This is a genomic window from Aeribacillus sp. FSL K6-1121 (assembly GCF_038003725.1).
Taxonomy (GTDB): domain Bacteria; phylum Bacillota; class Bacilli; order Bacillales; family Aeribacillaceae; genus Aeribacillus; species Aeribacillus composti.
The window spans coordinates 3140001-3195000 of record NZ_JBBOPS010000001.1 but is presented as its reverse complement, the minus strand read 5'-3'; the positions used below and the strand labels follow the sequence as shown (position 1 = coordinate 3195000).

The window sequence follows — 55000 nt, the reverse complement described above, 5'->3', positions numbered from 1 at the left end:
AAAAACATTTGTATCATTAGAAGAAGCGATAGGAGAGATCTCTGCTGAAATGATTATTCCTTATCCGCCGGGAATACCGCTTTTGATGAGAGGAGAAAAAATTACAAAAAATCAAATTGAAGCGTTGAAAAGGTTAATGGAGCTGCGTGCTAATTTTCAAGGAGGAAAGAAATTAGCAGAAGGCCTTATTTCTATTTTCAGGAAAAGGTGATCTTAATGAAAGGAATTTTTATTACGTTTGAAGGACCTGAAGGAGCGGGGAAAACGACAATTATTAAAAAGCTTGAAAAAAAGTTAGAAAAAGAAGGAAAAGACGTTGTCGTGACGCGCGAGCCAGGCGGTATTGTCATCAGCGAGAAAATTCGGGAAATTATTCTTCATAAAGAACATACAGAGATGGATGCAAGGACCGAGGCGCTTCTTTATGCTGCCGCGAGAAGACAGCATTTAGTCGAAAAAGTAATTCCCGCTCTTCATAAAGGAAAAATTGTACTTTGCGATCGATTCGTTGACAGTTCTTTAGCCTATCAAGGGTATGCAAGAGGTCTCGGGATTCAAGAGGTGCTTGAAATAAATCAATTTGCAATAACCGGCATGATGCCCAATCTTACGCTGTTTTTTGATATTTTGCCGGAAAAAGGATTAGCAAGAATAACTAGCAATCAAAATCGAGAAATCAATCGACTTGACTTGGAAAAATTGGATTTCCATCAAAAGGTTTATGAAGGATACAAGAAAATCATTGAAATGTTTCCGAATAGAATAAAAGTGATCAATGCAGATCAGCCTTTAGAAAAAGTTTTTTTTGAAGCGGAGAGTGCATTGGACTTATTTTGGAAGGAAACATTGTAGTCATATCGTTCTCAAGCTTGATATAATGAAGAAAAATTGATATTCGCTGCAAAATGTCCTGGCAAGATGTCCTGCTTTTCCGTTTTTATTAATAAGGAGGCTTTTCCGTATGAAATTGATTATGGCTGTTGTCCAGGATCAAGATAGCAACCGCTTATTAAAAGCCCTGACGGAACATAACTTTCGTGTGACAAAGCTTGCAAGCACCGGGGGATTTTTAAAGTCCGGCAACACTACTTTTATTATTGGAACAGAAGACATTCGTGTGCAAAAAGCGCTCGATATCATTAAAACGAACTGCCAATCTCGCCAACAGCTTGTTGCTCCAGTTTCACCGATAGGCGGGAATACCGACTCTTACGTTCCCTATCCGCTTGAAATTGAGGTTGGCGGTGCAACTGTTTTTGTCCTTCCAGTTGAACAATTTCATCAATTTTAAAGGTGAGAGCAAATGAAAGTAAATGAAGATTTAAGAACAATACTGCCTAAACAAACAATTGAACAGAACGGAACACAAAACAGATCTAAAATATTTTCTCAAATGGTTGAAAAGCATGAATCCAAGCTCCATGAAGAACAATGGAAACAGCTTTTAAATGAACTGGAGAAAGCCGGAGAACGTCTAAGTAAATCGAGAAATATGCATGATTTGTCTAAGTTTAAAAGATTAGTAAAGCGGCTTATTCGTGAAACGATTGAATTCGGAATGGGTGTCAAAGAATCAAAGAGCTGGGATTTTTATGGGAACAGACGGAATTTAAAAATCGTTTCCCAAATTGACCAAAAGCTGGTGGAATTGACCGAAGAAATTTTAAATAAAGAAAAAGATGCCGTAAACATTTTAGGGAAAATAGGGGAAATAAAAGGGCTGATCGTGAATTTATATACGTAAGCGAGTGGTACAATAAATGAAAACATGGGAAGAACTCGAAAAACTTCAGCCAAAAGTATTGAAAATAATACAAAATTCTTTTAAGAAAAATAGATTGGCCCACGCCTATTTATTTCAAGGGAAAAAGGGCACAGGAAAAAAGGATGCTGCTTTTTTAACTGCAAAAAGTTATTTTTGCGAGCATTTGGAGAAAAATTATAAACCGTGCGGACAATGTTCAAACTGCAAGAGAGTTGAGAGCGGAAATCATCCTGATCTTCACTTTATAGAGCCTGATGGCTTATCAATCAAAAAAGAACAAATAGAAGCATTGCAGAAGGAATTTGCAAAAACGGGCGTTGAATCGAACCGGAAGCTTTATATCATATCTGGATGCGACCAGATGACTGTCAATGCGGCCAACAGTTTATTGAAATTTTTGGAGGAACCGACGGAAGGAACAATGGCAATATTAATAACAAATCAAGTTCATCGAGTGTTGCCGACAATTCTTTCTAGATGCCAAATATTAACCTTCCAACCCATTCCCCCAAAAATGATTCAGCAGGAACTTGAGAAAAAAGGAACTCCAAGTCATATAGCTGCCCTCGTCAGTCAAGTTACCAATAATATTGAAGAAGCATTTTCACTTAGCCGTGACGATTGGTTTGCGGAAGCAAGAACCAAAGTGATAAAATTATATGAAGTATTGGACTCCCGTCCCGACCATGCATTGCTTTTTATTCATAATCATTGGGTGCCTTTTTTTGCAGATAAAGAGCAAATGGAAATGGGACTGGATTTTCTCCTATTTTTATATAAAGATTTATTATCAATTCAAATCGGAAATGAAGATGACGTTGTTTATTTAGATATATTGCCAATGTTAAAACAGCAAGGGCTAAAGCTTGGCCAACGAACTGTTTTACACCAAATCGTCTCCATTTTGAATGCAAAAAAACGGTTAAATTTCAATGTTAATCCGCAGCTTCTTATGGAAGATTTGGTTTTAACATTGCAGGAGGGATAAGCTTGTATGATGTTGTAGGAGTTCGCTTTAAAAAGGCGGGAAAAATTTATTATTTTGATCCAAATGGTTTTGATATACAGCTTGATGATTATGTCATTGTTGAAACAATCAGAGGGATTGAATATGGAAAAGTAGTAGTCAGCAAAAAACAAGTGGAAGAGCATGATATTGTGCTTCCATTAAAGAAAGTCATTCGGAAAGCTGATGAAAAGGATCGGATGATTGTCCAAGAAAACAACAGGGCAGCAAAAGAAGCGATGGATATTTGTTTAAAAAAAGTAGAAGAACACGGTTTAGAGATGAAGCTTGTCGATGTAGAGTATACATTTGACCGCAACAAAGTCATTTTTTACTTTACTGCTGACGGGCGTATTGATTTTCGCGAGCTTGTAAAAGATTTGGCCTCTATTTTTAAAACGAGAATTGAACTTCGACAAATCGGGGTGCGAGACGAAGCGAAAATGCTTGGCGGAATCGGCCCCTGTGGAAGAATGCTATGCTGCTCCACATTTTTAGGGGATTTTGAGCCTGTTTCGATTAAGATGGCGAAAGATCAAAATTTGTCTTTGAATCCTACAAAGATTTCGGGGTTATGCGGAAGATTAATGTGCTGCTTAAAATATGAGAATGATGAATATGAAACAGCAAAAGAGCAACTTCCGGATATTGGAGATACTATAGAAACTCCGAATGGAACAGGAAAGGTTGTCGGACTAAATATTTTAGAACGTGTGCTGCAAGTTGAACTGATCAATCGCGATCGCGTCGTTGAATACACATGGGAAGAATTAATACAAGACGATGCTGTTTCTATGGAGTTCACAGATTAGAGGTGGAAAACCAGTGAACAAAAAAGAAATTTTTGATGCTGTGACATTGCTGGAGGAACAAATTGGTTATTTGTACCGCCAATTAGGAGAATTAAAGCAGCATATAGGAGAATTAATTGAAGAAAACCAACATTTAAAATTGGAAAACGACCACTTGCGCAAACGAATGTCTTCTTTTGATCAAATGAATTTGAAACAAGAAGAATTGAAAAGCGCTAAGAAGAAGGAAAAAAAGCTTGGACATATAGATATTGGCGAAGGGTATGATAACCTGGCAAGACTTTATCAGGAAGGATTTCATATTTGTAATCTGCATTATGGCAGTGTAAGGAAAGATGGAGATTGCCTGTTCTGCCTCTCATTTTTAAATAAAAAGTAAGTGCAGCTTCCTTTTCAGGAGGCTTTTCTTATGACTAGGACGAGTAAGTAATCTCAAGAAAGGGAAATTTACATGGTATATTTGCACGATGATGAAAGGCTGGATTATTTGTTAGCGGAAGATTTGCGCATCATTCAAAGTCCTTCAGTTTTTGCATTTTCTCTCGATGCAGTTCTTCTCGCAAAATTTGTGTATGTCCCGATCCAAAAAGGGAATTTGATTGACCTTTGTACAGGAAACGGGGTGATTCCACTTTTATTAAGCACAAGAACAAAAGGAACGATCACAGGAGTGGAAATACAAAAGCGGCTGTTTGATATGGCTGTCAGATCTGTCCAATATAATCACCTTGAACATCAAATAAAGATCATTCACGGCGACATTTTGGACATGCCGAAACAGCTTGGGTATGGGAAGTTCGATGTTGTAACATGCAATCCCCCTTATTTCAAAACGCCGGGACAAGAAGAGTTAAATAAAAACGAATATTTTGCGATTGCAAGGCATGAAATATTATGCACTCTTGAAGATGCTATACGTGTAAGCAGCCAATTGGTAAGGCCGGGGGGAAAAGTTGCCTTTGTCCATCGTCCAGGACGATTTTTAGAAATGATCGAACTCATGAAAAAATATCGAGTGGAACCGAAAAGAATTCGCTTTGTATATCCAAAGCTTGGAAAGGAAGCAAATACTTTATTAGTAGAAGGAATAAAAGATGGGAATCCTGATTTAAAAATTCTACCCCCATTGATCGTTTACGATGATCAAAACAATTATACGGATGAAGTTCAAAAAATATTGTACGGGTAAATAAAATGTGACCAAAGCGGAATGTATAAATTATGGTGGTGAATAGGGATGTGGCAGCAAAAAAGCTATGCGGAAGATGTAGAGAAGGGCGCACTATATTTAGTGCCGACGCCGATCGGAAATTTAGAAGATATGACGTTCCGTTCAATCCGTGTGTTAAAAGAGTGTGACGTTATTGCAGCGGAGGACACGAGACAAACGAAAAAATTATGTCATTATTATCATATTGATACAAACATCATCAGCTATCATGAACATAATAAAAATTCGAGCGGAAGACAGATCATGAAAATGATTGAAGAAGGGAAAAAAGTTGCACTTGTCAGCGATGCCGGCATGCCAACCATTTCTGATCCAGGAAGTGAGCTTGTTCAGCTAGTTTTAGACCATCATTATCCGGTTATACCGCTTCCGGGGGCTAATGCTGCATTAACGGCATTGATCGCTTCAGGAATTGCGCCTCAGCCTTTTTATTTTTTTGGATTTTTACATCACAAGAAAAAAGAAAAGAAAAAACAATTGGAGCAATTAAAAAATAAGAAAGAAACCATTATCCTTTATGAATCTCCTCATCGACTCGTTGAAACGTTAAAGGATATTCATGAATTTTTTGGCAATAGGAAAATAGCTGTTGCTCGAGAGTTAACAAAAATGTATGAGGAGTTTGTGAGGGGGACAGTTGATGAACTATTAGATTGGGCGGAAAATCATGAAATCAAAGGGGAGTTTTGTTTAATCATTGAAGGCAGTCAAGAAAATACTCCCGATGATAACAAAGAAACATGGTGGAGTAAATGGACGATTAAAGAACATGTTGAACATTATATAGAAAAAGGCTATCCATCAAAAGAAGCGATAAAATTGGCCGCATTGGATCGAAATTTGCCAAAACGGGAAGTGTATCAGGAGTATCATTTGAAATAAAAGTCCCTGAATAGTAGGGACTTTTAACTTTTTATTTAGAAGATTCCAAAATGGTTTGGATTTCTTTTAAAATTTGCTCTGCACCTTCGCGGCTAAGAACAATTTTTCCGCCTGCAAGCTGGAAGTTATCATCAGAAACTTCTCCAGTTACTTGACAAGTCATGCTAGGCTTATATTTTTTCAAAATGATGCGGTCGTCATCCACATAAATTTCTAAAGCATCTTTTTCAGCAATTCCTAATGTTCTGCGCAATTCAATCGGAATAACTACGCGTCCCAACTCATCAACTTTACGAACAATTCCAGTAGATTTCATAAAATTTGTCTCCTCCCATTTGTAAAATAAAGATTTATCGCCTATATACTCCCTTTTTCGCCATTATTCGACATTTGCGATTGTCAATTAATAGAATAACAGTTTTTCCAATAAACGTCAATCCTTTTGATTCGAAATACTGTTCAATTTAAATAACTGTGTAAATCTTATAAGATGATGAAAGATTATGTATATTTTCTTGATAAAACAGGCTATGATGGTATCATAGAATATGTAATCAATGCTTGGTTTTGTCGCTCTCGTCCAACTGACGAGAGCTTTTCTGTAATGTAGTGGCAAAGGAGGATTAATATTGTGGAAAACAGAAAAAAAACATTTTATTTAACGACGCCCATTTACTATCCGAGCGATAAATTACATATCGGTCATGCGTATACAACGGTAGCCGGCGATGCCATGTCGAGATATAAACGCCTTCGCGGTTATGATGTCATGTATTTAACGGGAACTGACGAGCATGGGCAAAAAATCCAGCGAAAAGCGGAGGAAAAAGGAGTATCTCCTAAAAAGTATGTTGATGATATTGTTTCAGGGATTAAAGAATTATGGAAAAAATTAGATATTTCCTATGATGATTTTATAAGAACGACTGAAGAGCGACATAAGAAGGTAGTAGAAAAAATTTTCGACCGTCTAGTAAAGCAGGGAGATATTTATTTAGATGAGTATGAAGGATGGTACTGTACGCCTTGTGAATCGTTTTTTACAGAAAGACAGCTAGTGGACGGAAATTGCCCTGATTGCGGCCGCCCTGTTGAGAAGGTAAAAGAAGAGTCTTATTTCTTTAAAATGAGCAAATATGTCGACAGGCTTCTGCAATTTTATGAAGAAAATCCAGAGTTTATTCAGCCGGAATCAAGAAAAAACGAAATGATCAATAACTTTATAAAGCCTGGGCTGGAAGATTTGGCGGTATCCCGGACGACTTTTGACTGGGGCATTAAAGTTCCTGGTAATCCAAAACATGTTATTTATGTTTGGATTGACGCATTGACAAACTATATTACGGCGCTCGGCTACGGAACCGAGAATGAAGAAAAATTTAAAAAATATTGGCCTGCAGATGTTCATTTAGTAGGGAAAGAGATTGTCCGCTTTCACACGATATACTGGCCGATTATGCTCATGGCGCTTGATCTGCCTCTTCCTAAAAAAGTGTTTGGACATGGATGGCTGTTAATGAAGGACGGAAAAATGTCTAAATCAAAAGGAAATGTTGTGGATCCAGTTACATTGATTGACCGTTATGGGCTTGATGCTTTGCGCTATTATTTGCTGCGTGAAGTTCCGTTTGGAGCGGACGGAGTATTTACTCCTGAAGGCTTTGTGGAGCGCATTAACTATGATTTAGCTAATGACTTAGGAAACTTACTAAACCGAACGGTGGCCATGATCGATAAATATTTTGACGGCATTGTAAAAAAAGAACAAGCGGATGAAACGCCTTACGATGAGGCTCTTCGCACATTCAGAACCGAAACAGTTAAAAAGTACGAAGAAGCCATGGATAAAATGGAGTTTTCCGTTGCGCTGACAGCCCTATGGCAATTTATTGGCCGGACAAATAAATACATTGATGAGACGGAGCCTTGGGTACTGGCAAAAGACGAGTCAAAAAGAAATCAGCTTGCATCCGTCATGTATCATTTGGCTGAGTCGCTTCGACATATAGCCGTTTTATTAAAACCATTTTTAACAAAAACACCGGATAAAATTTTTGCGCAAATAGGTGTAGAGGACGATCATTTGAAAAATTGGGAATCCATTCATAAGTTTGGGCAGCTGGAAGAGGTTCGGGTGCAAAAAGGAGAGCCGCTGTTTCCGCGTTTAGATATTGAACAGGAAGTGAACTATATAAAAGAGCAGATGAAAGGATCGGCACCTGAGGCTAAAAAAGAAACAGCAGATGATGAGAATGAAATTACAATTGATGATTTTATGAAAGTGGATTTACGCGTGGCGGAGGTTATTCAAGCGGAGAGAGTAGAAAAAGCAGACAAGCTGTTAAAACTTCAGTTGGATTTAGGATCTGAAAAACGCCAAGTTGTTTCTGGAATTGCTAAATATTATCAGCCTGAACAATTAATCGGCAAAAAAGTTATTTGTGCAATAAATTTAAAACCGGTAAAATTGCGTGGAGAATTGTCGCAAGGAATGATTTTGGCAGGGGAAGAAAACGGAACCTTGTCGCTTGCTACCGTCGATTCAGATTTACCGAATGGAACGAAAATCAAATAAATTTGTCGAAGAATGTTTTTTTGGGGTGTTTCACGTGGAACACCTCTTTCCCTTTTATCGAAAAAGGGAAAAAATGATTGGAAAGGATGTCAAAATATGCTGTTTGATACTCATGCACATTTAAATGCGGTGCAATTTGAGGAGGATTTAAACGAAGTAATTGACCGGGCACTTCAAGAAAAAGTGGAAACTATCGTTGTTGTCGGCTTTGACCGCGAAACAATTCCAAAGGCTATAGAGCTTTCTGAAAGGTATGACTTTATATATGCAGCTGTCGGCTGGCATCCGGTTGATGCCATTGATATGACGGATCACGATTTAGATTGGTTAAGAGAGCTTTCCAGCCATCCGAAAGTTGTCGCACTAGGTGAAATGGGCCTGGATTATCATTGGGATAAATCACCTAAGGATGTGCAAAAAGAAGTGTTTCGCAAGCAAATTGCATTAGCAAAGGAAGTACAGCTGCCGATCATTATTCATAACAGAGAAGCAACTGCAGACATTGTTCAAATATTAAAAGAGGAAAATGCGAAGGAAGTAGGCGGAGTCATGCATTGCTTTTCCGGAAGCTTAGAGGTTGCCAAGCAATGTATGGACATGAATTTCTATATTTCGTTCGGCGGTCCTGTTACATTTAAAAATGCAAAAAAACCAAAAGAAGTAGCTGCGGAAATTCCATTGGACCGATTATTAATTGAAACCGATTGTCCTTATTTAACCCCTCATCCATTCCGTGGCAAACGGAATGAACCAAGCTATGTCAAATATATCGCAGAAAAAATTGCAGAGCTGAAAGGACTCACCTTTGAAGAAATAGCAAAAATTACAACCAGAAATGGAAAAAAATTATTCGGCATTTCATGATAAAGATTTCTGTCGAAGCTTGTTCAAGCTTGTCTGAAAAAAGAATGATTCAAAAAAGTTCTACACGTCTTCTTTTCCTCATAGGATAAACGTGTCGAGAAGTCTTTCTTCACTTTTTGTTCAAACTTCAAGATAATAGTTACAAAAAACGAGAAAAGTGCAGGAGGGTTGACAGGTTTAAAAATACTCTATATAATCTCACGGAGGAGAAGGAGGCGTTTTCGTGATTGAAAACATGAAAAATATGGTATCCAACCTTTCCAAGAGAAAAAAGTATGTCCTTTCTGCAGTCGGTGTATGTTTAATTGGCACAGGAGCAACGTATGGGGGCTATGAAGGAACAAAAGATACTGTTAGAGTCACTATTGATGGGAAAACAGAGGAAGTAAGGACCCATGCAGACCAAGTCAGTGATCTTTTGAAAGAATTAGATATAAAATTACAAGCTAATGATTATATTTCTCATGCGAAACATCGGGACATTCAAGACAACATGAATATAGTGATAAAATATGCCAAACCTGTCCAGCTGATTGTAGACAATGAGCGAAGGAAGATTTTCACAACTGCTGATACGGTAGAAGATGTTTTAAGGCAGCAAAAAATTTCCATTACCGAAAAAGATGAAGTTCTACCAGCATTAGATGCAAAAATTGAAAAAAACATGGAACTAAAGGTGAATAAAGCGCATCTTATCACTTTAAATATTGGTGGGAAAAACCAACAGATTTGGTCTACTTCGACTACTGTCGCTGACTTTTTAAAGGAACATAACGTAAAATTGAATCCAATGGATAAAGTAAAGCCTGGGCTAACAACAGTGTTAAATAAAAACACAAATGTAGAAATTACCAGAGTAGAAAAAGTCACCGATGTAGTGGAAGAACCAATTGTATTTAAAATCGTTCAACGTACAGATAAAAATTTAGCTGAAGGAACGAAAAAAGTGATTCAAGAAGGCGAAAAAGGAACACGCCAAAAACAGTTTGAAGTCATTTTGGAAAATGGAAAAGAAATTTCCCGTAAGCTTATAAAAACTGTAACAACGAAGGAAAGCAAAGATAAAATTGTTGTTGTCGGGACAAAAGCTTCTTCGCAGCCTGCACTAGCTTCAAGAGGAACTGGCAGCAAGTCTAAAGAATTTTATGTGACGGCTACTGCATATACAGCATCCTGCAATGGCTGTTCAGGCACAACAGCAACAGGGTACAATTTGCGCTCAAATCCAAATGCAAAGGTAATCGCAGTTGATCCGTCTGTCATTCCGCTCGGATCAAAGGTGTATGTTGAAGGATACGGATATGCAGTTGCCGCCGATACTGGTTCAGCAATTTCCGGAAATAAAATTGACGTATTTTTCCCAAATAAGTCTCAAGCATATCAATGGGGTCGAAAAAAGGTCAAAATAAGGGTTTTACGTTAACTTTATCGAGTGCTGTTTTGACAGAGGGTTTCGACCCTCTGTTTTTTTACGTTATAATTGGAAATCAGTAGCCTTTTATACAATTTGACGACAAATATTACAAAAAGGTTTCAAGTTTTGGAGGAAAAAATGAAAAAAAAAATAAAAGAAATTATTATCGTTGAAGGTAAAGATGATACGCTGGCAATAAAAAGAGCAGTGGATGCCGATACGATTGAAACGAACGGCTCTGCCATTAATCAATCGATTATTGAACAAATACGCCTTGCCCAAAACACGCGGGGAGTTATTATTTTTACGGATCCTGACGCTCCGGGAGAAAAAATTCGCAAAACAATAGCTGAACATGTTCCTGGATGCAAACATGCCTTTTTGCCACGCAATGAGGCCAGAGCAAAAAACGGGAGAGGAATTGGCGTTGAGCATGCCAGCGCAGAATCTATTCGGAAAGCGCTGCGTTCGGTGAGAGAGGAAATGAACGAATGGAAAAGCAGCATTTCCATGTTAGATTTGATTTTTTATGGTTTAATTGGCGGCCCAACGGCAAAAAAGCGGAGGGAAAAGCTTGGAGAGCGGCTAAAAATCGGCTATGCTAACGGAAAACAGCTAATGAAACGCTTGGCAATGTTTCATATTACGAAAGAAGCGTTTTTGGAGGCAATTGAGGCGATCTTAAAGGAGGAAGAGGCAGATGGAAAAAGAAATAGCAACGTTAAGCCGAACGAAACAAATTCTTGAAAAATACAGCTTTTCTTTTAAAAAAAGCCTAGGGCAAAACTTTATTGTGGAACCGAACATATTGCATCGAATGATTGAGCGTGCAGGTGTAACAGAAGAAACAGGAGTCATCGAAATAGGTCCAGGGATCGGCGCATTAACAGAACAATTGGCAAAAAATGCTAAGAAAGTTATTGCCTTTGAAGTCGATGGCAGACTGCTTCCGATTCTTGAAGAAAATTTAGCTCCATATTCAAATATCGAAATCATTTATCAAGATGTATTAAAGGCAAACCTCCACGAAATCATTGAAAAAAAATTGAACAATTGCCGTGAAGTCATGGTAGTCGCCAATTTGCCATACTATATCACCACGCCGATCATTATGAAGCTTTTGGAAAACCGTTTGCCACTAAAAGCGATCGTCGTCATGCTTCAAAAAGAGGTAGCAGAACGAATGGCTGCCAAACCGTCAACAAAAGATTACGGCTCATTATCCATTGCCGTCCAATATTACACTGAAGCGAAAACGGTTATGTCGGTGCCGAAGACAGTATTCATTCCTCAGCCAAACGTGGATTCGTCTGTCATTCGCCTCGATTTGCGTCCAGAACCGCTTATTCATGTCAAAAATGAAGCATTTTTCTTTCAAGTAGTAAAAGCAAGTTTTGCTCAAAGAAGAAAAACGTTATTGAACAATTTACTCAACAACTTACCCAATGGGAAGGCGAATAAAAACATAATTGAAGAATGTTTGACATCAGCAGGAATCGATGGAAAGCGCAGGGGGGAATCATTGACCATTGAAGAATTTGCTTTATTGAGCGACAGACTTTACGAAATATTTAAATAGGGTAAATCACCATTTTGAAAAGCAAGACATACGTTAAAGAAGAAAAGAAAACTATTCCCGTTCGGAGTGAACATTATGCTAATAAAGCCGGGGATGATAGTGGCCAGAAAGTCTTATCAGTGCGATTTGCTTTTTCGGATCTTAGAAATAAAAAAGGATCATACTGGCCGTCTGATTGCCCTTATTTCAGGACAGGACGTCCGTTTAATTGCTGATGCCCCGTATGACGACTTAGTCATCATGAATAAAGAAGAACAAAAAATACGTGAAAAACAAGAAAGGGAAAAAATAGAAAATACGCTTTATCTCCTGAAGCAAGATTATGATCTATCTCGTGAAAAACAAGAATTTTACGCTTCGTCCGAATTTGAATATCAAAATGAATGTTTTCATATTCCAGGCAGAGTATTACATGTAGATGGCGACCCCAATTATTTGGAAAAATGCTTAAATTTATACGAAAAAATTGGTGTTCCTGTTCACGGCATACATTTAAAAGAAAACGAAATGGCTGATCATATTGATGAGCTTTTAGAAAAATATCGGCCGGATATACTAGTCATTACTGGACATGATTCTTATTCGAAGCATAAAGGGACAATATTGGATTTGAATGCTTACCGACACTCGAAGGATTTTATTAAAACGGTCAGGAAGGCGCGGAAAAAAATTCCCGGGCTTGATCAGCTGATTATTTTTGCCGGTGCATGCCAATCTCATTTTGAGTCATTAATAAGAGCTGGGGCCAATTTTGCAAGTTCACCGTCAAGAGTGAACATTCATGCTTTAGATCCTGTGTATATTGTTTCTAAAATCAGCTTTACTCCTTTTGTAGAACGTATTAATGTTTGGGATGTACTTCGAAACACCTTGTCGCGGGAAAAAGGATTAGGAGGCATTGAAACAAAGGGCGTCATGCGGTCAGGTTTACCATTTAACCGATATATTGAGGAAGCAGGTCAAAACGAATAAACGTTTGGACTGCTTTTTTTTTTTTGGATAAATCCATATAATTTTTGCAAAAACGGGAAAACTATGACAAGTATTAGAGAAATTTGTTGAAAAGAAAACGTTGACACAGATGTTTAAAGGCTGTTATAATAAAAAATTTATTTGACTTATTAGTCGATTCTGTGTATAATGAACTTTGTGAGGTGGTTCCAATGGCAAAAACGTTATCCGATATTAAACAAGCTCTCGATTCTAATCTAGGCCGTCGATTAACATTAAAAGCGAATGGCGGACGTAGAAAAACAATTGAACGTTCAGGCGTTTTAGCCGAGACGTATCCATCGGTTTTTGTGATTGAACTTGACCAGGAAGAAAATGCTTTTGAACGCGTTTCATACAGCTATGCAGATGTGTTAACGGAAACAGTCCAAATTACTTTTATAGATGAAAACAACAATGTTGCAATGGGCGGGCAGTAAACGAAATTTGTTTGCTGCTTTTATTTTTTTCTCTGGCATTTTTTTAAAAGCATAAATCAAGCTTTTCGCTTGAAACTAACAGTAAGCGGATAAAATCCGCGGGAATGTCTGTTTTTATTTAAGGGGGAGTCAAAGAATGGCTAGACGCCGAGGCATTATGTCAGAAAGCTTTAAGTATGAATTGGCTAAGGAATTGGGCTTTTATGAAACGGTCAAAAATGAAGGATGGGGAGCCATTCGGGCTCGTGATGCCGGAAACATGGTAAAACGGGCGATCGAGATTGCAGAAGAGCAATTGGCTAAGCAAAACGGCAAAACTTTTTAAAAGCAGACATTCGGGTGGCCGGCTCATAGTTTGGGCCGGCATTTTTTTGTGTTTTCAATGGACGGATTTTGTCGAATTATGCTATTATATCCCTATTTATGGTACAATGTGAATACATTTTGTCAGAACGAAAAAGTAGGTGAATGTATTTGCGAGTATTGGAAAAAGCTCCGGCAAAAATTAATTTATCTTTAGATGTTTTACATAAAAGATCTGACGGATACCATGAAGTGAATATGGTCATGACGACCATAGATCTAGCTGATCGAATCGAGCTGAAGCTTCTTGATGAAAATAAAATACGTATCATATCGCATAATCGATTTGTGCCAGATGATGATCGGAATTTAGCTTACCAAGCGGCACAGCTTTTAAAGGACCGTTTCGGGATTCAAAAGGGTGTGGCAATCACGATTTCAAAGTGCATCCCTGTTGCTGCGGGCCTTGCAGGAGGGAGCAGTGATGCAGCAGCAACGTTAAGGGGATTAAATAAACTATGGAATTTGGATCTTTCCCTTGATGATCTTGCGAAACTTGGAGCAGAAATTGGTTCAGATGTTTCTTTTTGTGTTTACGGAGGCACAGCTGTGGCGACCGGAAGAGGCGAAAAAATTGAGCTGATTGATCCTCCTCCGCATTGCTGGGTCGTGTTGGCGAAGCCTGATATCGGTGTGTCCACTGCTGAAATTTACCGACATTTAAAGATAAATGACATTGAGCATCCTGATGTTAGTGGAATGGTCAAAGCGATAAAGGATCAAAATTATCAAGAAATCTGTGCGAAGCTTGGAAATGTCCTTGAGTCGGTCACAATGAAGATGTATCCGGAAGTTGCTTTGATTAAAGAACAAATGAAACGTTTTGGAGCTGATGCTGTTTTAATGAGCGGAAGCGGACCGACAGTATATGGACTTGTTCAACACGAGTCGAGGCTTCATCGTGTTTATAACGGCTTGAGGGGATTTTGCGATCAAGTGTATGCAGTCAGAATGCTTGGGGATCGGATAGCCCTTGATTAAATGCGAATATTAAGTTATATTTACTTTAAAAACATTCGGAATTTGGAGGTTCGTCTATGAAATTTAGACGCAGTGGGAGACTTGTCGATATGACACACTATTTGCTTCATCATCCACATGCGCTCATCCCATTAACTTTTTTCTCTGAACGGTACGAATCAGCTAAATCCTCCATTAGCGAGGATTTAGTGATCATAAAGCAAACCTTTGAGCAACAAGGGATCGGAACTTTAATCACAACCCCAGGCGCAGCTGGCGGTGTCAAATTTATTCCGAAGGTGACGAGGGACGAAGCAAATGGAATTATTCAAAGACTGTGCGAGAAAGTCTCAGACCCCAGCCGGCTTTTGCCTGGAGGTTATTTATATTTAACAGATTTACTGGGAAATCCAAAAATGATGAATCAAATCGGGCGTTTATTTGCTTCGGTTTTTGCGAATCGTACAATTGATGTCGTCATGACTGTAGCTACGAAAGGAATCCCAATTGCTTATGCAGTTGCCAGCTATTTGGATGTTCCCTTTGTCATCGTTCGCCGTGACAATAAAGTGACAGAAGGGCCGATGGTAAGCATTAATTATGTTTCAGGCTCTTCGAAAAGAATCCAAACTATGACGCTTGCAAAGAGGAGCTTAAAAGAAGGATCGAATGTGTTAATTGTTGACGACTTTATGAAGGCCGGAGGAACGATCAACGGCATGATCAGCATGCTGTCTGAATTTGGCGCAAATGTTTCAGGAATTGGGGTTCTTGTGGAATCAGAAAGCGTGGATGAACGGCTTGTAAATGAATATATTTCCATTTTAAAACTTTCCGATATGAATGAAAAGGAACGATCCATACAAGTTAGTAAAGGAAATTATTTCGATTTCCTCTAGCATAAAAATAATGAATCGTAAGGGAGTGTTTCAAAATGAAAGTCGTTTCAACAAAAAAGGCTCCGGCTGCAATCGGACCATACTCTCAAGGAATTATTGTGAATAACATGTTTTATAGCTCTGGACAAATTCCTTTAACCCCTGAAGGAAACTTGGTACAAGGAGATATTAAAGAACAGACTCACCAAGTTTTCGCGAATTTAAAGGGTGTATTGGAAGAAGCAGGCGCTTCGTTGGAAACTGTCGTCAAAGTAACCGCATTTTTAAAAGATATGAACGATTTCGCTGCTTTTAATGAAGTATATGGGGAATATTTTCAAACGCATAAGCCTGCTCGGTCATGTGTGGAAGTTGCAAGACTTCCGAAAGATGTCCTCGTTGAAATTGAAGTGATTGCTTTAGTTAAATAAAAGGTTGATTGTTCAGGATCCGTTTTGCGAATCGGATCCTTTTTTATTTTTTTATTTTTCCCAAAAATTTTTTGTGTGAAAAGAAGGAAAATTTAAAAATCCGTTGAATTGTTGAATTATGGTTACTAAAGTTTTTGCGAAGAAAAAGGTGGTGAACAGGATGGAAGTGACAGATGTAAGATTGCGCCGCGTCAATACAGAAGGTCGGATGAGAGCGATTGCGTCCATAACATTGGATAATGAATTTGTCGTCCACGATATACGTGTAATTGACGGAAATAACGGCCTTTTTGTAGCAATGCCTAGTAAACGTACACCGGATGGAGAGTTTCGAGACATTGCACATCCTATTAATTCAAATACTCGCGGTAAAATTCAAGACGCTGTTCTAGCTGAATATCACCGTTTAGGTGAGACGGAAGATTTTGAATATGAAGAAGCAGGGGCTTCATAAAAATATGATGTAAAAGAAGGGGCTTAAAGCATTCAGCTTAAGACCCTTTCTTTTTTAAAGGATCTGTTCACTAATACGATTTAGTAAACGTTTGCAAAAGAATAGATGGCCTCCTTTGTTTTTCTTACATACTCAATTGTTATGCAGCTATTGATCATCAAGTCTGATGGTTGTATAGGAAATGGTATTTGTTTCAAAAATTAATGTTCATACATCGGCATTTGAAAAAATGCAGAGCTGTAAATCGTAAATCAACTTCGTTGAACAACAATGCATCCAAGTATAACCTTCTACGTTCAGCCACCGTCAGAAAATCTGGTTCATCGAAAGGAAGCAATCGAATGAATCAAAAAAACTTTAGGCAATGTTGTTCTGCTGAAATGAATTTTTTTTTGTGTTAAGGCCTCCAATCAGGCGTTCTTTTCCTTCTTGTTTTTTCGTCAAAGTATCAAAACCGGCCTTTAGAGAAGAGGGAAGAAGCATAAAATTTAGGGCTTCCTCGTAGATTTTTAATAAAATTCCTATCCTATTTCTGTACCTTTTTCGAGAAAAATAGAGTGAAACGGAAATTTACGGAATCACACAAGATTTCTTGAAATAGAACATTATTTAAGATAAGATTTTTATGGATAAAAAGGGTATTGGAGGCCTATAAATGGAGAAATGTTTTGCAGTCATCTTAGCAGCCGGGCAAGGAACAAGAATGAAATCAAAGCTCTATAAAGTGCTGCATCCTGTTTGCGGTAAACCTATGGTACAGCATGTGATAGACAATGTTTCCAAGCTTCAAGTTGACGAAATCATTACCGTCGTCGGTCATGGTGCGGAAAAAGTAAAATCAGAGCTCGGCGAACAGACATTGTATGTTTTGCAGGAGCAGCAGCTTGGAACTGCTCACGCTGTTTTGCAGGCGGCTCAATATCTTGAGGGGAAAGAAGGAACGACAATTGTTGTTTGTGGCGATACGCCGCTGATCACCAGCGAGACGTTTGAAAAATTGTTAAAGCATCATCTGGAAACGAAAGCAAAAGCCACCATTCTGACAGCAGAAGCGGATGATCCGACTGGATATGGACGAGTGATCCGCAATGAAGAAGGGCTGGTTGAAAAAATAGTTGAGCATAAAGATGCTACAGAAAGTGAACGTCTTGTGACAGAAATTAATACGGGAACTTATTGCTTTGATAACGCTTCCTTATTTGAAGCTTTAAAGCATGTCAATAATGACAATGCGCAAGGCGAATATTATTTGCCGGATGTAATTGAGATTTTGAAGGAAAAAGGCGAAATCATTTCAGCGTTTCAAACAGATTCTTTTGAAGAAACGTTAGGGGTAAACGACCGCATAGCGCTTTCGCAAGCGGAGCTTATTATGAAAAGGCGAATCAATCAAAAGCATATGAAAAACGGAGTTACAATTGTCGATCCTGATAATACATATATATCAGTAGATGCAGAGATCGGACAAGATACTGTCATTTATCCGGGTACAGTCATTATCGGTAAAACGGTCATCGGAGAGGAATGTGAAATCGGTCCCAACTCCGAAATTAAAGATTGCCAAATTGGCCATAATACGAACATCCGTCATTCTGTTGTTCATGACAGTCAGATCGGAAATCAGGTTAACATCGGTCCGTTCGCACACATTCGCCCAGCCTCCGTTATTGACGATGGAGTAAAAATTGGGAATTTTGTCGAAGTCAAAAAATCTAAAATTGGAAAAGAATCGAAAGCATCCCATTTAAGCTATATTGGAGATGCAGAAGTTGGGAATGGGGTGAATCTTGGCTGCGGTTCGATAACAGTTAACTATGACGGGAAAAATAAATATTTAACGAAAATCGAAGACGGAGCCTTTATTGGATGTAATTCAAACCTTATTGCGCCGGTTACGATTGGCGAAGGAGCATATGTAGCAGCCGGATCAACTATTACAGATGACGTCCCTGGCAGCGCATTATCGATCGCAAGGGCTCGTCAAGTGAATAAAGAGAGATACGTCATCGAAAAAATGAATGGTAAAAAATCGTAATTTGGAGGGTCCCTTTACAATGACAAAAAATCGTTATAAAGACGAAAATTTAAAAATCTTTTCTTTAAACTCAAACGCAGCCCTTGCCAGGGAGATCGCGGATATAGTAGGAGTCGATTTGGGAAAAAGTTCGGTTACGAGATTTAGTGACGGGGAGATTCAAATTAATATTGAAGAAAGCATTCGCGGCTGCGATGTATACGTGATCCAATCGACAAGTGATCCAGTCAATGAGCATTTAATGGAATTGCTCATTATGATTGATGCGCTTAAACGTGCATCTGCCAAAACCATTAATATTGTTATGCCATACTATGGTTATGCGCGGCAGGATCGGAAAGCACGTGCAAGAGAACCTATTACTGCTAAGCTTGTTGCGAATTTATTGGAAACTGCAGGCGCGACAAGGATGATTACTCTTGATTTGCATGCTCCGCAAATCCAAGGTTTCTTTGACATTCCTATCGATCACTTAATGGGAGTGCCGATTTTAGCAGATTATTTCTTGGAAAAACGCTTTGATGATATTGTCATTGTTTCTCCTGATCATGGCGGTGTGACGAGAACACGAAAAATGGCAGATCGGCTGAAGGCGCCAATTGCCATAATCGATAAGCGCCGTCCTAAGCCAAATATGGTTGAAGTTATGAACATTGTTGGGAATGTCGAAGGCAAAACAGCCATTTTAATTGATGATATCATCGATACAGCAGGAACGATTACGCTTGCGGCAAATGCTCTAGTAGAGCATGGGGCAAGGGAAGTTTATGCCTGCTGTACACATCCGGTGTTGTCTGGACCTGCGATAGAACGAATTCAAAACTCGAAGATTAAAGAGTTAGTCGTAACGAATTCAATCGCTTTGCCGGAAGAGAAAAAAATTGAAAAGCTGATTCAGCTTTCTGTCGCTCCATTGCTAAGTGAAGCGATCATCCGTGTTCATGAAAAACAATCGGTCAGCGTGCTTTTTGACTAATATTTTGTCTTTGACTTTTAAACGATTTTAGCAGATTATAATATTATAGGGATCTTCCTTGCGAGTTGTGAGTTGATTATTTCTTTCATTAGCATGTTTAGACTTTGTGATGATGGGAAACCAATAGTAGTAAGAAGGCTTTTTTCGAATTGAGTTGTTAGAAAAAAAGTCTGAAAGAAAGGGGATTACCATGACAGCAGTCATACATGCAAAAGAAAGAAAATCATTTACCAATTCGTCAAGAAGAAAAGCTAGAAAGCAAGGACAAATTCCTGCCGTAATTTACGGAAAAAAACAAGAGAACAAAGCGATTTTAGTGAGCGAATCGGAATTGTTAAAAATTTTGCGCGAACAAGGGCGCAATGCGATGTTGAACATTCAGCTTGACGGCGAAAACCATCAAGCCCTCCTGTACGAACTGCAGCATGACCCAATGAAAAACACGATTATACATGCGGATTTTTATGTTGTCGATATGGATGATGAAGTAGATATCGAAGTACCAATTGTCTTAATTGGAGAAGCAAAAGGAGTAAGAGAGGGCGGTGTGCTGCAGCAGACAACACATGAGGTGGAAGTGAGAGCGAAACCTGCTCATATTCCTTCGGCGATTGAAGTCGATGTAACAAATTTAGAAATAGATGATACAATCCATATACAAGATATTCAAACAGATGGACAGTTTAAAATTTTAGATGAGCCTGAAACGGTTGTGGCAACCATCCTGCCGCCGGAAAATGAAGACTTGGATACGGCTGATGAGCAAAAAAGTGAAGAGAAGGAAGACGGAGCTGTAGAAGAATAAATTAGGCGTAACCTATTTTGGTTACGTCTTTTATGCTATTAATTGTCATCTCACTATCATAAAAAATTGGGGGACATTTCATGAAAGTAATAGCAGGGCTTGGGAATCCTGGAAAAAAATATGAACAAACTAGACATAACGTTGGGTTTATGGTAATTGATGAATTATCAAAGCGTTTAAACATATCTTTAAATGAAAGCAAATTTAACGGAATATACGGTATCGGTCATTTTTCAAATGAAAAGATATTATTGATAAAACCGCTTACATTTATGAATTTATCGGGTGAATGCATTCGTCCTTTACTGAATTATTACAATGTCCCAACTGAACAGTTGGTTGTAATATATGACGATTTAGATTTGCCTGTAGGCAAGATTCGCCTTAGAATGAAAGGGAGTGCTGGTGGTCACAACGGAATGAAATCTATCATTCAGCATTTAGGTTCGGAAGATTTTAAACGGATTCGAATTGGGATTGGCCGTCCGAAACACGCGATGGATATCGTCGACTATGTATTAGGAAAATTTACAGAAGAAGAAATGCACCATATTCAACATTCCGTTGATCGATCGGCTAGTGCATGTGAAAAATGGATACACACGCCATTCTTAGAAGTCATGAACGAATACAATTAACAAACGTATAAAAATGGCTCCTGCCGTTCATAATAATCATAAAACCTTTCATTCCACAAGTGCAGGAGGTTGGAGGATGCCGCTTCATTATTATTGCCGCCATTGCGGCGTCAAAATTGGTAGCGTTGAAAAATCTGTTTTTAGCATCGATTTAGGATTTCATCATTTAACGAATGAAGAGCGGAAAGAAATGATCGAGTATCTTCCAAACGGTGATATTCATGTCAAAAGTATTTGTGAAGATTGTCAGGAGGCGCTAGAGCGAAATCCCGATTTTCATCAATATGAAAATTTTATACAGTAAAAGCTTTGGAAACTTGATTTCAAAATTTCCAAAGCATTTTTATATTTGTCGAGAGGAGGCTGGAGATTGGAAAGCCTGTATCAATTTTTTTATGCGCAAAACGACTTTCAAGCAGTTGTAGACGGTATAAAAGAAGGTTTGAAAGAACAAATGGTAGCCGGACTTTCTGGCTCAGCAAGGTCTGTATTTATTTCCGCTTTTTACAAAGATGTCAAACAACCGATGTTGGTTGTGACTCATAACCTTTATCAAGCTCAGATCATTTATGAAGATTTAAATAATTTACTAGGCGATTCTGTCTATTTGTATCCTGTAAATGAATTGATCGCATCTGAGATCGCAGTCGCAAGTCCAGAGCTAAAAGCACAAAGGATGGAAGTGTTGAATCGTTTATGTAAAGGTGAAAAAAGCATCGTTGTAGCCCCCGTTGCTGCATTAAGACGAATGCTCCCACCGAAAGAGTTATGGAAAAGCCATCAGCTTTCTATTTCTGTTGGAGGAACATTTGAATTAAACGAGAAGCTTCCGCATCTTCACTCAATGGGATATGAACGTGTTTCCATGGTGTCTGCTCCTGGGGAATTCAGCGTGCGCGGTGGAATTATTGATATTTATCCTTTAACGGAGGAACATCCTATTCGCATCGAACTATTTGATACGGAAGTAGATTCAATCCGAACGTTCAGTCTTGAAGACCAAAGATCGATTGAAATGATTCAAGAAGTGACAATCGGACCGGCAGAGGAAATCATTTTAACGGACAGCCATTATGAAAAAGGAATGAAGCAGTTAGAAACGGCTTTATCAAACAGCTTAAAGAAATTGAAAAAAGATGAGCACAAAAATTTATTTATAGAAAATATCCGCTATGATCTGGAAAAATTGCAAAATAGGCAGAAGGATCAGGAGTTCTTTAAATATTTTTCATTCTTTTATGACAAACCTGCTAGTTTGCTAGATTATTTCCCTGCGGATACGGTTATTGTCATTGATGAAGTAAGCCGTGTGCATGAAATGGTTGATCATCTTGAGAATGAAGAAGGAGAATGGTTTACTTCTTTACTGGAACAAGGGAAAATTGTCCATGATGCGAAAGTGTCCCATAAATACTACCAGCTTATACGTGACACATCTTATCCAATTGTTTATTTATCACTGTTTTTGCGGCACGTCCCCTATACAAACCCGCAAAATTTGATGAACGTGTCTTGCAAGCAGATGCAAAATTTCCATGGACAAATGCACTTGTTGAAATCAGAAGTTGATCGCTGGATCAAGGCAAATTACACCGTAGTTTTTCTCGGTGCAAATGATGAACGGGCCAAAAGACTTGAACGGGTGCTTGGAGACTATGAGATTGAAGCAGTCATTTCTGATTCAAACCACATTCTGTCAAAGGGGCTGCACATTTTAAAAGGAGATTTACAGACAGGCTTTGAACTTCCTTTAGGACGACTTGCGGTCATAACGGAAGAAGAACTTTTCAAAAAGAGGGTAAAACGAAGACAGCAAAGGCAGAAGCTTTCAAATGCAGAAAGAATTAAAAGCTATTCTGAGCTTGAAGTGGGAGATTATGTCGTACATGTTAATCATGGGATTGGAAAATATCTTGGAATTGAAACTTTAGAAATTAACGGTATACACAAAGACTACCTGCACATTCGTTACCAAGGAAATGACAAACTGTATGTTCCAGTTGAACAAATTGATCAAGTTCAAAAATATGTGGGCACAGAAGGAAAAGAGCCGAAAATTTACAAATTAGGCGGAAACGAATGGAAAAGAGTCAAGAAAAAAGTGGAATCGTCTGTTCAAGATATTGCTGACGATTTAATTAAACTGTATGCTGAGCGGGAAGCAAGCAAAGGCTATGCGTTCAGCCCTGATTCGGAAATGCAAAGGGAGTTTGAAGCAACATTCCCTTATAAAGAAACAGAAGATCAGCTTCGTTCCATTCAAGAGGTGAAAAAGGATATGGAACGGGAGCGGCCGATGGATCGACTTCTTTGCGGAGATGTCGGATATGGGAAAACCGAGGTGGCGATTCGGGCTGCCTTCAAAGCGATTATGGATCAAAAACAAGTTGCCTTTCTTGTTCCGACAACCATTTTAGCGCAGCAGCATTACGAAACGATCAGGGATCGTTTTCAAGATTACCCAATTAACATTGGTGTATTAAGCCGCTTCCGGACGAGAAAAGAGCAGAATGAAACGATTAAAGGCTTGAAAAATGGAACGATCGATTTAGTCATTGGAACACATCGTTTGCTTTCCAAAGATGTTCAATTTAAAGATTTAGGCTTGTTGATTATTGATGAGGAGCAGCGATTTGGAGTTACACATAAAGAAAAAATAAAACAAATGAAAGCAAACATTGATGTGTTAACTTTGACGGCAACTCCGATTCCAAGAACACTCCACATGTCCATGATCGGCGTGCGTGATCTATCAATCATTGAAACTCCTCCAGAAAATCGCTTTCCTGTTCAAACATATGTAGCGGAATATAACCCAATACTTGTGAAAGAGGCGATCGAACGTGAATTAGCGCGAGGAGGTCAAGTATACGTTTTATATAACCGGGTTGAGGATATCGACCGGAAAGCCAATGAAATCTCTATGCTTGTTCCAGATGCAAGAGTAACCTTTGCACATGGAAAAATGTCTGAAAATGAGCTTGAATCGGTAATATTAAACTTTTTGGATGGCCAATATGACGTGCTTGTCAGCACAACTATTATTGAAACAGGTGTGGACATTCCGAATGTAAATACATTGATTGTTTATGACGCCGATAAAATGGGGCTTTCTCAGCTCTATCAATTGCGCGGGCGTGTCGGTCGTTCCAATCGTGTCGCTTACGCATATTTTACTTACCGGAAGGACAAAGTTTTATCAGAAGTTGCTGAAAAACGATTGCAGGCCATTAAAGAATTTACTGAATTAGGTTCAGGTTTTAAAATTGCGATGCGTGATTTGGCCATTCGGGGAGCCGGTAATTTGTTAGGTCCTCAACAGCATGGCTTCATTGATTCGGTAGGTTTTGATTTATATTCCCAAATGCTGAAGGAAGCGATCGAACAACGGAAAGGTGAACAGCCAAAAGAGACAAAAAGGGAAGTTGAAATTGAGCTTGAATTAGATGCCTACATTCCGCAGTCTTACATTGATGATGGAAAACAAAAGATTGACATGTACAAAAGGTTTAGAGGCATCGAAACGTTTGATGATTTACAGGAACTGCATGAAGAATTATTGGACAGATTTGGCGAGTATCCAAAGGAAGTAGACTTTTTGTTTAAAGTAGCGAAGCTAAAGTTATATGCACGGCAAGAAAAAGTCGAAGTCATTAAACAAACGAAAGATCTTATCACGATTCTTATTTCAGAGGAAGCAAGCAGCTCCTTTGACGGACAAAAATTGTTCGAGCTAACGGATGAATTCGGTCGCATAGTCGGGTTTGGCATGGAAGGGAAAAGGCTGAAATTAACATTGCAAATTCATAATTTAGAAACTGAAAAATGGCTGTCTATTTTAATGAAGCTGTTGGCAGGCTTAAAAGACGCAAAGAAAGAAGAAGTTTCTGCCGGCTAATATTGAAACAGGGTTAAAATGGAAATGCTGGCAATGGGTTTTTAAGCGGTGTTTGGAAAAAATTCGCTTTCATCATGTATATTACGTGGTTAGTGAAGGATACTAATTTCAACGATGGTGATTGTTCCAAAAATGGAAAAAGGGCAATCGCTACTTTACTAATCTTTAGATGAAAGTGAGGCAGCATAAGATGAAAGCAACTGGTATCGTTCGACGGATTGATGATTTAGGCCGTGTAGTCATTCCTAAAGAAATTCGAAGAACATTGCGTATCCGTGAAGGCGACCCATTAGAAATTTTCGTTGACCGAGATGGTGAAGTAATACTGAAAAAATACTCCCCAATCAGTGAATTGAGTGATTTTGCGAAAGAATATGCTGAAGCGTTATTCGATAGCTTAAACAGCCCCGTTCTCATATGTGATCGTGATGCTATTATTGCTGTTTCCGGAGTTTCGAAAAAAGAGTATTTGAATAAAAATATAAGCGAGCTGCTGGAACGGGTGATGGATGAACGGCAATCGGTTTTCATTTCAGAAGAAGAAGAAATTGAAATCGCTGATGGTGTAACAGAACAAGTAAAATCTTATTGCATTGGACCGATCATTGCAAACGGTGATCCTATCGGGGCTGTTGTCATATTTTCGAAAGAGCAGCCTTTAACAGAAGTAGAAAGTAAGGCAGTTGAGACAGCCGCTAGTTTTTTGGCAAGACAAATGGAACAATAAAGGGAATAATTACTTTTTTACTTCTTCCACAAGCAGACTGTCTCCAACACCACGTTAATAAAAGAGACCACAGAATTCACAACAGTTTCTGTGGTCTCTTCTTTATTTCCACTCTTCACGTATTTAACGAACGACGGCGCTACCTGTTTAAAACATCTTTCGGATGGAAAGCTACAACGTAAAACATGATTGTGTTGGATGGATTTATTTCCATCATTTTCAAAGTTCATCTATATGATATTTCGACACGGTTTGTTGAAGTTCTGTTTTTCCTCTTTAGGAACAGACTAAAACCTTTTGTTCCTCTAATTCACCTTCTTATTTTGGGGAATTTTTCTAAAATCCTGTCGATGAATTTGCCAAGAAAGCTCATCACTTCGAAGGGCGGACAGCCAATTCCCTTCACAATAGTCAACAGGATAGCAGGCATTTCATCGCTGTTAAATTTTATTGAGCGTGGCAAGGAGCAGAAAATAAACCTTTCAGGAAAGGTGTCTCTAGGTTTGCGAAAACCACGAAGGTTAAAAATGGGGTATGTGTTAGATTTTTTTTATTTACGGAACTTATGCCGGAATTTGGACTTAAAAGCCGTGAAGTTTAGCCGAGCGCTCTAAAGATTCTCTTTCGGCCGAATGTGGACGAGATTATGTTATAATATGCTGGAAAAAGATGAAGCATGAATTTTGGAAGGAGTAAACGTGTGATTCAAAATGTGCCTCAAGCAAGAACGAACAAATTTTTGCAAGGTGCGGTTTTATTGACGGCTGCTGGAATCATTACGAAAGGATTAAGTGCTATCTACCGAGTTCCTTATCAAAATATTGTAGGGGATATCGGTTTTTATATTTATCAGCAAATATATCCGTTTTTAGCAATTGTCATGGTTTTATCGACAACGGGATTTCCGGTTATTCTGTCAAAGCTGCTGAATGAGTATAGCGATGGCAGCAATTTTAAAAATTTCCGGAAAATATTGGTCGTCTGTTTTTCTTTTTTTGCTTTGATCAGTCTGTTTTCGTTCACGAGCTTGTTTTTAGGAGCTGACAAGCTTGCCCGTTGGATGGGCGATCCGAAACTGGCGCTTTTATTAAAAGCGGCTGCATGTTCGTTTCTGTTTTTTCCATTTATTTCAATGCTAAGAGGCGTTTTTCAAAGCTGCCATGAAATGCTGCCGGTATCTTTGTCGCAAATCGTTGAACAAGCTATACGGGTCGGTGCTTTTTTATCGATCACTTGCTTTTTCGTTTATAAAGGATTCGATCTTTATGAAACAGCTGCCGGCGCCATTTTTAGCTCCCTCATTGGGTATATCGGGGCGTTTATGCTTTTGCTTGTATATTGGAAAAAAAGAGTGCCGTTACCGCTTTCCCGATCATCGAAAGAAGCGGCTGTATCTGTGAAAAAGATCTTAACCAAATTGCTGATTTATACTGTGACCTTTTGTTTGACGAGCATGCTGATGATTTTTATGCAATTGGCAGATTCATTTCAGCTGTATAAACTGATGGTCAACAGCGGTGCAGATCCTGAAGCAGCGAAAATAGCAAAAGGCATATATGATCGGGGACAACCGCTATTGCAGGTAGGAACGGTTGCAGCTACATCTCTCGCATTGTCTCTTGTTCCGCTTATTTCATCGTTTCGGCATAAAGCATTTCAATATATTCAGCAGCATGTCGCCTTATCTTTTAAAATTTGTTTGATTGTCGCCATCGGGGCTACGGCAGGTTTAATTTCCATCATCGAGCAAGTTGATTTCATGCTGTTTGCCGATACAAAAGGGGCGGGCGTATTATCGGTGTTCAGCATTTCGATTTTATTTAGCTCGGTTGCGATAACGTCTGCCGGCATTTTGCAAGGAGTCAATGAAACCGTCTGGCCGGCTTTATCTGTTTTAGCCGGAGTAGCCGTGAAAATCTTACTCAATGAATGCTTCATTCCGTTTTTCCATACATACGGGGCGGCATTGGCGACTGTTTGCGGATATGGAGTCGTGTGCTTGTTGAATCTAGCGGTTTTAAATCGGAAAAAATATAAGTTAGCTTCTTTCAAGGCTGTATGGAAAATGATTGGCTCTGCTGTTGTCATGTTTTTATCGATCAAGCTTTACTTTTTTCTATTTGATTTTTTTATATCAGACGAAACGCGTATGAGCGCTTCCATTCAATCATTGACAGCTGTCGTTTTCGGAGCGGCTGTGTATATGTTTTTCATCATCCAATCAGCCATTTTTACAGGGAAGGAAATAGAGAGCTTGCCTTTTAAAAATAAGATCAGTGCATGGAAAGAGAGGAAGGAAAATGGATAAGCAAATTACGATTGTTGGCCTGGGCGCGGGGGATGTCGATCAGCTGCCGCTAGGGGTTTTTAAAATTTTGACCTCCAGTCTGCCGCTATTTGTAAGAACAGAGGATCATCCTGTTTTAAGTGAAATTAAAGACGAAATTGGCTCGTTTCAGTCTTTCGATTCCGTTTATGAAATGTTTGATCAATTTGAAGATGTTTATGCGGAAATTGCAAAAAAACTATTGGAGGAAGCAGAAAAATATCAGCATATCGTATATGCGGTACCTGGACATCCGCTTGTTGCAGAAAAAACCGTTCAGCTTTTGCTGAAGGAAATGGAGCAAGGAAAAGTAAATGTGTCGATACAGGGCGGACAATCGTTTTTGGATGCAATGTTTCAAGCTCTGCGCATCGATCCTGTCGAAGGCTTGCAATTCATTGATGCGCAGGATATGAAACGGGAAGAGCTTTCCTTTCGGCAGCATTTGATTATTTGCCAGGTTTATGACAAGATGATTGCATCGGATGTGAAATTGACGTTAATGGAAGACTTGCCGTTCGATTATGAAGTTTACCTCGTAACGGCTGCAGGGAGCAAATACGAGGACATTAAAAAAGTTCGATTATATGAAATGGATAGATGTGTAGAACTGAGCAATTTAACATCGTTATACATCCCGCCGGTCAAGGATGAACAATTGCTGTATCATCGCTTTTCAGCGTTGCGAAACGTCATTCGAACACTTCGCGGGCCAAACGGCTGTCCGTGGGATCGAAAGCAAACCCATCAATCATTAAAGCGGTACTTAATTGAAGAATGCTACGAGCTGATTGAAGCTATTGATGAAAATGATATTGATCATATGATTGAAGAGCTCGGAGACGTTTTGCTTCAGGTGGTGCTTCATGCCCAAATTGGAGATGACGAAGGATTTTTTACCATTGATGATGTGATTCGCATGTTAACAGATAAAATGATCCGCCGCCATCCCCATGTTTTTGGCAATGTCGAGGCACAAAATGCAGAAGAAGCTGTAAAGAGCTGGGAGGAGGCAAAAAAATCTGAAAACAGGAATGAGAGCGAATCACTTTTAGATTCTGTTTCAAAGGCGCTCCCAGCTCTGTCAAAAGCTTATCAATATCAAAGAAAGGCGGCGAAAGTCGGTTTCGATTGGCCTGATGTACTGGATGCTTGGGAGAAGGTGTCAGAAGAACTGCAGGAGTTTAAAAAGGAAATCGATAATGGAGATGGCGGAACGGAAAAAGCAAAAGAAGAGTTCGGCGATATTCTGTTTGCTCTTATTAATGTTGGAAGATTTTACGAAATTGAGCCTGAAGAAGCATTAGTCATGACAAACGAAAAGTTTTCGCGGAGATTTCGGTTTATAGAACAAAAGGCCCGTGATGCTGGGAAAAATTTAAAAAGTATGTCTTTGGCAGAAATGGATCAATATTGGGAAGAGGCTAAAATGAAAGAGGGGGATCGGACATGAGATTAGATAAATTTTTAAAAGTATCGAGGCTGGTGAAAAGACGCACGCTTGCCAAGGAAGTGGCAGATCAAGGAAGAGTGACAATCAACGGGCATCCAGCAAAAGCGAGCTCCAATGTGAAGGTTGGCGACGAGCTGTCCATTCAATTTGGACATAAGGTAGTGACAATAAAAATCGAATCTATAAATGAAACAGTAAAGAAGGAAGAGGCAAAAAATCTTTATACCATTTTGAAGGAAGAACAAAGGACAGATTTATAAAACGCTCCCTGTATTGTACAAGGAAACAACAAGGCTTGTTCTAAACCCTGCACATCTTACATAAAAATGTAAAAGGAAAGCATCCATTAATTAGAGTGCGGGGGGATGATAATGAGCCAGTATTATGGCGGTAACCATTCACATAAAGAAACCGTGCAGGAGCATAATGTAGTCATGAAGGACCGGAAGCTGTTAGATATTTCTGGCGTGAAGCAGGTGGAAAGCTTTGATAATGAGGAATTTTTGCTTGAGACGGTAATGGGTCCGCTCGCGGTTCGGGGAGAACATTTACAAATGAAAAACTTGGATGTCGATAAAGGCGTCGTATCCATAAAAGGAAAAATTTATGAAGTTTCTTATTTAGATGATTTCAGCTCGGAGAAGGCTAAAGGCATTTTTAGCAAGTTGTTTAAATGACCCTTACCACTCAATTTTACACCATGATTGCGATGATCGGCATGGGCAGTTTTCTAGGCGCCGCACTTGATACTTACAATTTTTTTTTAAAAAGATGGGATCGAAAAAGGTGGGTTGTTTTTTTAAACGATTTAGTATTTTGGGCGGTTCAAGGACTTTTAACTTTTTATGTTCTATTGTATGTAAATCAAGGGGAATTAAGATTTTATGTATTTTTAGCACTTTTATGCGGTTTTGCCGCCTATCAAAGCCTCCTACGGAACGGATACATGACCTGTTTGCGGATTATGATAAAAATCGCTGTTTCTATATACCAATTTTTTGTAAAAATCGTTTTACTGCTTCTTATCAATCCTATTAAATGGATAGTTCATATGGCGATAGCATGTTCTATGTCTCTTTTACTATTTTTATGGAAGGTTATCAAATGGTCTTCACAACTCTTATTCAAGTTATGTAAAATTTTATTAGCGCCATTACTATGGGGATTGAACATACTTTGGGGAAAAGCTCCTCAACCAATAAAGCAAAAGATGCTGCATTCGAAACAAATCATAGAAGGAATATTCATAAATATAAAGAATATGTTACGTAAGCTGTATCGTCGGTTCCGCTAAATTTAGGAGGGATTGCAGGAATGAGAAAGAAACGAGAGTTGAATGTAGCTATGCTGCAGCAAACAAATGAACCCGGACAAGAAGTTAAAGCTGAGATGAGACAAAGAAGAAAACGAGGGCTAATTCGACGGTTAGCTGCATTTGGTATAATGGCTGTTACTTGTATTGCGATTATGGCGTCAACGCTCGTTTCTCAATCAATTGCTATTAATAAGAAGCTTGAAGAAAAAAAACAGCTTGAAACAAAACTGGAGAATTTAAAAGAAGAGGAAAAAGATTTGAAGGCAGAAATCATCAAGCTGAAGGATGAAGAATATATCACAAAGCTTGCAAGAAAAGATTATTTTTTATCTGATGAAGGAGAAGTCATTTTTAATATTCCGGGGAATGAACAGTAATATTGACCCCGTTTTTTTATTTTTGTATAATTAAATAAATTATTTTTAATTTTTTTATGATTTAAGGAGGAGCATTTTTTTTATGTCAATTGAAGTTGGCAGCAAGTTACAAGGTAAAGTAACTGGCATTACGAATTTTGGAGCATTTGTGGAGCTGCCAGGAGGCTCAACAGGACTTGTTCATATTAGTGAAGTTGCTGACAATTACGTGAAAGACATTCATGATCATTTAAAAGTCGGCGATGAGGTTGAAGTCAAGGTTATTAATGTAGAAGAAGACGGAAAAATCGGATTGTCCATCAAAAAGGCAAAAGATCGTCCAAAAAAACATGATCATCGTTCCAAAGAAAGTTTTGAGCAAAAAATGAGCCGCTTTTTAAAAGAGAGCGAGGACCGTCTTGCTTCACTTCGGCGTCACACTGAATCAAGACGAGGAGGGAGAGGAGCAAGAAGGGGGTAACTTGCTGCTGTTAATGTTATAGATGATCGCAGACCGCCACCTGAAGATTCAGGTGGTGTATTTAAATTGTCCGAAAATTATTTTTTTATTTTATTGTTGACGGCTCTCATGTTCATATGTATTATAGAACATGTGCGTATTTTACATGAACATAAAGATGCAGTTGATTTGGCGGCGTAGCTCAGCTGGCTAGAGCGTACGGTTCATACCCGTGAGGTCGGGGGTTCGATTCCCTCCGCCGCTACCAATTGAATATTGGCCCGTTGGTCAAGTGGTTAAGACACCGCCCTTTCACGGCGGTAACACGGGTTCGAATCCCGTACGGGTCATGAGAAGAGGCTCTTTCTTTAAAAGAAAGAGTCTTTTTTTATGGAAAAGTTTAAAATTTTGTATTTATATAGGATAGATAAATTTAATTTTTCACCGATTTCAACAAGTTCCGACTCATGTTTTTCGGCTTTTGCTTTTAAAACGGACCAACACGCTGTTACAATCATCTCTTTGAAATGACGGCGACTCAATGTCTCAATGGGCTGCTCTGTTCCTTTTAAAGATTTGTCGTCTATAACAGAAATCGTCGAAATATTCTTATGAACAATTTCCTCCTTTTGACAAATTCCTTTATGAAAAGCTTGTATAATGACTATCAATTACGGTAGTAGGAGGAGTGTCGCTATAATGGAAAAAGTTGAGAGAAGATTTCTGATACCTTTTGCCAATGTCCAATTGGAAAGAACACAATCACTTCTATGGAGATCTTGGAAAAGAGCGGGGCTGCATTTGCATTCTTTTCTGTTTCACAAAGGGTTTGTTTATGTATTGGTCGGGTTTTTGCTGGGGAGAGCTTTTATTTTATCTGAGATTATTCCGTTCGCCCTTCCTTTTTTTGGAGCTGTATGGCTTTTAAAAAGGGACAAGGCATTGCTTGCTGCACTATCACTAATTGCAGGGGCATTCACCATCTCATTGGAATTATGTTTGTTAGTGCTTTCTTCTATATGTATATTTCTTTTGCTTCATAAAATGACTAGTTTTTTCATTAAAACAGATGAAATAAAAATATTGCCTTTTACGATTTTTTCGGGACTTGCTGCCAGCCGCCTTTTATATTCAAAGTTAACTGCAGGATTTATCAGCACGTACGATCTTTTAATGACAGGGGTTGAGGCAGGTCTGTCGATCATCCTGACGTTGATTTTTTTGCAGAGCATCCCGCTTCTTTCAGTGCGGAAATATAAACAAACTTTACGAGTCGAAGAGATTATCTGCTTGATGATTTTGCTTGCGTCCGTCATGACGGGCTTAGTTGGAATCAGTTACCAAAATATACAGGCGGAACACGTTCTTTCACGATATATTGTCCTATTGCTCGCTTTTACCGGAGGTGCAGGCATCGGATGTACAGTTGGTGCTGTAACAGGTTTGGTGCTTAGCCTGGCGAATGTCTCCAATTTGTATCATATGAGCCTACTTGCATTTTCAGGTTTATTGGGAGGTCTGCTAAAGGAAGGACAAAAAGCAGGAGCGTCAGTTGGCCTGATCATTGGCTCACTTTTAATCACGCTATATGGAGAAGGATCGGCTGATGTTTGGACAACCTTATGGGAATCGGGCACCGCGGTTTTGCTGTTTTTACTGACCCCGAAAAGCTTTACAGAACAGCTGGCAAAGCATATTCCTGGAACAAACGAGCATGTTTTGGAGCAGCAGAAGTATGTTCGAAATATACGTGATATAACTGCTCGGCGGGTTGATCAATTTTCTAACGTTTTTCGGGCATTATCTGAGAGCTTTTCGACTTTTTACCCGGAGGATGGAGAGGATATAGAAAGAGAAACGGATTTATTTTTAAGCAAGATCACCGGACAGACCTGCCAAACTTGTTTTAAGAAGGAGAAATGCTGGGTCAACAATTTTGACCAGACATATCAATTAATGAAGCAAGTGATGAATGAAACGAAAGAAAAGACGTATGCAAATAATCGCAGATTGCAGAAAAAGCTTCACAGGCATTGTTCGAAAGCTAATCTAGTGGTCGGGACGATTGAGCAGGAAATGCACTTTTTAGAAGCGAATCGGAAATTAAAAAAGCAAGTGCAAGAAAGCAGAAGATTGGTAGCTGAACAGCTGCTAGGAGTTGCTCAAGTAATGTCCGACTTTTCTCGGGAAATGAAAAAGGAACGGGAACATCATTTTCTGCAGGAAGAGCAAATTTTCTATGCTCTTCAAAACTTCGGTTTAGAAATTGGCCATATTGATATATACAGCCTTGAAAAAGGGAACGTCGATATAGAAATGAGCATTCCGTATTGCGGCGGCCATGGAGAATGTGAAAAAATTATTGCTCCGATGCTTTCCGATATATTAAACGAAATGATCATCGTGAAAAATGAAGAATGTGCAGGTTATCCAAATGGATTTTGTCACGTTGTGTTCGGTTCTGCAAAAGCATACAAAGTGGAAACGGGTGTTGCTCATGCTGCAAAAGGAGGAGGTCTTGTTTCAGGCGACAGCCATTCCATGATTGAATTGGGCGTCGGAAAATTTGCCATAGCCATTAGCGATGGAATGGGGAACGGGGAAAGGGCTCATTTTGAAAGCAATGAAACGATTAAATTGTTGGAAAAAATTCTTCAATCAGGCATTGATGAAAAAATTGCTATCAAAACCATCAACTCTATATTGTCGCTGAGAACGACAGATGAAATTTATGCAACATTAGATTTGTCTATCATTGATTTACAAAGCGCCAATTGCAAATTTATGAAAATCGGATCTACTCCGAGTTTTATTAAACGAGGAAATAAAATTATCAAAATCGAGTCTAGTAATTTGCCGATCGGCATTATCGATGATTTTGAGGTGGACATTGTAGACGAACAGCTAAAAGCAGGAGATTTATTAATTATGATGAGTGACGGAATATTTGAGGGACCAAGGCATGTAGAAAATTATGATTTATGGATGAAAAGAAAAATAAAAGAAATAGAGACTGATGATCCACAAGAAATAGCCGATTTAATTATGGAGGAGGTGATCCGCTCCAGATCGGGGGCAATCGATGACGATATGACGGTTGTGGTGGCTCGAATTAATCATAATACACCGAAATGGGCGGCGATCCCTGTTTCAAATTTTTATAAATCGAAAAAGATAAGCTGATTTTCTGCCATGCTTAGTATAAAACGTTTTCCTTCTGGTGAGGATGGTAATAAATCATTGACCAGGAGGAGGAAAAATGAGAAAAGGGACATTAAAACAAATTTTGTTGTTAACTGACGGATGCTCAAATCATGGTGAAGATCCAATTGCTATGGCGGCTTTAGCTAAGGAGCATGGGATTACTGTCAACGTAATTGGGATTTTAGAAGAGAATGTGATAGATCAAGATGCAATGCAGGAAATAGAAGGAATTGCTGAGGCAGGGGGAGGAGTGAGCCAGGTAGTTTATGCCCATCAGCTTTCACAAACAGTACAGATGGTCACTAGAAAAGCGATGACACAAACATTGCAGGGAGTTGTTAATCGTGAATTAAAGCATATTTTAGGAAAATCAACTTCTATTGAAGAGCTGCCGCCTGAACAGCGTGGTGAAGTTATGGAGGTTGTGGAAGAGCTTGGTGAAACGGTCAATTTAGAAATTTTAATTCTCGTAGATACGAGTGCAAGCATGGGGCCAAAGCTTCCAACGGTAAAAGAAGCGCTTTTTGATTTATCCATTAGCCTAAATTCAAGAATAGGCAATAATCAATATTCGCTGTTTATATTTCCTGGGAAAAGATCAGAAACAGAAATTTTATTGGATTGGACTCCGAAACTGGATTCTTTATCAACCATTTTTCCGAAATTAACGACAGAAGGATTGACACCAACTGGTCCGGCGATAAAAGGAGCTATACAACATTTTAAACAAAAACGCTCATTGAGGGGAATGCTCGATGATGAATACCTCGATGAACAAAGCATGTAAAGTTCTTCCCGGTACCATTATTAAAGGAAAATGGCATGGAAACACGTATCGGATATTAAAAATGCTGGGGTGCGGAGCAACAGGGTCGGTTTACCTTATTGAATCCAGTAAAGGGTATGCAGCATTAAAAATAAGTGAAAATAGCATGGGAATCACTTCAGAAGTAAACGTGTTAAAGAGACTGGCCAAGGTCCAAGGTTCGTGCCTTGGGCCTTCTTTGATCGATGTGGACGATTGGTTTAACACAGCTAGCGGAAAGATGCTTCCGTTTTATGTTATGGAGTATGTTAAAGGTGAACATTTTATCCAGTTTATTAAAAATAATGGTGCGATTTGGATTGACGTGCTAATCTTGCAGCTTTTGTCCAATTTGGAGGAGCTTCATCAGTCAGGCTGGGTTTTTGGTGATTTAAAGCCTGACAATCTAATTGTTACAGGACCTCCTCCTAAAATTCGCTGTATTGATGTAGGTGGCACAACGATAAACGGAAGATCCATTAAAGAATTTACAGAGTTTTTTGACAGGGGATACTGGGAATTGGGGACGAGAAAAGCTGAACCGAAATATGATCTTTTTGCAGTAGGTATGATTATTATCAATGCTGTTTTTCAAAAACGCTTTTCAAAAAAAGGAAACAGTAAGGAGCAATTGATACAAATCATTAACTCCCATCCTTTTTTAAACGAAAGAAAACAAGTGTTGACGAAAGCTTTATTTGGCTCCTATTCATCCGCTTTGGAAATGAAGCAGGATCTTTTGCATCATGTTTCAAACGCTAATTTGCAAAGAAAGAGAAATGTACAAGCACAATCTAAACCGAAAAGGACAGCTAACAATCGAAAAAGAAAGAAAAAGAAAAGCAAAGGGCTGATCGAAACATTGGTGATTATGGTTTGCCTAGCATTTCTATATTCTTTATATATTTTTGCGACACTTCTGTAAATGGCTGCTGCTTGTTTAAAGCGGCAGTGCTTTTCCCCCTTCTCATGCTTCCGCGAGTGCCCCGACTATTTCAAAAAATGTCCGATCTGAACTGCTTCCCTTTTAGGAAAATAACAGTAAAATGCAAAAGGCTTTGTCTTTGCAGAAGGCAGGCAAATAATGATAGGATAAAGATAACTAGAGAAATATTGGATGTGACGGTCTTTGATTCAAAATGTATGTGCGTTTATTGAAAAACATCAATTGCTCCAAAAAAATAGTACGGTCATAGTAGGTGTGTCCGGCGGCCCGGATTCACTGGCACTTCTACATTTTTTAAATACATTTAAAGATCAATATGGCATCACTGTTATAGCAGCACATGTTGATCATATGTTCCGAGGCATAGAATCACAAAAAGAGATGGAATTTGTCATCAATTTTTGCCGGGAATTAAACATACCTTGTTACGCTAAGCAAATCAATGCGGCCCGTTATGCTGAGAAACACCGGTTGAATGCCCAGCAGGCTGCTAGAGAATGCCGCTACCAATTTTTCTTAGAGTTGATGGATCAGCTTCAGGCGGATGCTTTGGCTCTAGCTCATCATGGAGATGACCAAATTGAAACGATTTTAATGAATCTTGTTCGCGGAACAATAGGGAAGGGACTAGCGGGAATTCCTGTCATACGGCCTTTCGGCAGAGGGAGAATCATACGCCCCTTTTTAGCCGCAACAAAGGAAGAAATTTTAAAGTATTGTGAAGAATTTCAGCTGGCGCCCCGATTTGATCCAAGCAATGAAAAAGATACGTATACACGGAACAGGTTTCGCAAATATGTTTTGCCGTTTTTGAAAAAGGAGAACAAAAGGCTGCATGAACATTTTCAATATTTCAGTGAGGTCTTTTTGGATGATGAGCGATTTTTGGAGGAATTAACGAAGGAAAAATTAAATAAAGTAGTGATAAGAAAAACGAATTCTTCCGTTACTATTCATAAACAAGAATATAAAAAGCTTCCTGATCCGATCAAAAGGAGAGCGGTTTATCAAATATTGAATGATCTGATAAAAAGCGGCTCCTTCTCGGCTGTTCATATTGAAAATGTAAACGGATTTTTGATGAAAGCGCACCCTTCGGGGATGCTTCATTTGCCTATGGGGCTCAAAGTCATAAAATCTTATGATGAATGCACCTTTACGTTTCAATCTCCAAATAGTGAATCTTTCTGCTACACGGTACCGGTACCGGGAAAATTACATTTGCCGAACGGGAAAATATTTTTTACTGAAACCTTTTTTGGGATTCCTTCGTATAAAGGTGATGACGTTTTCTATCTTCCAAAAAAATGGTACGTTCCGCCTTTAATTATTCGGAGCAGAAAAAAAGGAGACAAAATGACAATTAAAGGCATGAACGGTACGAAAAAGGTAAAAGATATTTTTATTGATAAAAAAATACCGAGGGAAGAGCGCAACCTTCTCCCAATCGTTGAAAATGGCAACGGCCAAATCATATGGATTCCGCTTGTAAAAAAATCAAATTTAGAGGAAATTAGCATTACCAATGAATCTTATATTGTATTACAATATAAAGAGCAGTGATCTCATCAGGAGGAAAGAAAATGATCGAGGATATTGAAAAAGTCTTAATTTCAGAAGAAGAAATCAAAGAAAAAGTGAAAGAATTAGGGGCGATATTAACGGAGGAATATAAAAATAAGTTTCCCCTCGCTATCGGGGTTTTAAAAGGCGCTATGCCGTTTATGGCGGATTTAATAAAGCATATTAATACATATTTGGAAATTGATTTTATGGACGTTTCCAGTTATGGAAACAAAACCGTTTCATCGGGTGAGGTGAAAATAATTAAGGATTTAGACACTTCCGTCGAAGGCCGGGATCTTTTAATCATTGAAGATATAATCGATAGCGGATTGACATTAAGCTATTTAGTCGATCTTTTCCGGTATCGGAAAGCAGCATCCGTTAAAATTGTAACCCTTTTGGACAAACCGAGTGGGCGAAAGGCAAATATTGAGGCAGATTATGTATGTTTTGAAGTTCCGGATGCGTTCGTTGTCGGTTATGGTCTGGACTATGCGGAAAAATACCGCAATCTTCCGTTTATAGGGATATTAAAGCCTGAAGTTTATCAAAATAAATAATGATCGTTGAAAGGATAGCGTATCAGTTGTGCTGGGATGATTTTCTATGATACTATTGAATATAGTTTGTTTCATTGTGGGAGGAGGTAAGGAATGAATCGGATTTTCCGAAACACCATATTTTATTTGCTGATTTTTTTAGTGGTTATCGGCGTTGTGAATTTTTTTCAGGGCGGTAACCAAAAAACTGAACAAATGACATATAGTACCTTCATCTCCAATTTGGAAAACGGAGATGTTGAAAATATAACGTTAAAACCAGTAAGAGGAGTATATGAAGTCAGAGGACAGCTGAAGGGATATGAAGAAAATCAATACTTTATCACCTATTTATCAGGCGATGACGCATTAAACCTCATCAATACGGCTGCTTCAAAAAATCAAACGGAAGTTAAATGGTCCCCAGCAGATGATACAAACGGATGGGTGCAATTTTTCACATCCCTCATCCCATTTATTATAATCTTTATTTTGTTCTTCTTTGTGCTCAATCAGGCTCAAGGCGGCGGAAGCCGAGTTATGAACTTCGGGAAGAGCAAGGCAAAGCTGTATAACGACGACAAGAAAAAAGTAAAATTTAAAGATGTTGCAGGAGCCGATGAGGAAAAGGCTGAACTAGTGGAAGTTGTTGAATTTTTAAAGGATCCCCGCAAGTTTTCTGAACTTGGAGCGCGCATACCGAAAGGAGTCCTTTTAGTAGGCCCTCCGGGAACTGGTAAAACATTGCTGGCCCGCGCGGTGGCTGGAGAAGCAGGTGTGCCGTTTTTCTCCATAAGCGGATCTGATTTTGTTGAGATGTTTGTCGGTGTAGGTGCTTCTCGTGTTCGGGATTTGTTTGAGACGGCTAAGAAAAATGCCCCATGTATCATTTTTATTGATGAAATTGATGCTGTTGGACGCCAAAGAGGAGCGGGATTAGGCGGCGGTCACGATGAACGTGAACAAACGTTAAATCAGCTTCTCGTTGAGATGGATGGATTTAGCTCCAACGAAGGAATCATTATTATTGCGGCGACAAACCGTCCGGATATTTTAGACCCAGCCCTTCTCCGCCCTGGTCGATTTGACCGTCAAATTACGGTTGATCGTCCGGATGTGAAGGGGCGCGAAGCAGTGCTCAAAGTACATGCACGCAATAAACCGTTGGATGAATCGGTGAATTTGCGGAACATTGCGATGAGAACGCCGGGCTTTTCTGGAGCTGACTTGGAAAACCTATTGAATGAGGCTGCTCTCGTTGCTGCTCGCCAAAATAAAAAGAAAATCGATATGGCGGATATAGATGAGGCAACCGATCGTGTAATTGCAGGACCTGCGAAAAAAAGCAGGGTTATTTCGGAAAAGGAGCGCCGTATTGTTGCCTATCATGAAGGCGGACATACCGTTATCGGTCTCGTTTTAGATGAGGCGGAAATGGTGCATAAAGTAACGATTGTTCCTCGGGGTCAAGCTGGAGGATATGCTGTCATGCTGCCAAAAGAAGACCGCTATTTCATGACAAAACCTGAGCTCCTTGACAAAATAACAGGATTGCTTGGCGGTCGGGTTGCGGAAGAAATTGTTTTCGGTGAAGTTAGCACCGGTGCCCACAACGACTTCCAGCGTGCGACAAATATTGCGCGCAGAATGGTTACAGAATTTGGAATGTCAGAAAAATTGGGTCCATTGCAATTTGGAAGCTCTCAAGGCCAGGTCTTTTTAGGGCGTGACATCCAAAGTGAGCAAAATTATAGTGATGCGATTGCTTATGAAATTGACTTAGAAATTCAGCGCATCATTAAAGAATGTTATGAAAAAGCAAAACGAATTTTGACAGAAAATCGCGATAAACTTGAACTAATTGCAAAAACGTTATTAGAAGTGGAAACACTTGATGCAGAACAAATTAAACATCTGGTGGAACACGGTTCATTGCCTGATAAGTCTGAACAAAAAGCAGCTTCAGAAAATGTGAAAAAAGAAGAGAACAACCAAAAAGATGAAGCTGTAAAAGTCAATATTCAGACAAAGAAAGATGAGGCTCCCTCTATCAAACCGGAGCTTAAAGAAGAATAAGTAATAAAGCCGTCAACTATCAAAGTTGGCGGTTTTCTATTGCCTTCGTGCCCGATAGCAGCCTACTGCGATCAATATGTGATATGATGATGAGGGAATGTTTGAACGAAGGGAAAAGGTGATGGACATGATTTTAGCTTTAGATGTTGGGAATACAAACACCGTGATTGGAGTATACGAAAAAGAACAATTGCTTTACCATTGGCGAATTGAAACCAATCGACATAAAACCGAAGATGAATACGGAATGATGTTTAAATCATTGTTTGAATACGTAGGATTAAAATTTTCGGACATAACGGGAATCATTATTTCTTCTGTCGTTCCACCGATTATGTATGCCATGGAAAAAATGTGCGAGAAATATTTTCATGTAGATCCGCTTATTGTCGGCCCAGGAATTAAAACAGGCCTTAATATAAAGTACGATAATCCGCGTGAAGTTGGGGCGGACAGGATCGTCAATGCAGTTGCCGGTGTTCATTTATATGGCTGTCCGCTTATTATTGTTGATTTCGGCACAGCAACAACTTATTGCTACATTAATGAAAAAGGACAATATGAAGGCGGTGCCATTGCACCAGGGATTAACATTTCCACCGAAGCTTTATACTCAAAAGCCGCGAAGCTTCCTAGAATCGAAATCGCCAAACCCGATCATATTATTGGGAAAAATACAGTAGCCGCCATGCAATCAGGAATTTTATTCGGCTATGTTGGCCAAGTAGAAGGAATTGTTAGAAGGATGAAAGCGCAAGCTAAAAAAGAACCGAAAGTTATTGCAACAGGCGGTCTAGCTGGGTTAATCGCCAATGAATCTGACATGATCGAAATCGTTGATCCATTGTTAACATTAACAGGCTTGCGGTTAATTTACGAACGAAATCTCGGAAGGGAGTAGGAAACAAATGAACGATTATTTAGTCAAATCTTTGGCCTATGACGGAGGAGTGCGTGCATATGCAGTGAAGACGACTGATACAGTGAGTGAAGCTCAACGTCGCCACCAAACATGGCCGACTGCTACCGCTGCTCTTGGAAGAGCAATGACAGCCGGCGTGATGATGAGTTCGATGCTGAAAGGTGATGAGAAGCTGACGATAAAAATAGAAGGCGGCGGTCCAATAGGAGCCATTGTTATTGACAGTAATTCAAAAGGTCAAGTGAGAGGTTATGTATCCAATCCTAAGACCCATTTTGAATTAAATAAACATGGAAAACTGGATGTAGCCCGCGCAGTCGGGAAAAACGGTACATTGTCGATTGTTAAGGATTTAGGATTAAGGGAGCATTTTTCCGGTAAAGTCCCTATTATTTCCGGGGAGCTGGGAGAAGATTTTGCCTATTATTTAGTGACGTCAGAGCAAGTCCCGTCTTCAGTAGGAGTGGGAGTTTTAGTCAATCCTGATAACTCTGTTCTGGCTGCTGGCGGATTTATTATTCAGCTTATGCCGGGAACTGAAGAATCAATCATTACGGAAATTGAGACGCGGTTAAAAACAATAGAGCCGATCTCTAAGCAAATTCAAAAAGGGCTGACTCCTGAAGAAATATTGGAAGGTGTTCTGGGCGAAGGGAATATGAAAGTGATCGATCGCATGCCTGTCAGCTTCCACTGCAGCTGTTCTAAAGATAGGTTTGCAAATGCCATTATTAGTCTAGGAGAAGAGGAAATTCAACAAATCATCGATGAGGATGAAAAAGCTGAAGCTCAATGCCATTTCTGTAATGAGATATATGTGTTTTCAAAAGAAGAGTTGCAGGAATTAAAAGAAGCGGCATCTAGAAAATAGCTTATGGCAGGGAGCTGGAGGAATGAGTAAAAAAGCGCTTTTGGTCATAATTTTCAGTCTTGTATTAACGAACTGCGTGACGATTGCCTTTTTGGTAAGTGCTTATACAAGAGAAGCGCAAAAAGAGAAAAATGATGAAATTGTTGCCAAAATCGGCGATAGCCGCATTACGAGGCAGGAATGGTTAAATGAACTGGAAAAACGATTTGGGAAAACAACACTTGAGGAAATGATCAATATTCAAGTTGTGGACGAGCTTGCAAAAAAGAATCATATTGATGTAGATGAAAAAACAGTTGAACGTGAAATACAAATGTATAAAATATCGTCTCAATCATACGGCGATAGCGTGCTTAACGACAAAGAACTGAGAAAACAAATTCGCTATAGTATTTTATTAGAAGAGCTTTTAACGAAAGATGTCAACATTAGTGAGAATGAATTGAAGAAATTTTATGAAGAAAATAAACATCAATATATTATGAATGACACGTATCATCTTTCCCATATCGTGGTTGATTCAAAAAAAGAAGTCCAACAAATTATAAATGAATTAAAAGGCGGATCAAGCTTTGAAGGGATTGCAGCTGAACGGTCCAAGGATCAGTTGACGGCGAAGGAAGGCGGAGACCTCGGTTATGTTTCCGAAGGTTCCAGCGATGTACCGCCGGAATATATTGAACAAGCTAAAACAATGAAGGTCAATGAGTGGTCGGACCCAATACCGCTGGAAAGAGGATATGCGATTATATTTTTGCATGAGAAAATAAAAGGAGAACAGCTGGAGTTTGACGAAGTAAAGGATCAGATTCGCAGGCAAATCGCTTTGGAACAGATGGAAGGAAATGTATCAGCAAAGCAGTTGTGGGATGACATCGGCGTAACATGGTTTTATGAAAAATGAAGAAAAAGATTGACAATTCATAAATTTATTGGTATATTATTTTCAATAAAACCAATATAATTACTCGGAAATAGAGGTGTATAAGATGGCAGTTGTTGCAAACTCTATATTAGATCTAATTGGAAAGACTCCTGTTGTAAAATTGGGAAAAATTGTAGAAGAGGACAGTGCAGACGTTTATTTAAAGCTTGAATTTTTTAACCCTGGATCAAGTGTAAAGGACCGTATTGCATTAGCAATGATTGAAGCGGCAGAAAAAGAAGGCAAACTAAAACCAGGAGACACAATTATCGAACCGACAAGCGGAAACACAGGGATCGGTTTAGCAATGGTGGCAGCTGCAAAAGGTTTACATGCTATTTTAGTTATGCCAGAAACAATGAGTTTAGAGCGCCGTAATTTATTGCGTGCATATGGAGCAGAGCTTGTTTTAACTCCTGGTCCAGAAGGCATGAAAGGGGCTATTAAAAAAGCAGAAGAGCTTGCGGAAAAACACGGCTATTTCATGCCGCAGCAATTTAAAAACCGTGCAAATGTAGAAATTCACCGTTTAACAACTGGCCCGGAAATCGTTGAGCAAATGGGTGATCAATTGGATGCATTTGTCGCCGGAATCGGTACTGGAGGTACGATTACTGGTGCTGGTCAAGTATTAAGAGAAAAATATCCGAACATAAAAATTTATGCTGTTGAGCCGGCTGATTCACCTGTATTATCGGGCGGAAAACCAGGTCCGCATAAAATTCAAGGTATTGGAGCAGGATTTGTTCCGGATATTTTAAATACAGAGATTTATGATGAAGTCATTACTGTTACAACTGAGCAAGCTTTTGAAACCGCTAGAAAAGCTGCGAGAGAAGAAGGAGTATTAGGCGGAATTTCTTCAGGTGCTGCCATTTTCTCTGCATTGAAAGTGGCGAAAGAGCTAGGAAAAGGCAAAAAGGTACTAGCAGTCATCCCAAGTAATGGAGAAAGATATTTAAGTACTCCATTATATAAGTTTGACGAAGAATAATAGAATGAATAATAGTTTAAAGGCTGTCGACGAATTTTGTCGGCAGCCTTTTGGATTTTATGTGAAGGGGAAAAATAATACTGTTGATGCCAAGCTCTCCTTCTTGTTGTAAAATAAGTTTATGGGTGAAGGAGAGTGAACGATGGAATTTGTGAGAAAACTGCTGGCAGTCCAAATACCTTTTGAAAAAGAACGATTTTTCAATCGCTTTGAAACGCTGGCAAAACAACAACAACATTACGCTCTTCTCGAAAGCGGAAGAGGCGGCCGCTACAGCATAGCTGGTTTAAACCCTTTTGCCGTCATACAAGGAAAAAACGGGGCAATTACGATCTATAGCGGGAACAAAAAAGAAGTAAAGGAAGGAAATCCGCTCTTGCTCTTTGAAGGATGGATGAAACAGTTTAAATGTGAAAGCGATCCTTCCCTTCCCGACTTTCAAGGAGGCGCTATCGGCTTTATTAGCTATGATGCAGTTCGTTATTTCGAAAAATTACCCAATATAGCTGTGGACGATTTACACGTGCCCGACATTTATTTTATCGTTTTTCAAGATATCGCCGTTTTTGATCATACTGAAAAAACACTTTGGCTGATAACGTATCATAAACATGGGGAAAAAGATGCTGCACAAAAGCGGCTGGAAGAAATGAAAGCTTTATGGTGTAAGCAAAGTGAGGAAACGATTTTCAGCTATACGAATTCAGCTGATCTCAGCTATGAGCCGATAATGTTTATGGAACAGCCGTTTAAAAAAGCTGTTGAAAGAGTAAAGGATTATATTGCAAGCGGTGATGTATTTCAAGTCAACTTATCCGTCAGACAAGCAAAACCGCTTTCGACGCATCCGTTTGAAATTTATAAAGCATTACGGAAAATTAACCCATCCCCATATATGGCCTATATTCATACTCCTGAGTTTCAAATTGCCAGTGGATCTCCAGAGCTGCTCATAAAAAAGAGGGGAAATGTACTGAATACCCGTCCGATTGCTGGAACGAGATCAAGAGGAAGAAGCGATGAAGAAGACCGCCAGCTTTCTGAGGAATTAATCACCAATGAAAAAGAACGTGCAGAACATATCATGCTTGTAGATTTAGAACGAAATGATCTAGGGCGGGTATGTAAATATGGCAGTGTTGAAGTTAACGAACTGATGGCTATTGAGAAATATTCACATGTCATTCATATCGTGTCAAATGTTCGCGGCGAGCTGCAAGAAGGAAAAGGATTTTACGACATTATGCGTGCTGTATTTCCGGGCGGCACAATCACGGGAGCGCCGAAGGTTCGAACAATGGAAATAATTGAAGAGCTGGAGCCGACTAGAAGAGGGTTATATACTGGTTCGATCGGCTGGCTCGGCTTTAATGGAGATTTAGAATTTAATATTGTAATACGGACGCTACTGGCTAAAAACGGTTGGGGTTATGTGCAAGCAGGTGCTGGAATCGTCATTGATTCTGTTGCAGAATATGAATATAAAGAGTGTTTGAAAAAAGCAAAAGCGTTATGGAAAGCAAAAGATTTGAGCGAAGATGAGAATAAGTTAGTTAGAGGTGAGAAGAGATGATTTTAATGATTGATAACTATGATTCTTTTACGTACAATTTAGTCCAATACCTTGGTGAGCTCGGCGAAGAGCTTGTTGTCAGACGAAATGATGAAATTACGATTGAGGAAATTGAACAGCTCAATCCAGCCTATTTGATGATTTCTCCCGGTCCGTGTACGCCGAATGAGGCGGGGATCAGCATGGAGGCAATTAAGTATTTCGCAGGGAAAATTCCGATTTTTGGCGTATGCTTAGGTCATCAATCAATAGCTCAAGTGTTCGGTGGGGATGTTGTTCGCGCAGACAAATTAATGCACGGGAAAACATCGCAAATTTATCATGACGGAAAAACTATTTTCGACGGCTTAGACAACCCGTTCACCGCTACAAGGTACCACTCTTTAATTGTCAAAAAAGAAACGCTTCCGGATTGCTTTGAAATTTCAGCATGGACGAATGACGGAGAGATTATGGGAATCCGCCATAAATCTTTGCAGGTTGAAGGCGTGCAGTTTCATCCGGAATCAATTATGACTGAACATGGAAAACTGATGTTAAAGCATTTCCTTTCCTATTATCGTACGGAAGAAAAGAGTGTATAAAAGTGTACTTATATGTAAATGGTGAATATAAAAAGCAGGATGAGCTGCATATTTCTCCGTTCGATCATGGATTTTTATACGGAATCGGCGCTTTTGAAACATTAAGGACTTATAACGGTCATCCATTTTTACTGTATGATCATATCGATCGCTTAAATGCAGCGGTTCGCGAGCTTGGCATAGATTTTTCTCTTTCTTACTCGGAAGCAGAACAAATTATTAAAAGACTGCTTGAATTAAATCATTTAAATAATGCATATATCCGGATAAATGTTTCAGCGGGTGCAGAGGAGCTGGGGTTGTCGGCGGCTCCTTATAAAAATCCGGTGTTAATCTTTTTTATAAAAGAGTTAAATTTGCCGGAAAGATTGACAAAACAGGGGGTCATTCTTTCGGTTCGGCGAAACACGCCGGAAGGATCATTTCGCATAAAATCGCACCATTTTTTAAATAATGTGCTGGCAAAGAGAGAAATTGGAGATCATCCGAAAACGGAAGGTATATTTTTAACACATTCAGGATATGTCGCAGAAGGGATTGTTTCCAACATTTTTTGGGTAAAAAACAACACCGTCTATACACCGGCTGTCAGCACAGGAATATTAAACGGAATTACTAGACAGTTCGTGTTAACCATCCTTGAAAAACATCGCATCCCTTATGAAGAAGGATTGTATCCATTGGATCATCTGTTATCTGCACAAGAAGCTTTTATCACAAATTCCTTGCAGGAGATTGTCCCAATTACACATATTGGTCAGACTGCATTTGCAGGTGAACAGGGAATTTTGACCAATCGATTAATCACCATTTATAAGAAGGTGCGGCAGCATATTTTGACAAGATCTGAATTTGAAGTGGGTGATGAACAATGGGTGTAATAGAGAAAGAAAAAATATTACAGTGCGGACCGTATCAATTACACTACGAAGATAAAACCCAAGTAATGGGAATATTAAACGTTACGCCTGATTCTTTTTCGGACGGCGGAAAATTTAATGATATCGAGAAAGCTTTAAAGCATGCAAAAGAAATGGTGGAAAATGGCGCCGATATCATTGATGTCGGGGGTGAATCAACCCGTCCGGGCCATGAACCCGTTTCAGAAGAGGAGGAGCTGGCCAGAGTTCTTCCAGTCATTGAAAAATTATCAAAAGAAATTCATGTTCCTATTTCCATTGATACGTACAAAGCGAATGTGGCAAAAAAAGCGGTGGAAGCTGGAGCAACCATCATCAATGATGTTTGGGGGGCGAAAAAGGAGCCGGACATCGCTCGCGTGGCAGCAGAATATAACGTCCCAATCATTCTAATGCACAATCGAGAAAAAGAAGGGTATAACGATCTGATTAAAGACATGATTTCCGATTTAATGGAAAGTGTCGAGATCGCCAAAAAAGCAGGCGTTCGGGACGAACAAATCATCCTTGATCCAGGAATCGGTTTTGCCAAAACTTTTGAAGATAATCTCTACGTCATGCGTCATCTGGAGGAATTTACAAACCTTGGTTTCCCTGTTTTGCTGGGTACGTCGAGAAAAAGATTTATCGGACGAGTTCTCGATCTACCGGTAGAGGAGCGTATGGAAGGCACAGCGGCTACCGTATGCTTAGGAGTGCAAAAGGGCTGTCAATTCGTTCGGGTTCATGACGTTAAACCGATTGCGCGGATGGTGAAAATGATGGATGCGATGCTCGGAAAGGGGCGCGATCACGATTGATAAGATCTATGTAACGGGAATGGAGTTTTGGGGCTATCATGGCGTTTATCCTGAAGAGAATAAACTTGGACAGCGATTTCGAGTTGATGTTATTTTAGAGACGGATCTAAAGCAAGCAGGAAAAACGGATGAACTAGATGATACAGTGAATTATGCGAAAGTGTACACGGTTTGCAAGGAAATTGTGGAAGGCAAGCCCTATAAGCTTATTGAAGCCGTTGCAGAAAATTTAGCATCTGAACTGTTAAAAGAGTTTTCGACTGTTTTGTATTGCACAGTAAAAGTGGTAAAGCCGGATCCGCCAATCCCGGGTCATTACAAGTCTGTAGCAGTAGAAATCAAAAGGGGAAGAACATGAAAAACTATGCATATATTTCTTTAGGATCGAATATCGGCGATCGGGAATATTATTTGGAAGAAAGCATCAATCAATTGAACAGGCATCCAGATGTTGAGGTTATCAAAATGTCTTCTATTTATGAAACCGATCCGGTTGGTTATATTGACCAAGAATTGTTTTTGAACATGGTCATTAAAATCGCGACGAATTTCACGCCGTATGAGCTGCTGGCATTTACGCAAAAAATCGAATATGATTTAGGAAGATCAAGGGAAGTTAAATGGGGGCCTAGAACGATAGACCTTGACATTTTATTATATAATAACGAAAATATTGAAACAGAACAGCTTACCATACCTCATCCGAGAATGTTTGAACGATCTTTCGTATTGATTCCTTTGTTTGAAATTGATCAAGATGTACAATGGCCTAATCAGCATCGTTCTTTACTGGTTTTAATAGATCAATTAAAAGATAAAAAAGGAGTGCGAATATGGAAGCAGAAAAATGGGGAAGAAGGATTCGCGCTTTTAGAAAGCTAAAAGGCTATACACAAGAAAGCCTTGCAAAAGACTTAGGCGTTTCTGTATCGGTTCTTGGTGAAGTTGAAAGGGGCAACAGACTTCCCAGCAAGGAATTAGTAGAAATTATTGCTGCTAAGCTGAATGTAAGCGTGAACGAGCTGATGCCTGAGGATACTGAAAAATAAAGGAGGCAGGTGAAATTGTTTAAAATAGGAGATATTCAATTGAAAAACCGTGTTGTGCTTGCTCCGATGGCCGGCGTATGCAATTCGGCTTTTCGGCTGACGGTCAAAGAATTTGGAGCGGGTTTAGTTTGTGCTGAAATGGTCAGCGATAAAGCCATTTTATATAAAAATGCGAAAACAATGGACATGCTCTATATTGATGAACGGGAAAAACCATTAAGCTTGCAAATTTTTGGCGGTGAAAAAGAAACATTAGTGGAAGCGGCAAAATTTGTCGATAACAATACAACAGCAGATATCATCGATATTAACATGGGCTGTCCTGTACCGAAAATTACGAAATGTGATGCCGGAGCAAAATGGCTTCTTGATCCCAATAAAATTTATGACATGGTTGCCGCTGTTGTGGATGCAGTGAAAAAACCGGTAACTGTCAAAATGCGCATGGGTTGGGATGAAGAACATATTTATGCGGTGGAAAATGCCCAAGCCGTTGAGCGGGCAGGGGGAAAGGCTGTTGCATTGCATGGACGGACCCGTGTTCAAATGTATGAGGGAGAAGCCAACTGGGACATTATTAGAGAAGTTAAGCAGGCTGTGAATATTCCGGTGATTGGCAACGGGGATGTCAAAACCCCTCAAGATGCAAAGAGAATGCTGGACGAGACGGGTGCAGACGGGGTTATGATCGGCCGTGCTGCATTAGGCAACCCATGGATGATCTATCGCACTGTTAAATATTTAGAAACGGGAGAATTAATTGAAGAGCCGACAGTTCGGGAAAAGATTGATGTATGCAAACTGCATTTAGAACGTTTAATCAATTTAAAAGGTGAGCACATCGCTGTTAGAGAGATGCGTAAACATGCCGCTTGGTATTTAAAAGGTATTCGAGGCAATGCAAAAGTGAGAAATGCTATTAATAACTGTGAAACAAAAGAAGAACTGGTCTCCCTTCTTGAACGTTTTGCAAGTGAAGTGGAAGAGAAAGAGCGTCAATCCGCATAAAGACATCTGCTTTCTCTTATACTTTGACGGCTGCCAGTAATCTGGCAGTTTTCTATGTTAAATTTTAAGATTATTGGAGTGGATACGTATGAGCAAAGAAGGTTTGCATAACCAAGAAGAGTTGAATGATCAATTGCAGGTTCGCAGGGAAAAGCTTCATGCATTAAAAGATAAAGGAATCGACCCTTTCGGAAAAAAATTTGAACGCTCGCATCAGGCGATTGAACTAAAAGAGCAGTACGGCGAGTTTACAAAGGAAGAACTTGAGGAAAAAAATATTTTTGTTTCTATAGCTGGCAGAATTATGACAAAACGTGGAAAAGGGAAAGCAGGTTTCGCCCATATCCAAGATTTGTCGGGCCAAATTCAAATTTATGTTCGGAAGGACAGCGTCGGCGAGGATCAGTATGAAATTTTTGATATGGCTGACTTAGGTGATCTTATTGGCGTGAAGGGAACGGTTTTTAAAACAAAAGTAGGCGAGCTCTCGGTAAAAGCAACGGAATTTGTGCTGCTCACGAAAGCTTTGCGCCCTCTTCCTGATAAATACCATGGCCTTAAAGATATTGAACAGCGCTACCGCCAGCGTTATTTAGATCTTATTATGAACCCTGACAGCAAAAACACATTTATAACAAGAAGCAAAATCATCCAATCCATGCGCCGTTATTTAGACAGTCACGGGTATTTGGAAGTAGAAACACCAATGATGCACTCCATTGCTGGAGGAGCGGCAGCACGTCCGTTTATCACTCATCATAATGCTTTGGATATGCCTTTGTACATGAGAATTGCTATTGAGCTTCATTTGAAAAGGCTGATTGTCGGCGGTTTAGAAAAAGTTTATGAAATCGGCCGCGTTTTCCGCAACGAAGGCGTTTCAACAAGACATAATCCCGAGTTTACCATGCTCGAACTGTACGAGGCATATGCAGATTTCCATGATATTATGGAATTGACAGAAAATATGATTGCTCATATTGCACAAGAAGTATTAGGTACAACGACAATCCAATACGATGAATATAAAGTGGACTTGAAGCCAAAATGGAAGAGACTTCACATGGTAGATGCGATTAAAGAATATACAAATGTTGATTTTTGGAATGTTACATCTACCGAAGAAGCGCGGGCATTAGCTAAAGAACACGGAGTAGAAATTAACGAAAATATGCAATACGGCCATATTGTCAATGAGTTCTTCGAGCAAAAAGTCGAGGATAAACTAATTCAGCCGACATTTATTTACGGTCACCCTGTTGAAATTTCTCCGCTCGCCAAAAAGAATGAAGCGGATCCAAGATTCACAGATCGCTTTGAATTGTTTATTGTCGGCCGCGAGCATGCAAATGCCTTTACGGAATTAAACGATCCTATTGATCAACGTGAACGCTTTGAAGCTCAATTAAAAGAAAGAGAGCAGGGAAATGACGAGGCGCATATGATGGACGAAGATTTCATTGAAGCTCTTGAATATGGCATGCCTCCAACAGGTGGGCTTGGCATTGGCATTGACAGATTAGTCATGCTTTTAACCAATTCTCCGTCTATTCGCGATGTTCTTTTATTCCCGCAGATGAGAAACAAATGATGATTTTCAAAAGGGAGACGGCTGTCTCCCTTTTGTCTTCCTGCTGGAAATTGAATAATTTTTTTATATAAAATAAATTTTTTTATGCAAAACTATTGATTTGTTATGAAAATGGTGTTATATTAATACCCGTCCTTATTGATGACCAATGATGCAATGATAAAAAAATCTGTTGACAAAATAAAAATTTAAGGATATTATAAAAAAGTCGTCTTTTTTTCAACATGATCTTTGAAAACTGAACAAAACGAAAAGCGTGCCTGTTGATTCTGACAAGAGCATTTGGTGACAAACTTTTTTTGGAGAGTTTGATCCTGGCTCAGGACGAACGCTGGCGGCGTGCCTAATACATGCAAGTCGAGCGGACCGAAGGGAGCTTGCTCCTTTAGGTTAGCGGCGGACGGGTGAGTAACACGTGGGCAACCTGCCCTGCAGACTGGGATAACTTCGGGAAACCGGAGCTAATACCGGATAACACCGAAAACCGCATGGTTTTCGGTTGAAAGGCGGCTTTTAGCTGTCACTGCAGGATGGGCCCGCGGCGCATTAGCTAGTTGGTGAGGTAACGGCTCACCAAGGCGACGATGCGTAGCCGACCTGAGAGGGTGACCGGCCACACTGGGACTGAGACACGGCCCAGACTCCTACGGGAGGCAGCAGTAGGGAATCTTCCGCAATGGACGAAAGTCTGACGGAGCAACGCCGCGTGAGCGAAGAAGGTCTTCGGATCGTAAAGCTCTGTTGTCAGGGAAGAACAAGTACCGTTCGAACAGGGCGGTACCTTGACGGTACCTGACGAGGAAGCCACGGCTAACTACGTGCCAGCAGCCGCGGTAATACGTAGGTGGCAAGCGTTGTCCGGAATTATTGGGCGTAAAGCGCGCGCAGGCGGTTCCTTAAGTCTGATGTGAAATCTCGCGGCTCAACCGCGAGCGGCCATTGGAAACTGGGGAACTTGAGTGCAGGAGAGGGGAGCGGAATTCCACGTGTAGCGGTGAAATGCGTAGAGATGTGGAGGAACACCAGTGGCGAAGGCGGCTCTCTGGCCTGTAACTGACGCTGAGGCGCGAAAGCGTGGGGAGCGAACAGGATTAGATACCCTGGTAGTCCACGCCGTAAACGATGAGTGCTAAGTGTTAGAGGGTATCCACCCTTTAGTGCTGCAGCAAACGCATTAAGCACTCCGCCTGGGGAGTACGGCCGCAAGGCTGAAACTCAAAGGAATTGACGGGGACCCGCACAAGCGGTGGAGCATGTGGTTTAATTCGAAGCAACGCGAAGAACCTTACCAGGTCTTGACATCCCCTGACAACCCTAGAGATAGGGCGTTCCCCTTTCGGGGACAGGGTGACAGGTGGTGCATGGTTGTCGTCAGCTCGTGTCGTGAGATGTTGGGTTAAGTCCCGCAACGAGCGCAACCCTTGACCTTAGTTGCCAGCATTCAGTTGGGCACTCTAAGGTGACTGCCGGCTAAAAGTCGGAGGAAGGTGGGGATGACGTCAAATCATCATGCCCCTTATGACCTGGGCTACACACGTGCTACAATGGGTGGTACAAAGGGCAGCGAAACCGCGAGGTGGAGCGAATCCCAAAAAACCACTCTCAGTTCGGATTGCAGGCTGCAACTCGCCTGCATGAAGCCGGAATCGCTAGTAATCGCGGATCAGCATGCCGCGGTGAATACGTTCCCGGGTCTTGTACACACCGCCCGTCACACCACGAGAGTTTGTAACACCCGAAGTCGGTGGGGTAACCCTTACGGGAGCCAGCCGCCGAAGGTGGGACAAATGATTGGGGTGAAGTCGTAACAAGGTAGCCGTATCGGAAGGTGCGGCTGGATCACCTCCTTTCTAAGGATATATACATTGAAATAGGGTGCGCTTTTCCGTTTTGTTTAGTTTTGAAGGATCATATCCTTCTTGATTGTTCTTTGAAAACTGGATAACGGAAAGACATTCACGAATAGATCGCTCATGTTAGGAAGAAACGGTTAAGTTAGAAAGGGCGCACGGTGGATGCCTTGGCACTAGGAGCCGATGAAGGACGGGACAAACACCGAAATGCTTCGGGGAGCTGTAAGTAAGCGTCGATCCGGAGATGTCCGAATGGGGGAACCCACTGCCCGTAATGGGGCAGTATCCATACCTGAATCCATAGGGTATGGAGGGCAACCCGGGGAACTGAAACATCTAAGTACCCGGAGGAAGAGAAAGCAACAGCGATTCCCTGAGTAGCGGCGAGCGAAACGGGAACAGCCCAAACCAAGAGGCGTGCCTCTTGGGGTTGTAGGACACTCGATTAAGGAGTGACAAAGGAACGGGGTAGACGAAGAGGTCTGGAAAGGCCCGTCAGAGAAGGTAACAACCCTGTAGTCGAAACTCCGTTCCCTCCCGAGTGGATCCTGAGTACGGCGGGACACGTGAAATCCCGTCGGAAGCAGGGAGGACCATCTCCCAAGGCTAAATACTCCCTAGTGACCGATAGTGAACCAGTACCGTGAGGGAAAGGTGAAAAGCACCCCGGGAGGGGAGTGAAAGAGAACCTGAAACCGTGTGCCTACAAGTAGTCAGAGCCCATTAACGGGTGATGGCGTGCCTTTTGTAGAATGAACCGGCGAGTTGCGATTTCGTGCAAGGTTAAGCCGAAAGGCGGAGCCGCAGCGAAAGCGAGTCTGAAGAGGGCGAAATAGTACGAGGTCGCAGACCCGAAACCAGGTGATCTACCCATGTCCAGGGTGAAGGCAAGGTAACACTTGCTGGAGGCCCGAACCCACGCACGTTGAAAAGTGCGGGGATGAGGTGTGGGTAGGGGTGAAATGCCAATCGAACTTGGAGATAGCTGGTTCTCTCCGAAATAGCTTTAGGGCTAGCCTCAAGGGAAGAGTCTTGGAGGTAGAGCACTGATTGGACGAGGGGCCCCCATCGGGTTACCGAATTCAGTCAAACTCCGAATGCCAATGACTTATCCTTGGGAGTCAGACTGCGAGTGATAAGA

General features: G+C 40.0%; 55 protein-coding genes, 2 tRNA genes and 2 rRNA genes (2 of these 59 only partly in view). 58 read left to right on the top strand and 1 reads right to left on the bottom strand.

Annotated features, from left to right (window positions below; all coding sequences use genetic code 11):
* The 9 genes from NSQ61_RS15675 to rsmI form a co-directional block, all read left to right on the top strand.
* Positions 1–211, top strand: the final stretch of a protein-coding gene (locus tag NSQ61_RS15675; protein ID WP_340807508.1) for an aminotransferase class I/II-fold pyridoxal phosphate-dependent enzyme. The gene continues 1229 nt to the left of window position 1, outside the view; the window shows 211 of its 1440 coding nt (coding positions 1230–1440); its start codon lies beyond the left edge, outside the window; its stop codon occupies positions 209–211.
* Between the two features lie 5 nt (positions 212–216).
* On the top strand, positions 217–852 hold the full coding sequence (gene tmk, locus NSQ61_RS15670; RefSeq protein WP_063387600.1) for a dTMP kinase: 636 nt from the start codon (positions 217–219) through the stop codon (positions 850–852).
* Positions 853–961: 109 nt separating this feature from the next.
* Positions 962–1291 carry a cyclic-di-AMP receptor gene (locus NSQ61_RS15665; protein ID WP_063387599.1) on the top strand — a complete coding sequence of 110 codons (330 nt, stop codon included), beginning with the start codon at positions 962–964 and terminating at the stop codon, positions 1289–1291.
* A 12-nt stretch (positions 1292–1303) separates the two neighbouring features.
* Positions 1304–1744 (top strand): YaaR family protein, encoded by a 441-nt coding sequence (locus NSQ61_RS15660; RefSeq protein WP_144598260.1) that lies wholly within the window; start codon positions 1304–1306, stop codon positions 1742–1744.
* Between the two features lie 16 nt (positions 1745–1760).
* Positions 1761–2753, top strand: coding sequence for a DNA polymerase III subunit delta' (gene holB / locus NSQ61_RS15655; protein WP_063387597.1), 993 nt, complete (start codon positions 1761–1763; stop codon positions 2751–2753).
* Between the two features lie 2 nt (positions 2754–2755).
* Positions 2756–3583 carry a PSP1 domain-containing protein gene (locus NSQ61_RS15650; RefSeq protein WP_063387596.1) on the top strand — a complete coding sequence of 276 codons (828 nt, stop codon included), beginning with the start codon at positions 2756–2758 and terminating at the stop codon, positions 3581–3583.
* Between the two features lie 13 nt (positions 3584–3596).
* Positions 3597–3962, top strand: coding sequence for a DNA replication initiation control protein YabA (yabA, locus tag NSQ61_RS15645; RefSeq protein ID WP_063387595.1), 366 nt, complete (start codon positions 3597–3599; stop codon positions 3960–3962).
* Positions 3963–4034: 72 nt separating this feature from the next.
* Positions 4035–4772, top strand: coding sequence for a tRNA1(Val) (adenine(37)-N6)-methyltransferase (locus NSQ61_RS15640; protein WP_066247199.1), 738 nt, complete (start codon positions 4035–4037; stop codon positions 4770–4772).
* Between the two features lie 48 nt (positions 4773–4820).
* Complete coding sequence (rsmI, locus tag NSQ61_RS15635; protein ID WP_066247202.1) at positions 4821–5696, top strand: 16S rRNA (cytidine(1402)-2'-O)-methyltransferase; 876 nt, start codon at positions 4821–4823, stop codon at positions 5694–5696.
* A gap of 31 nt (positions 5697–5727) precedes the next feature.
* Here the strand turns inward: rsmI and NSQ61_RS15630 are convergent, their stop codons facing one another.
* Complete coding sequence (locus NSQ61_RS15630) at positions 5728–6012, bottom strand: AbrB/MazE/SpoVT family DNA-binding domain-containing protein (protein ID WP_063387592.1); 285 nt, start codon at positions 6010–6012, stop codon at positions 5728–5730.
* Between the two features lie 315 nt (positions 6013–6327).
* On the opposite strand from NSQ61_RS15630, the gene metG reads away from it, so the two are divergent.
* The 49 genes from metG to NSQ61_RS15390 form a co-directional block, all read left to right on the top strand.
* Positions 6328–8271 (top strand): methionine--tRNA ligase, encoded by a 1944-nt coding sequence (metG, locus tag NSQ61_RS15625; protein WP_094244833.1) that lies wholly within the window; start codon positions 6328–6330, stop codon positions 8269–8271.
* Between the two features lie 96 nt (positions 8272–8367).
* Positions 8368–9135, top strand: a complete 768-nt coding sequence (locus NSQ61_RS15620; RefSeq protein ID WP_063387590.1) for a TatD family hydrolase — start codon at positions 8368–8370, stop codon at positions 9133–9135.
* Positions 9136–9370: 235 nt separating this feature from the next.
* The gene (locus tag NSQ61_RS15615) at positions 9371–10558 is read left to right on the top strand and encodes a G5 and 3D domain-containing protein (RefSeq protein WP_066247264.1); all 1188 of its coding nucleotides are present in this window, start codon (positions 9371–9373) and stop codon (positions 10556–10558) included.
* A gap of 129 nt (positions 10559–10687) precedes the next feature.
* Positions 10688–11296 (top strand): ribonuclease M5, encoded by a 609-nt coding sequence (gene rnmV / locus NSQ61_RS15610; protein WP_186439261.1) that lies wholly within the window; start codon positions 10688–10690, stop codon positions 11294–11296.
* Positions 11250–12128, top strand: a complete 879-nt coding sequence (gene rsmA / locus NSQ61_RS15605; RefSeq protein ID WP_340807504.1) for a 16S rRNA (adenine(1518)-N(6)/adenine(1519)-N(6))-dimethyltransferase RsmA — start codon at positions 11250–11252, stop codon at positions 12126–12128. Before rnmV ends, rsmA begins: the two co-directional genes overlap by 47 nt.
* A 75-nt stretch (positions 12129–12203) precedes the next feature.
* Entirely contained in the window at positions 12204–13100 is an 897-nt protein-coding gene (gene yabG / locus NSQ61_RS15600) for a sporulation peptidase YabG (RefSeq protein WP_063387588.1), read from the top strand.
* Positions 13101–13291: 191 nt separating this feature from the next.
* Positions 13292–13558: a biofilm formation stimulator Veg gene (gene veg, locus NSQ61_RS15595; protein ID WP_063387587.1), complete on the top strand. Its 267-nt coding sequence runs from the start codon at positions 13292–13294 to the stop codon at positions 13556–13558.
* 136 nt (positions 13559–13694) lie between these two features.
* Positions 13695–13883: a small, acid-soluble spore protein, alpha/beta type gene (locus NSQ61_RS15590; protein WP_063387586.1), complete on the top strand. Its 189-nt coding sequence runs from the start codon at positions 13695–13697 to the stop codon at positions 13881–13883.
* 149 nt (positions 13884–14032) lie between these two features.
* Positions 14033–14902, top strand: coding sequence for a 4-(cytidine 5'-diphospho)-2-C-methyl-D-erythritol kinase (gene ispE / locus NSQ61_RS15585; RefSeq protein ID WP_063387585.1), 870 nt, complete (start codon positions 14033–14035; stop codon positions 14900–14902).
* A gap of 56 nt (positions 14903–14958) precedes the next feature.
* On the top strand, positions 14959–15780 hold the full coding sequence (gene purR / locus NSQ61_RS15580; RefSeq protein WP_063387584.1) for a pur operon repressor: 822 nt from the start codon (positions 14959–14961) through the stop codon (positions 15778–15780).
* A 35-nt stretch (positions 15781–15815) separates the two neighbouring features.
* Positions 15816–16190, top strand: coding sequence for a 2-iminobutanoate/2-iminopropanoate deaminase (gene ridA, locus NSQ61_RS15575; RefSeq protein ID WP_063387583.1), 375 nt, complete (start codon positions 15816–15818; stop codon positions 16188–16190).
* Between the two features lie 160 nt (positions 16191–16350).
* Positions 16351–16644 (top strand): septation regulator SpoVG, encoded by a 294-nt coding sequence (spoVG, locus tag NSQ61_RS15570; RefSeq protein WP_063387582.1) that lies wholly within the window; start codon positions 16351–16353, stop codon positions 16642–16644.
* Positions 16645–17299: 655 nt separating this feature from the next.
* On the top strand, positions 17300–18679 hold the full coding sequence (glmU, locus tag NSQ61_RS15565; RefSeq protein ID WP_063387581.1) for a bifunctional UDP-N-acetylglucosamine diphosphorylase/glucosamine-1-phosphate N-acetyltransferase GlmU: 1380 nt from the start codon (positions 17300–17302) through the stop codon (positions 18677–18679).
* Between the two features lie 19 nt (positions 18680–18698).
* A complete protein-coding gene (locus tag NSQ61_RS15560; protein ID WP_063387580.1) occupies positions 18699–19655 on the top strand; it encodes a ribose-phosphate diphosphokinase in 957 nt (318 codons plus the stop codon).
* Positions 19656–19845: 190 nt separating this feature from the next.
* Positions 19846–20460 (top strand): 50S ribosomal protein L25/general stress protein Ctc, encoded by a 615-nt coding sequence (locus NSQ61_RS15555; RefSeq protein WP_340807501.1) that lies wholly within the window; start codon positions 19846–19848, stop codon positions 20458–20460.
* Positions 20461–20540: 80 nt separating this feature from the next.
* Positions 20541–21098 carry an aminoacyl-tRNA hydrolase gene (pth, locus tag NSQ61_RS15550; protein WP_063387578.1) on the top strand — a complete coding sequence of 186 codons (558 nt, stop codon included), beginning with the start codon at positions 20541–20543 and terminating at the stop codon, positions 21096–21098.
* Positions 21099–21174: 76 nt separating this feature from the next.
* Positions 21175–21402: an anti-sigma-F factor Fin family protein gene (locus NSQ61_RS15545; RefSeq protein ID WP_340807499.1), complete on the top strand. Its 228-nt coding sequence runs from the start codon at positions 21175–21177 to the stop codon at positions 21400–21402.
* Between the two features lie 66 nt (positions 21403–21468).
* Entirely contained in the window at positions 21469–24996 is a 3528-nt protein-coding gene (gene mfd / locus NSQ61_RS15540; RefSeq protein ID WP_340807497.1) for a transcription-repair coupling factor, read from the top strand.
* A 190-nt stretch (positions 24997–25186) separates the two neighbouring features.
* Positions 25187–25723: a stage V sporulation protein T gene (spoVT, locus tag NSQ61_RS15535; protein WP_063387575.1), complete on the top strand. Its 537-nt coding sequence runs from the start codon at positions 25187–25189 to the stop codon at positions 25721–25723.
* A gap of 700 nt (positions 25724–26423) precedes the next feature.
* A complete protein-coding gene (locus tag NSQ61_RS15530) occupies positions 26424–28031 on the top strand; it encodes a putative polysaccharide biosynthesis protein (RefSeq protein WP_161939808.1) in 1608 nt (535 codons plus the stop codon).
* The gene (gene mazG, locus NSQ61_RS15525) at positions 28024–29502 is read left to right on the top strand and encodes a nucleoside triphosphate pyrophosphohydrolase (RefSeq protein WP_063387574.1); all 1479 of its coding nucleotides are present in this window, start codon (positions 28024–28026) and stop codon (positions 29500–29502) included. The genes NSQ61_RS15530 and mazG overlap by 8 nt, the downstream gene beginning before the upstream one ends.
* A complete protein-coding gene (locus NSQ61_RS15520; protein WP_063387573.1) occupies positions 29499–29762 on the top strand; it encodes an RNA-binding S4 domain-containing protein in 264 nt (87 codons plus the stop codon). Before mazG ends, NSQ61_RS15520 begins: the two co-directional genes overlap by 4 nt.
* 111 nt (positions 29763–29873) lie before the next feature.
* The gene (yabP, locus tag NSQ61_RS15515; protein ID WP_063387572.1) at positions 29874–30179 is read left to right on the top strand and encodes a sporulation protein YabP; all 306 of its coding nucleotides are present in this window, start codon (positions 29874–29876) and stop codon (positions 30177–30179) included.
* Positions 30176–30796, top strand: coding sequence for a spore cortex biosynthesis protein YabQ (gene yabQ / locus NSQ61_RS20360; RefSeq protein ID WP_063387571.1), 621 nt, complete (start codon positions 30176–30178; stop codon positions 30794–30796). The genes yabP and yabQ overlap by 4 nt, the downstream gene beginning before the upstream one ends.
* Before the next feature lie 20 nt (positions 30797–30816).
* Complete coding sequence (locus NSQ61_RS15510) at positions 30817–31194, top strand: FtsB family cell division protein (protein WP_340807494.1); 378 nt, start codon at positions 30817–30819, stop codon at positions 31192–31194.
* A gap of 82 nt (positions 31195–31276) precedes the next feature.
* Positions 31277–31654, top strand: coding sequence for a S1 domain-containing RNA-binding protein (locus NSQ61_RS15505; RefSeq protein WP_063387569.1), 378 nt, complete (start codon positions 31277–31279; stop codon positions 31652–31654).
* Between the two features lie 170 nt (positions 31655–31824).
* Positions 31825–31901 (top strand) — tRNA-Met (locus tag NSQ61_RS15500).
* Positions 31902–31911: 10 nt separating this feature from the next.
* A tRNA-Glu gene (locus NSQ61_RS15495) sits at positions 31912–31983 on the top strand.
* Between the two features lie 349 nt (positions 31984–32332).
* A complete protein-coding gene (gene spoIIE / locus NSQ61_RS15490) occupies positions 32333–34816 on the top strand; it encodes a stage II sporulation protein E (protein WP_144598266.1) in 2484 nt (827 codons plus the stop codon).
* A gap of 76 nt (positions 34817–34892) precedes the next feature.
* A complete protein-coding gene (locus NSQ61_RS15485; RefSeq protein WP_066247229.1) occupies positions 34893–35624 on the top strand; it encodes a vWA domain-containing protein in 732 nt (243 codons plus the stop codon).
* Positions 35593–36567: a protein kinase domain-containing protein gene (locus NSQ61_RS15480; RefSeq protein ID WP_340807490.1), complete on the top strand. Its 975-nt coding sequence runs from the start codon at positions 35593–35595 to the stop codon at positions 36565–36567. Before NSQ61_RS15485 ends, NSQ61_RS15480 begins: the two co-directional genes overlap by 32 nt.
* Before the next feature lie 207 nt (positions 36568–36774).
* Positions 36775–38151 carry a tRNA lysidine(34) synthetase TilS gene (tilS, locus tag NSQ61_RS15475; protein ID WP_340808141.1) on the top strand — a complete coding sequence of 459 codons (1377 nt, stop codon included), beginning with the start codon at positions 36775–36777 and terminating at the stop codon, positions 38149–38151.
* A gap of 20 nt (positions 38152–38171) precedes the next feature.
* Positions 38172–38714: a hypoxanthine phosphoribosyltransferase gene (gene hpt / locus NSQ61_RS15470; RefSeq protein WP_066247237.1), complete on the top strand. Its 543-nt coding sequence runs from the start codon at positions 38172–38174 to the stop codon at positions 38712–38714.
* Positions 38715–38807: 93 nt separating this feature from the next.
* On the top strand, positions 38808–40769 hold the full coding sequence (gene ftsH, locus NSQ61_RS15465) for an ATP-dependent zinc metalloprotease FtsH (RefSeq protein ID WP_066247240.1): 1962 nt from the start codon (positions 38808–38810) through the stop codon (positions 40767–40769).
* A gap of 127 nt (positions 40770–40896) precedes the next feature.
* Entirely contained in the window at positions 40897–41670 is a 774-nt protein-coding gene (locus NSQ61_RS15460) for a type III pantothenate kinase (protein ID WP_063387562.1), read from the top strand.
* A gap of 7 nt (positions 41671–41677) precedes the next feature.
* A complete protein-coding gene (hslO, locus tag NSQ61_RS15455) occupies positions 41678–42562 on the top strand; it encodes an Hsp33 family molecular chaperone HslO (RefSeq protein WP_066247243.1) in 885 nt (294 codons plus the stop codon).
* A gap of 22 nt (positions 42563–42584) precedes the next feature.
* Positions 42585–43466, top strand: a complete 882-nt coding sequence (locus tag NSQ61_RS15450) for a peptidylprolyl isomerase (RefSeq protein WP_144598267.1) — start codon at positions 42585–42587, stop codon at positions 43464–43466.
* Positions 43467–43551: 85 nt separating this feature from the next.
* On the top strand, positions 43552–44481 hold the full coding sequence (gene cysK / locus NSQ61_RS15445) for a cysteine synthase A (protein ID WP_066247248.1): 930 nt from the start codon (positions 43552–43554) through the stop codon (positions 44479–44481).
* Between the two features lie 142 nt (positions 44482–44623).
* Positions 44624–46054, top strand: coding sequence for an aminodeoxychorismate synthase component I (gene pabB, locus NSQ61_RS15440; RefSeq protein WP_327856097.1), 1431 nt, complete (start codon positions 44624–44626; stop codon positions 46052–46054).
* Positions 46051–46638 carry an aminodeoxychorismate/anthranilate synthase component II gene (gene pabA, locus NSQ61_RS15435; protein ID WP_339198231.1) on the top strand — a complete coding sequence of 196 codons (588 nt, stop codon included), beginning with the start codon at positions 46051–46053 and terminating at the stop codon, positions 46636–46638. The genes pabB and pabA overlap by 4 nt, the downstream gene beginning before the upstream one ends.
* 2 nt (positions 46639–46640) lie before the next feature.
* Positions 46641–47519, top strand: coding sequence for an aminodeoxychorismate lyase (pabC, locus tag NSQ61_RS15430; protein ID WP_066247256.1), 879 nt, complete (start codon positions 46641–46643; stop codon positions 47517–47519).
* On the top strand, positions 47510–48358 hold the full coding sequence (gene folP, locus NSQ61_RS15425) for a dihydropteroate synthase (protein ID WP_063387555.1): 849 nt from the start codon (positions 47510–47512) through the stop codon (positions 48356–48358). Before pabC ends, folP begins: the two co-directional genes overlap by 10 nt.
* Complete coding sequence (gene folB, locus NSQ61_RS15420) at positions 48354–48716, top strand: dihydroneopterin aldolase (RefSeq protein ID WP_063387603.1); 363 nt, start codon at positions 48354–48356, stop codon at positions 48714–48716. The genes folP and folB overlap by 5 nt, the downstream gene beginning before the upstream one ends.
* Positions 48713–49240: a 2-amino-4-hydroxy-6-hydroxymethyldihydropteridine diphosphokinase gene (gene folK, locus NSQ61_RS15415; RefSeq protein ID WP_066247258.1), complete on the top strand. Its 528-nt coding sequence runs from the start codon at positions 48713–48715 to the stop codon at positions 49238–49240. Before folB ends, folK begins: the two co-directional genes overlap by 4 nt.
* Positions 49192–49407, top strand: a complete 216-nt coding sequence (locus tag NSQ61_RS15410) for a helix-turn-helix domain-containing protein (RefSeq protein WP_063387553.1) — start codon at positions 49192–49194, stop codon at positions 49405–49407. Before folK ends, NSQ61_RS15410 begins: the two co-directional genes overlap by 49 nt.
* A gap of 15 nt (positions 49408–49422) precedes the next feature.
* Positions 49423–50415 carry a tRNA dihydrouridine synthase DusB gene (gene dusB, locus NSQ61_RS15405; RefSeq protein WP_063387552.1) on the top strand — a complete coding sequence of 331 codons (993 nt, stop codon included), beginning with the start codon at positions 49423–49425 and terminating at the stop codon, positions 50413–50415.
* 88 nt (positions 50416–50503) lie between these two features.
* Positions 50504–52006 carry a lysine--tRNA ligase gene (lysS, locus tag NSQ61_RS15400; protein ID WP_066247262.1) on the top strand — a complete coding sequence of 501 codons (1503 nt, stop codon included), beginning with the start codon at positions 50504–50506 and terminating at the stop codon, positions 52004–52006.
* Positions 52007–52302: 296 nt separating this feature from the next.
* Positions 52303–53856: ribosomal RNA gene (locus NSQ61_RS15395) — 16S ribosomal RNA — on the top strand.
* Between the two features lie 138 nt (positions 53857–53994).
* Positions 53995–55000: ribosomal RNA gene (locus NSQ61_RS15390) — 23S ribosomal RNA — on the top strand; it runs 1926 nt beyond the window's last position.
* Together the 16S and 23S rRNA genes form the textbook arrangement of a ribosomal RNA operon.

Bases quoted from the DNA above. Each gene is read 5' to 3' on its own strand.
- NSQ61_RS15545 (WP_340807499.1), top strand. From the start codon at position 21,175: ATGCCGCTTCATTATTATTGCCGCCATTGCGGCGTCAAAATTGGTAGC.
- rsmA (WP_340807504.1), top strand. From the start codon at position 11,250: ATGGAAAAAGAAATAGCAACGTTAAGCCGAACGAAACAAATTCTTGAA.
- yabG (WP_063387588.1), top strand. From the start codon at position 12,204: ATGCTAATAAAGCCGGGGATGATAGTGGCCAGAAAGTCTTATCAGTGC.
- NSQ61_RS15620 (WP_063387590.1), top strand. From the start codon at position 8,368: ATGCTGTTTGATACTCATGCACATTTAAATGCGGTGCAATTTGAGGAG.
- NSQ61_RS15505 (WP_063387569.1), top strand. From the start codon at position 31,277: ATGTCAATTGAAGTTGGCAGCAAGTTACAAGGTAAAGTAACTGGCATT.
- pabA (WP_339198231.1), top strand. From the start codon at position 46,051: ATGATTTTAATGATTGATAACTATGATTCTTTTACGTACAATTTAGTC.
- tmk (WP_063387600.1), top strand. From the start codon at position 217: ATGAAAGGAATTTTTATTACGTTTGAAGGACCTGAAGGAGCGGGGAAA.
- hpt (WP_066247237.1), top strand. From the start codon at position 38,172: ATGATCGAGGATATTGAAAAAGTCTTAATTTCAGAAGAAGAAATCAAA.
- cysK (WP_066247248.1), top strand. From the start codon at position 43,552: ATGGCAGTTGTTGCAAACTCTATATTAGATCTAATTGGAAAGACTCCT.
- NSQ61_RS15630 (WP_063387592.1), bottom strand. From the start codon at position 6,012: ATGAAATCTACTGGAATTGTTCGTAAAGTTGATGAGTTGGGACGCGTA.
- NSQ61_RS15485 (WP_066247229.1), top strand. From the start codon at position 34,893: ATGAGAAAAGGGACATTAAAACAAATTTTGTTGTTAACTGACGGATGC.
- NSQ61_RS15520 (WP_063387573.1), top strand. From the start codon at position 29,499: ATGAGATTAGATAAATTTTTAAAAGTATCGAGGCTGGTGAAAAGACGC.
- holB (WP_063387597.1), top strand. From the start codon at position 1,761: ATGAAAACATGGGAAGAACTCGAAAAACTTCAGCCAAAAGTATTGAAA.
- hslO (WP_066247243.1), top strand. From the start codon at position 41,678: ATGAACGATTATTTAGTCAAATCTTTGGCCTATGACGGAGGAGTGCGT.
- folP (WP_063387555.1), top strand. From the start codon at position 47,510: ATGGGTGTAATAGAGAAAGAAAAAATATTACAGTGCGGACCGTATCAA.
- NSQ61_RS15660 (WP_144598260.1), top strand. From the start codon at position 1,304: ATGAAAGTAAATGAAGATTTAAGAACAATACTGCCTAAACAAACAATT.
- ftsH (WP_066247240.1), top strand. From the start codon at position 38,808: ATGAATCGGATTTTCCGAAACACCATATTTTATTTGCTGATTTTTTTA.
- NSQ61_RS15460 (WP_063387562.1), top strand. From the start codon at position 40,897: ATGATTTTAGCTTTAGATGTTGGGAATACAAACACCGTGATTGGAGTA.
- lysS (WP_066247262.1), top strand. From the start codon at position 50,504: ATGAGCAAAGAAGGTTTGCATAACCAAGAAGAGTTGAATGATCAATTG.
- NSQ61_RS15665 (WP_063387599.1), top strand. From the start codon at position 962: ATGAAATTGATTATGGCTGTTGTCCAGGATCAAGATAGCAACCGCTTA.
- NSQ61_RS15510 (WP_340807494.1), top strand. From the start codon at position 30,817: ATGAGAAAGAAACGAGAGTTGAATGTAGCTATGCTGCAGCAAACAAAT.
- folK (WP_066247258.1), top strand. From the start codon at position 48,713: ATGAAAAACTATGCATATATTTCTTTAGGATCGAATATCGGCGATCGG.
- NSQ61_RS15410 (WP_063387553.1), top strand. From the start codon at position 49,192: ATGGAAGCAGAAAAATGGGGAAGAAGGATTCGCGCTTTTAGAAAGCTA.
- rsmI (WP_066247202.1), top strand. From the start codon at position 4,821: ATGTGGCAGCAAAAAAGCTATGCGGAAGATGTAGAGAAGGGCGCACTA.
- purR (WP_063387584.1), top strand. From the start codon at position 14,959: ATGAAATTTAGACGCAGTGGGAGACTTGTCGATATGACACACTATTTG.
- spoVT (WP_063387575.1), top strand. From the start codon at position 25,187: ATGAAAGCAACTGGTATCGTTCGACGGATTGATGATTTAGGCCGTGTA.
- veg (WP_063387587.1), top strand. From the start codon at position 13,292: ATGGCAAAAACGTTATCCGATATTAAACAAGCTCTCGATTCTAATCTA.
- mazG (WP_063387574.1), top strand. From the start codon at position 28,024: ATGGATAAGCAAATTACGATTGTTGGCCTGGGCGCGGGGGATGTCGAT.
- NSQ61_RS15450 (WP_144598267.1), top strand. From the start codon at position 42,585: ATGAGTAAAAAAGCGCTTTTGGTCATAATTTTCAGTCTTGTATTAACG.
- NSQ61_RS15560 (WP_063387580.1), top strand. From the start codon at position 18,699: ATGACAAAAAATCGTTATAAAGACGAAAATTTAAAAATCTTTTCTTTA.
- NSQ61_RS15480 (WP_340807490.1), top strand. From the start codon at position 35,593: ATGATGAATACCTCGATGAACAAAGCATGTAAAGTTCTTCCCGGTACC.
- rnmV (WP_186439261.1), top strand. From the start codon at position 10,688: ATGAAAAAAAAAATAAAAGAAATTATTATCGTTGAAGGTAAAGATGAT.
- pth (WP_063387578.1), top strand. From the start codon at position 20,541: ATGAAAGTAATAGCAGGGCTTGGGAATCCTGGAAAAAAATATGAACAA.
- yabQ (WP_063387571.1), top strand. From the start codon at position 30,176: ATGACCCTTACCACTCAATTTTACACCATGATTGCGATGATCGGCATG.
- NSQ61_RS15615 (WP_066247264.1), top strand. From the start codon at position 9,371: ATGAAAAATATGGTATCCAACCTTTCCAAGAGAAAAAAGTATGTCCTT.
- NSQ61_RS15590 (WP_063387586.1), top strand. From the start codon at position 13,695: ATGGCTAGACGCCGAGGCATTATGTCAGAAAGCTTTAAGTATGAATTG.
- spoIIE (WP_144598266.1), top strand. From the start codon at position 32,333: ATGGAAAAAGTTGAGAGAAGATTTCTGATACCTTTTGCCAATGTCCAA.
- NSQ61_RS15555 (WP_340807501.1), top strand. From the start codon at position 19,846: ATGACAGCAGTCATACATGCAAAAGAAAGAAAATCATTTACCAATTCG.
- NSQ61_RS15640 (WP_066247199.1), top strand. From the start codon at position 4,035: ATGGTATATTTGCACGATGATGAAAGGCTGGATTATTTGTTAGCGGAA.
- yabP (WP_063387572.1), top strand. From the start codon at position 29,874: ATGAGCCAGTATTATGGCGGTAACCATTCACATAAAGAAACCGTGCAG.
- glmU (WP_063387581.1), top strand. From the start codon at position 17,300: ATGGAGAAATGTTTTGCAGTCATCTTAGCAGCCGGGCAAGGAACAAGA.
- pabB (WP_327856097.1), top strand. From the start codon at position 44,624: ATGGAATTTGTGAGAAAACTGCTGGCAGTCCAAATACCTTTTGAAAAA.
- ridA (WP_063387583.1), top strand. From the start codon at position 15,816: ATGAAAGTCGTTTCAACAAAAAAGGCTCCGGCTGCAATCGGACCATAC.
- spoVG (WP_063387582.1), top strand. From the start codon at position 16,351: ATGGAAGTGACAGATGTAAGATTGCGCCGCGTCAATACAGAAGGTCGG.